Origin of the sequence: Marivirga atlantica (assembly GCF_016734805.1) — a bacterium.
Classification (GTDB): Bacteria; Bacteroidota; Bacteroidia; order Cytophagales; family Cyclobacteriaceae; genus Marivirga; species Marivirga atlantica.
Genome location: NZ_JAERQG010000001.1, coordinates 1,153,431 through 1,211,101, shown reverse-complemented (window position 1 = coordinate 1,211,101; position 57,671 = coordinate 1,153,431). Strand labels below are relative to the sequence as shown.

57 protein-coding genes (2 of these 57 cut by a window edge) are annotated in these 57,671 nt (G+C 36.9%); 27 read left to right on the top strand and 30 right to left on the bottom strand.

Annotation, left to right across the window (positions count from 1 at the left end; all coding sequences use genetic code 11):
• A protein-coding gene (locus JKP34_RS05490; protein ID WP_201918502.1) for an AsmA-like C-terminal region-containing protein crosses the window boundary here: on the top strand, positions 1-1,939 show its 3' portion. The gene continues 554 nt to the left of window position 1, outside the view; only the last 1,939 of its 2,493 coding nucleotides appear in the window; the start codon falls outside the window, past its left edge; it ends in the stop codon at positions 1,937-1,939.
• On the top strand, positions 1,920-2,960 hold the full coding sequence (locus tag JKP34_RS05485) for a beta propeller repeat protein (RefSeq protein ID WP_201918500.1): 1,041 nt from the start codon (positions 1,920-1,922) through the stop codon (positions 2,958-2,960). Before JKP34_RS05490 ends, JKP34_RS05485 begins: the two co-directional genes overlap by 20 nt.
• Here the strand turns inward: JKP34_RS05485 and JKP34_RS05480 are convergent.
• Entirely contained in the window at positions 2,957-4,255 is a 1,299-nt protein-coding gene (locus JKP34_RS05480; protein WP_201918498.1) for a UDP-N-acetylmuramoyl-tripeptide--D-alanyl-D-alanine ligase, read from the bottom strand. The genes JKP34_RS05485 and JKP34_RS05480 overlap by 4 nt on opposite strands.
• Positions 4,256-4,392: 137 nt before the next feature.
• On the opposite strand from JKP34_RS05480, the gene JKP34_RS05475 reads away from it, so the two are divergent.
• Positions 4,393-6,579, top strand: a complete 2,187-nt coding sequence (locus JKP34_RS05475; protein WP_201918496.1) for a T9SS type A sorting domain-containing protein — start codon at positions 4,393-4,395, stop codon at positions 6,577-6,579.
• On the opposite strand, the gene JKP34_RS05470 is transcribed toward JKP34_RS05475, so the two are convergent.
• The 4 genes from JKP34_RS05470 to JKP34_RS05455 form a co-directional block, all read right to left on the bottom strand.
• Positions 6,566-7,354, bottom strand: a complete 789-nt coding sequence (locus tag JKP34_RS05470) for an amidohydrolase (protein WP_201918494.1) — start codon at positions 7,352-7,354, stop codon at positions 6,566-6,568. The genes JKP34_RS05475 and JKP34_RS05470 overlap by 14 nt on opposite strands.
• Positions 7,342-8,487, bottom strand: coding sequence for a methionine aminotransferase (locus JKP34_RS05465; protein WP_201918492.1), 1,146 nt, complete (start codon positions 8,485-8,487; stop codon positions 7,342-7,344). Before JKP34_RS05465 ends, JKP34_RS05470 begins: the two co-directional genes overlap by 13 nt.
• Positions 8,488-8,563: 76 nt before the next feature.
• Positions 8,564-8,740, bottom strand: coding sequence for a histone H1 (locus JKP34_RS05460; RefSeq protein WP_201918490.1), 177 nt, complete (start codon positions 8,738-8,740; stop codon positions 8,564-8,566).
• 103 nt (positions 8,741-8,843) lie between these two features.
• Positions 8,844-10,100: an aminotransferase class I/II-fold pyridoxal phosphate-dependent enzyme gene (locus JKP34_RS05455; RefSeq protein WP_236664899.1), complete on the bottom strand. Its 1,257-nt coding sequence runs from the start codon at positions 10,098-10,100 to the stop codon at positions 8,844-8,846.
• 165 nt (positions 10,101-10,265) lie between these two features.
• Here JKP34_RS05455 and accC point away from each other — a divergent pair, with 165 nt between their 5' ends.
• Genes accC through JKP34_RS05425 form a run of 6 tightly spaced genes read left to right on the top strand, consistent with a single transcriptional unit; the run spans position 10,266 to position 16,205 of the window.
• A complete protein-coding gene (gene accC / locus JKP34_RS05450) occupies positions 10,266-11,759 on the top strand; it encodes an acetyl-CoA carboxylase biotin carboxylase subunit (protein ID WP_201918488.1) in 1,494 nt (497 codons plus the stop codon).
• Positions 11,760-11,762: 3 nt separating this feature from the next.
• A complete protein-coding gene (locus JKP34_RS05445; RefSeq protein WP_201918486.1) occupies positions 11,763-13,064 on the top strand; it encodes a DUF1015 domain-containing protein in 1,302 nt (433 codons plus the stop codon).
• A complete protein-coding gene (locus JKP34_RS05440) occupies positions 13,030-13,608 on the top strand; it encodes a Maf family nucleotide pyrophosphatase (RefSeq protein WP_201918484.1) in 579 nt (192 codons plus the stop codon). The genes JKP34_RS05445 and JKP34_RS05440 overlap by 35 nt, the downstream gene beginning before the upstream one ends.
• The gene (locus tag JKP34_RS05435) at positions 13,605-14,534 is read left to right on the top strand and encodes a CPBP family intramembrane glutamic endopeptidase (RefSeq protein ID WP_201918481.1); all 930 of its coding nucleotides are present in this window, start codon (positions 13,605-13,607) and stop codon (positions 14,532-14,534) included. The genes JKP34_RS05440 and JKP34_RS05435 overlap by 4 nt, the downstream gene beginning before the upstream one ends.
• Positions 14,535-14,571: 37 nt before the next feature.
• Positions 14,572-15,222: a DUF3291 domain-containing protein gene (locus JKP34_RS05430; protein WP_201918478.1), complete on the top strand. Its 651-nt coding sequence runs from the start codon at positions 14,572-14,574 to the stop codon at positions 15,220-15,222.
• A 59-nt stretch (positions 15,223-15,281) separates the two neighbouring features.
• Positions 15,282-16,205 (top strand): hypothetical protein, encoded by a 924-nt coding sequence (locus tag JKP34_RS05425; RefSeq protein WP_201918476.1) that lies wholly within the window; start codon positions 15,282-15,284, stop codon positions 16,203-16,205.
• Here JKP34_RS05425 and JKP34_RS05420 read toward each other — a convergent pair.
• The 3 genes from JKP34_RS05420 to JKP34_RS05410 form a co-directional block, all read right to left on the bottom strand.
• Positions 16,202-16,792: a hypothetical protein gene (locus JKP34_RS05420; RefSeq protein ID WP_201918474.1), complete on the bottom strand. Its 591-nt coding sequence runs from the start codon at positions 16,790-16,792 to the stop codon at positions 16,202-16,204. The two genes, JKP34_RS05425 and JKP34_RS05420, sit on opposite strands and share 4 nt — an antisense overlap.
• A gap of 63 nt (positions 16,793-16,855) precedes the next feature.
• Positions 16,856-18,115 (bottom strand): DUF819 family protein, encoded by a 1,260-nt coding sequence (locus tag JKP34_RS05415; protein WP_236664898.1) that lies wholly within the window; start codon positions 18,113-18,115, stop codon positions 16,856-16,858.
• The gene (locus JKP34_RS05410; protein WP_236664897.1) at positions 18,096-18,728 is read right to left on the bottom strand and encodes an NUDIX hydrolase; all 633 of its coding nucleotides are present in this window, start codon (positions 18,726-18,728) and stop codon (positions 18,096-18,098) included. Before JKP34_RS05410 ends, JKP34_RS05415 begins: the two co-directional genes overlap by 20 nt.
• Before the next feature lie 142 nt (positions 18,729-18,870).
• Between JKP34_RS05410 and JKP34_RS05405 the strand changes: the two genes are divergently transcribed.
• From JKP34_RS05405 to JKP34_RS05385, 5 genes are all read left to right on the top strand, one after another.
• Positions 18,871-21,693 (top strand): endonuclease, encoded by a 2,823-nt coding sequence (locus JKP34_RS05405; RefSeq protein ID WP_201918470.1) that lies wholly within the window; start codon positions 18,871-18,873, stop codon positions 21,691-21,693.
• 60 nt (positions 21,694-21,753) lie between these two features.
• Positions 21,754-22,377: an outer membrane beta-barrel protein gene (locus JKP34_RS05400; protein WP_201918468.1), complete on the top strand. Its 624-nt coding sequence runs from the start codon at positions 21,754-21,756 to the stop codon at positions 22,375-22,377.
• Positions 22,378-22,614: 237 nt separating this feature from the next.
• Complete coding sequence (locus JKP34_RS05395) at positions 22,615-24,570, top strand: beta strand repeat-containing protein (protein WP_201918466.1); 1,956 nt, start codon at positions 22,615-22,617, stop codon at positions 24,568-24,570.
• 6 nt (positions 24,571-24,576) lie between these two features.
• Positions 24,577-25,719 carry a gliding motility-associated C-terminal domain-containing protein gene (locus JKP34_RS05390; protein ID WP_201918464.1) on the top strand — a complete coding sequence of 381 codons (1,143 nt, stop codon included), beginning with the start codon at positions 24,577-24,579 and terminating at the stop codon, positions 25,717-25,719.
• Positions 25,720-25,725: 6 nt separating this feature from the next.
• Complete coding sequence (locus JKP34_RS05385) at positions 25,726-26,631, top strand: PorP/SprF family type IX secretion system membrane protein (RefSeq protein WP_201918462.1); 906 nt, start codon at positions 25,726-25,728, stop codon at positions 26,629-26,631.
• A gap of 61 nt (positions 26,632-26,692) precedes the next feature.
• Here JKP34_RS05385 and JKP34_RS05380 read toward each other — a convergent pair whose 3' ends face one another.
• Genes JKP34_RS05380 through JKP34_RS05365 form a run of 4 tightly spaced genes read right to left on the bottom strand, consistent with a single transcriptional unit; the run spans position 26,693 to position 29,599 of the window.
• Positions 26,693-27,298, bottom strand: a complete 606-nt coding sequence (locus JKP34_RS05380; protein WP_236664896.1) for a superoxide dismutase — start codon at positions 27,296-27,298, stop codon at positions 26,693-26,695.
• Positions 27,299-27,342: 44 nt separating this feature from the next.
• Positions 27,343-27,792 carry a nucleoside deaminase gene (locus JKP34_RS05375; protein ID WP_201918460.1) on the bottom strand — a complete coding sequence of 150 codons (450 nt, stop codon included), beginning with the start codon at positions 27,790-27,792 and terminating at the stop codon, positions 27,343-27,345.
• Between the two features lie 7 nt (positions 27,793-27,799).
• Positions 27,800-28,336, bottom strand: coding sequence for a hypothetical protein (locus JKP34_RS05370; RefSeq protein WP_201918458.1), 537 nt, complete (start codon positions 28,334-28,336; stop codon positions 27,800-27,802).
• 15 nt (positions 28,337-28,351) lie between these two features.
• On the bottom strand, positions 28,352-29,599 hold the full coding sequence (locus JKP34_RS05365; protein ID WP_201918456.1) for an ABC transporter permease: 1,248 nt from the start codon (positions 29,597-29,599) through the stop codon (positions 28,352-28,354).
• 100 nt (positions 29,600-29,699) lie between these two features.
• Here JKP34_RS05365 and queA point away from each other — a divergent pair, with 100 nt between their 5' ends.
• From queA to porT, 3 genes are all read left to right on the top strand, one after another.
• Complete coding sequence (gene queA, locus JKP34_RS05360) at positions 29,700-30,746, top strand: tRNA preQ1(34) S-adenosylmethionine ribosyltransferase-isomerase QueA (RefSeq protein ID WP_201918454.1); 1,047 nt, start codon at positions 29,700-29,702, stop codon at positions 30,744-30,746.
• Between the two features lie 119 nt (positions 30,747-30,865).
• Positions 30,866-31,588 (top strand): bifunctional demethylmenaquinone methyltransferase/2-methoxy-6-polyprenyl-1,4-benzoquinol methylase UbiE, encoded by a 723-nt coding sequence (ubiE, locus tag JKP34_RS05355; RefSeq protein WP_201918452.1) that lies wholly within the window; start codon positions 30,866-30,868, stop codon positions 31,586-31,588.
• Positions 31,537-32,280 carry a type IX secretion/gliding motility protein PorT/SprT gene (gene porT, locus JKP34_RS05350; protein WP_201918450.1) on the top strand — a complete coding sequence of 248 codons (744 nt, stop codon included), beginning with the start codon at positions 31,537-31,539 and terminating at the stop codon, positions 32,278-32,280. The genes ubiE and porT overlap by 52 nt, the downstream gene beginning before the upstream one ends.
• Here porT and JKP34_RS05345 read toward each other — a convergent pair.
• The 10 genes from JKP34_RS05345 to JKP34_RS05300 all read right to left on the bottom strand — a co-directional run bounded on the left by JKP34_RS05345 (position 32,274) and on the right by JKP34_RS05300 (position 40,341).
• Positions 32,274-33,086, bottom strand: a complete 813-nt coding sequence (locus tag JKP34_RS05345) for a M48 family metallopeptidase (RefSeq protein WP_201918448.1) — start codon at positions 33,084-33,086, stop codon at positions 32,274-32,276. The genes porT and JKP34_RS05345 overlap by 7 nt on opposite strands.
• Before the next feature lie 2 nt (positions 33,087-33,088).
• Entirely contained in the window at positions 33,089-33,520 is a 432-nt protein-coding gene (locus JKP34_RS05340) for a DUF4870 domain-containing protein (RefSeq protein ID WP_201918446.1), read from the bottom strand.
• On the bottom strand, positions 33,517-33,924 hold the full coding sequence (locus JKP34_RS05335; protein ID WP_201918444.1) for a DUF2752 domain-containing protein: 408 nt from the start codon (positions 33,922-33,924) through the stop codon (positions 33,517-33,519). The genes JKP34_RS05340 and JKP34_RS05335 overlap by 4 nt, the downstream gene beginning before the upstream one ends.
• An 8-nt stretch (positions 33,925-33,932) precedes the next feature.
• Entirely contained in the window at positions 33,933-34,271 is a 339-nt protein-coding gene (locus tag JKP34_RS05330) for a TM2 domain-containing protein (RefSeq protein WP_201918442.1), read from the bottom strand.
• 201 nt (positions 34,272-34,472) lie between these two features.
• Positions 34,473-35,132 carry an AlbA family DNA-binding domain-containing protein gene (locus tag JKP34_RS05325; protein ID WP_201918440.1) on the bottom strand — a complete coding sequence of 220 codons (660 nt, stop codon included), beginning with the start codon at positions 35,130-35,132 and terminating at the stop codon, positions 34,473-34,475.
• Positions 35,133-35,178: 46 nt separating this feature from the next.
• Positions 35,179-35,601 (bottom strand): VOC family protein, encoded by a 423-nt coding sequence (locus JKP34_RS05320; RefSeq protein ID WP_201918438.1) that lies wholly within the window; start codon positions 35,599-35,601, stop codon positions 35,179-35,181.
• A 74-nt stretch (positions 35,602-35,675) separates the two neighbouring features.
• Positions 35,676-36,272 carry a NifU family protein gene (locus tag JKP34_RS05315; RefSeq protein ID WP_201918436.1) on the bottom strand — a complete coding sequence of 199 codons (597 nt, stop codon included), beginning with the start codon at positions 36,270-36,272 and terminating at the stop codon, positions 35,676-35,678.
• Positions 36,273-36,293: 21 nt separating this feature from the next.
• Positions 36,294-37,745 (bottom strand): dicarboxylate/amino acid:cation symporter, encoded by a 1,452-nt coding sequence (locus JKP34_RS05310; protein WP_201918434.1) that lies wholly within the window; start codon positions 37,743-37,745, stop codon positions 36,294-36,296.
• The gene (gene aroC, locus JKP34_RS05305) at positions 37,745-38,821 is read right to left on the bottom strand and encodes a chorismate synthase (RefSeq protein WP_201918432.1); all 1,077 of its coding nucleotides are present in this window, start codon (positions 38,819-38,821) and stop codon (positions 37,745-37,747) included. The genes JKP34_RS05310 and aroC overlap by 1 nt, the downstream gene beginning before the upstream one ends.
• Positions 38,822-38,844: 23 nt before the next feature.
• On the bottom strand, positions 38,845-40,341 hold the full coding sequence (locus JKP34_RS05300; RefSeq protein ID WP_236664895.1) for a BatD family protein: 1,497 nt from the start codon (positions 40,339-40,341) through the stop codon (positions 38,845-38,847).
• Between the two features lie 116 nt (positions 40,342-40,457).
• Between JKP34_RS05300 and JKP34_RS05295 the strand changes: the two genes are divergently transcribed.
• Positions 40,458-40,643 carry a hypothetical protein gene (locus JKP34_RS05295; protein ID WP_201918430.1) on the top strand — a complete coding sequence of 62 codons (186 nt, stop codon included), beginning with the start codon at positions 40,458-40,460 and terminating at the stop codon, positions 40,641-40,643.
• 52 nt (positions 40,644-40,695) lie between these two features.
• On the opposite strand, the gene queG is transcribed toward JKP34_RS05295, so the two are convergent.
• Complete coding sequence (gene queG / locus JKP34_RS05290; RefSeq protein WP_201918427.1) at positions 40,696-41,631, bottom strand: tRNA epoxyqueuosine(34) reductase QueG; 936 nt, start codon at positions 41,629-41,631, stop codon at positions 40,696-40,698.
• Positions 41,631-42,659: a Holliday junction branch migration DNA helicase RuvB gene (gene ruvB, locus JKP34_RS05285; RefSeq protein ID WP_201918425.1), complete on the bottom strand. Its 1,029-nt coding sequence runs from the start codon at positions 42,657-42,659 to the stop codon at positions 41,631-41,633. Before ruvB ends, queG begins: the two co-directional genes overlap by 1 nt.
• A 144-nt stretch (positions 42,660-42,803) precedes the next feature.
• Between ruvB and JKP34_RS05280 the strand changes: the two genes are divergently transcribed.
• Genes JKP34_RS05280 through JKP34_RS05270 form a run of 3 tightly spaced genes read left to right on the top strand, consistent with a single transcriptional unit; the run spans position 42,804 to position 45,365 of the window.
• Positions 42,804-43,856: an FAD:protein FMN transferase gene (locus JKP34_RS05280; protein ID WP_201918423.1), complete on the top strand. Its 1,053-nt coding sequence runs from the start codon at positions 42,804-42,806 to the stop codon at positions 43,854-43,856.
• A complete protein-coding gene (locus tag JKP34_RS05275) occupies positions 43,853-44,593 on the top strand; it encodes a class I SAM-dependent methyltransferase (RefSeq protein ID WP_201918422.1) in 741 nt (246 codons plus the stop codon). Before JKP34_RS05280 ends, JKP34_RS05275 begins: the two co-directional genes overlap by 4 nt.
• Positions 44,594-44,621: 28 nt before the next feature.
• Complete coding sequence (locus JKP34_RS05270; protein WP_201918420.1) at positions 44,622-45,365, top strand: ZIP family metal transporter; 744 nt, start codon at positions 44,622-44,624, stop codon at positions 45,363-45,365.
• On the opposite strand, the gene JKP34_RS05265 is transcribed toward JKP34_RS05270, so the two are convergent.
• The 5 genes from JKP34_RS05265 to JKP34_RS05245 all read right to left on the bottom strand — a co-directional run bounded on the left by JKP34_RS05265 (position 45,331) and on the right by JKP34_RS05245 (position 49,354).
• Positions 45,331-46,014 carry a DUF6962 family protein gene (locus tag JKP34_RS05265; protein WP_201918418.1) on the bottom strand — a complete coding sequence of 228 codons (684 nt, stop codon included), beginning with the start codon at positions 46,012-46,014 and terminating at the stop codon, positions 45,331-45,333. The genes JKP34_RS05270 and JKP34_RS05265 overlap by 35 nt on opposite strands.
• The gene (gene aspS / locus JKP34_RS05260; protein WP_201918416.1) at positions 46,015-47,766 is read right to left on the bottom strand and encodes an aspartate--tRNA ligase; all 1,752 of its coding nucleotides are present in this window, start codon (positions 47,764-47,766) and stop codon (positions 46,015-46,017) included.
• A 91-nt stretch (positions 47,767-47,857) separates the two neighbouring features.
• A complete protein-coding gene (locus JKP34_RS05255) occupies positions 47,858-48,286 on the bottom strand; it encodes a hypothetical protein (protein ID WP_236664894.1) in 429 nt (142 codons plus the stop codon).
• A gap of 70 nt (positions 48,287-48,356) precedes the next feature.
• Complete coding sequence (locus tag JKP34_RS05250; protein WP_201918414.1) at positions 48,357-49,106, bottom strand: NYN domain-containing protein; 750 nt, start codon at positions 49,104-49,106, stop codon at positions 48,357-48,359.
• A gap of 35 nt (positions 49,107-49,141) precedes the next feature.
• Positions 49,142-49,354, bottom strand: a complete 213-nt coding sequence (locus JKP34_RS05245) for a VF530 family protein (RefSeq protein WP_201918412.1) — start codon at positions 49,352-49,354, stop codon at positions 49,142-49,144.
• Positions 49,355-49,487: 133 nt separating this feature from the next.
• Here JKP34_RS05245 and JKP34_RS05240 point away from each other — a divergent pair, with 133 nt between their 5' ends.
• The 5 genes from JKP34_RS05240 (at position 49,488) to JKP34_RS05220 (ending at position 56,355) form a co-directional block, all read left to right on the top strand.
• Positions 49,488-50,855 carry a M28 family peptidase gene (locus JKP34_RS05240; RefSeq protein WP_201918410.1) on the top strand — a complete coding sequence of 456 codons (1,368 nt, stop codon included), beginning with the start codon at positions 49,488-49,490 and terminating at the stop codon, positions 50,853-50,855.
• 29 nt (positions 50,856-50,884) lie between these two features.
• Positions 50,885-51,361 carry a hypothetical protein gene (locus JKP34_RS05235; protein WP_201918408.1) on the top strand — a complete coding sequence of 159 codons (477 nt, stop codon included), beginning with the start codon at positions 50,885-50,887 and terminating at the stop codon, positions 51,359-51,361.
• 84 nt (positions 51,362-51,445) lie between these two features.
• Positions 51,446-54,916, top strand: coding sequence for an amidohydrolase family protein (locus JKP34_RS05230; protein WP_201918406.1), 3,471 nt, complete (start codon positions 51,446-51,448; stop codon positions 54,914-54,916).
• Positions 54,917-55,110: 194 nt separating this feature from the next.
• The gene (locus JKP34_RS05225; RefSeq protein WP_201918404.1) at positions 55,111-55,698 is read left to right on the top strand and encodes a peptidylprolyl isomerase; all 588 of its coding nucleotides are present in this window, start codon (positions 55,111-55,113) and stop codon (positions 55,696-55,698) included.
• Between the two features lie 48 nt (positions 55,699-55,746).
• Positions 55,747-56,355, top strand: a complete 609-nt coding sequence (locus JKP34_RS05220; protein ID WP_201918402.1) for a YkgJ family cysteine cluster protein — start codon at positions 55,747-55,749, stop codon at positions 56,353-56,355.
• A gap of 116 nt (positions 56,356-56,471) precedes the next feature.
• On the opposite strand, the gene JKP34_RS05215 is transcribed toward JKP34_RS05220, so the two are convergent.
• On the bottom strand, positions 56,472-56,936 hold the full coding sequence (locus JKP34_RS05215) for a DUF4494 domain-containing protein (RefSeq protein ID WP_201918400.1): 465 nt from the start codon (positions 56,934-56,936) through the stop codon (positions 56,472-56,474).
• Positions 56,937-57,029: 93 nt separating this feature from the next.
• Here JKP34_RS05215 and JKP34_RS05210 point away from each other — a divergent pair, with 93 nt between their 5' ends.
• Positions 57,030-57,671 carry the 5' portion of a THUMP domain-containing class I SAM-dependent RNA methyltransferase gene (locus tag JKP34_RS05210; RefSeq protein ID WP_201918399.1) on the top strand. It continues 510 nt past the right edge of the window, so the window shows 642 of its 1,152 coding nt (coding positions 1-642); the start codon lies at positions 57,030-57,032; the stop codon falls past the right edge of the window.

The window sequence follows — 57,671 nt, the reverse complement described above, 5'->3', positions numbered from 1 at the left end:
TGATTATTTTATTGATGTTAAAGGTAAGCTTAATAGCAAATCAATTAAAATAGGCGAGTTAAACTATTTTGAAGATAAGGCTCTTAGCCTGAATGCTCATTTAGTCTACAATGAAAGCAGAGAAGTCATTGATTTCAAACCTTCGGAGATAGTAGTTAACCAAAATAATTTTAGCGTAACTGGCCAATATAAAATACAGTCAAACTACATCAACCTTAAAATTGATGGCACTAACACGGATTTTCAAACAATAAGTACACTCCTCCCTAAAGAATACGCTAATTATTTTGCCGACTATCAACCAAAGGGTGATGCTAATTTCAGTAGTAAAATCATTGGTGTTTTGGATAGCAAAAATAACCCGCTCGTAGAAATGGATTTTAGTGTATCTAATGGTTCACTTTATGAAGCTACCTATAAAACCAGCTTAGACTCAATTAATCTACAAGGAAATTTCACTAACGGTTCCAGACATTCTCTGGCAACATCAAAACTAAGCCTAAGAAATATTAATGCGCGCTTAAAAGAGGAAAAAATTCAGGCTGAGCTAACAGTCGACAACCTTGAACGCAACTTTATAAAACTTTCGGCAGAAGGAAAGATTAGCACCTATGATCTGTTCTCCTTTCTACCTCAGAGAGATCAATTTTCGGGTTTAGCAGGGAATATAAAATTCAACTTTAGCCTGGCGGGAGCTGCTGATGATTTTAAAAAAGCATCTACAGCAAGCCGTATTAATAACACGGGTGAAATAGTTTTAACAGAAGTTGGTGGAATCTATAAAGAATATCCGCTACCTATGACTGCGATAAACGGACGCCTATTATTTAACAAAAATGATATTGCCATCAATCGATTAAGCGGAAGAATTGGAGAGTCAGATATCAATATGACTGGTTTCTTTTTAAACATTTTCCCCTACCTGCTGGAAGATGACCAATCTCTACTTATTGAATCAGAAACAAACAGCAGCTACATCGATTTAAATGAGTTGTTAAGTGGTCTTTCTAATGAAAAAAATACTACTGAAAAGCAGCAGGAATCTTATAAATTTTCAATTAGTCCTTATCTAAAACTAGAGCTAAAAAGCAAAATAGATAAACTCATTTTCCAAAACTTTGAGGGCAGAAGAATTGCCGGTAGTTTAAATGTTAATAATCAGGTTTTACGAGCTGAAAATCTTAATGTAAACAGTATGGGAGGCAAAATTAAGCTTTCCGGCTCCATCAATACGCAACCTGATAATTTGGTTGACATTCACACTACAGCTAATTTCAATCAGCTTAATATTGACTCCATTTTCTATACCTTTAATGACTTTAAGCAAGACTTTCTTACGCAAAAACACCTAAAAGGAAAGATTGATGCCGATGTAATGGCGCACATAGTTCTCGACAAATCATTGAATTTTAAACCTGAAGACTTCACTGCTTCTATAGCTGCCTCAATAAAAAATGGTGAGCTCAATGATTTCGAACCTATGCAAAGTTTATCTGAATATGTAAATGAAGATCAGCTAGCTAATTTAAGCTTTGGAGAATTGAGCAACAGTATCCAAATAAAAGACCAAACCATTTATCTACCCGAAATGCTCATAAAGTCCAATATTTCGGAAATACTAATTCAGGGAACTCATACGTTTGATCAACGTATTAATTACAGACTTCTTGTTCCACTAAAGAATTACAAAAAACCTGATAAAGATGAGGCTTTTGGGGCCATAGAGGAAACCACTGACTACACCAAATTGCATCTAAAAATAATAGGTACAACAGATGACTTTGATGTAAGCTGGGATGCTAAGCAATCGTTAAAATCGGTTGCGGAAAAAGTTAAAGAAGAGGGCAAAAATCTGGTGAATATTATCACCGGAAAAGAGGTTAAAAAGGAAAAAAAGAAAGAAATTGAGGTAACTGAAGATGACTATTTTGACTGGTAGAATATGGCTGGTAATATTGCTCATAAATATTACGATTGCTAAAGCGCAAAAGAATTATAAGCTTGATACTTTAAGCTCCGGTACCTCTGCCCTTATTATTGGTTTAGATGCCCTTGATGAAAATAACTTATGGGCAAGTGGAACAAACGCCACAATTTTATTTAGCTCAAATGCAGGAAATACCTGGGAGACATTTCACTTTGAGCAAGCTGATAGCTTGCAATTCCGAGCTATTAAGGCAATCTCCTCAAATGAGGCGCTCGTTATGAGTGCTGGCGAAGGTCCGGCATCTCAAATATTTAAATTTTCAAAAATATCAGGATGGAAGTCTCTTTATATAATGCCTCACAGCGAAGGTTTTCTTGATGCTATTGAAATACTTCCCAATGGTTTAGGCATTGCCTATGGAGACGCCATTGATGAACAACCTTTTATATTAATGTCTGATGAAAATTTAGAAAACTGGGGAAGAGTTGAAACATCGGTTACTGCAAGCAAGGGTGAAGGTGGATTTGCATCAAGTGGAAGTAACATTACAATTAACAAAAAAGGTGATATCTGGATTGGCACAGGTGCTGGCGGATCAGCCAATGTACTTTACAGTAAAAACAAAGGGAAAGATTGGCAAAAGTTTATTAGCCCTATGATTAAAGGAGAAGCCGCAGGAATTACTTCAATCAGACAGGGAGATGACTTACTCTTCATTACAGGTGGTGATCTGGCTAAATCTGACGTTTATACTGATAATCTTTTTATCTCTTCCGACAACGGTAAAAGCTGGCTACCTCTTAATCAACCCATTACGAAGGGAGCGTTTTATGGAAGCGCAATTTCTAACATAGATAATACCAATATATACTTAGTTTGCGGACCAAATGGGGCTGACTTTTTAGCGTCAGAAAAAGGAAAGTGGATTCAATTCAGCCAATTAAATCTATGGACTGCTGAGTTCATAAATAAAAGCACAGCTATTCTGGCCGGTAGAGAAGGAAAAATGATAAAAATTGAGTTTTTAGATTAGTCCGATAAGATTTCAACCAAATCTTCCAACGCATTCTTTCTTGAACCTTTTATTAATATGGTACTTCCCTGTTTAGGAGGATTCTCTTTTAAATGCTCAATTAGGTCTTCCTTACGCTCGAAAAATGTTCCAAAAGGATCTGTTTTCTTTGCCTTTTGTATTTGCTCTCCTAAATAAATTCTTCGGCTAACCCCTAAATCAACAGCCAATTCACCTAGCTTCTCATGTTCAAGCGTACTCATATCTCCCAGTTCAAGCATATCGCCTAAGATAGTGATTGATTCTCCTTCAGCTGAGGCGCTAAGGCTTTCTATGGCCAATTCCATAGAGTTAGGATTAGCATTATATGCATCCAAAATAATATTATACTTTTCAGTGCTTATCAGCTGAGAACGCATATTGGCAGGATGATAATTAGATATGGCTTCTGCTGCTTTATTCATGTCAACTTCAAAATATTTAGCAACACATAAGGCAGCTGCTACATTATTGAAATTATATTGTCCTACCAAATGAGTGTTAATTACTAAACTGTTCTCAGCCTCAACAGTCAAAAACATTTTCTTAGTGCTCACTACAGCAGTTAAGTAATCGCCTTCATTAGGATAAGTTGCAGCATTATCAAACCGTTTTTTCATGTTTTTTAAAACAGCATCATTAGTATTAATAAAAGCAACGCCATTATTTTTCTTCACGAAGTCGAACAGCTCACTTTTCCCAATGATTATATTTTCAAAACCACCGAACTCTCCTATATGTGCCTTGCCTATATTGGTAATTAAACCGTAACCAGGACGAGCGATTTTACAGTAAGAGGCTATTTCACCAATATGGTTAGCCCCCATTTCAATAATGGCCATTTCATAGCGCTCATCAATCTCCAGCAAACTTAATGGTACACCAATATGATTGTTTAGATTACCTTTGGTAGCAAATGTTTTATATTTGGCTGACAATGCAGCTTGCATCAATTCCTTAGTAGTAGTTTTTCCGTTAGATCCGGTTATGCCTATAATTGGAATATCAAGTTGATTTCTATGATACAGCGCCAATTCTTGTAACGCTTCTAATGCATCATCAACAACAAATGATTTATCAGATGCAACACCTTCTATTTGTTCATCAAGCACTACTGCCAAAGCCCCGGCATCTAGGGCACTTTTAGCAAACTTATTCCCGTTAAAGTTCGGTCCCTTTAAAGCAAAGAATAAATTCCCACTCTCAATTTTTCTGGTATCAGTACACACACCAGTACTTTTGCTAAATAAAGTATAGAGCTGATCAATTTTTTCCATCTACAAGGCTGATTTTACAATAGCTAAATTAATAAATGCGTTCTGGTTTATCATGTCATCCTTACTAAATAGTGTAATTTTGATCACTGTAAAAGTAGTTTAAACAAGAACCTCATAATAAGTTGCTATATCAATTTATGTTCAAATATTTTAAATCCATCCTTCTTATAACATCATTTCTATTGCAAAGCAGCCTGAGCTTTAGTCAATATCAGTTTCAGCTTTACCAGGGCACACCTGTTGGGGTTGGCTCTCAGAAACTCAAATCACCCTGGGTAGGTGGATTAAATGGTGTTCAATACAGTCAAATGGATTTAAACGGTGATAGTGTTGAAGATTTAATAGCTTATGATCGTTCTTCGAAATTGATTCATTGCTTCTTATTAAAAGAGGGGCAATATCAATATGCACCTGCCTACAATGATTTCTTTCCTGAAGAAATTTTCAACTTTCTAATTTTAGCTGATTTCAATGCTGATGGAAAAAAAGATTTATTTACCGCAGGCAATTTAGGCATGATCGCCTATAAGAATGTAGGCACTAACAATATACCTCAGTGGGAAAAGCAGAGTAACTTCTTAACATATGAAAGCAAAAGTGGGAACGAGGTAAACCTACAATTAATAAATAATGATTACCCTAATATTTCTGACATTGATAATGATGGAGATATCGACATTCTAGCTTTTAACACCTCTGGACTTGAAAGTACCATTGTTTTTTACAAAAACCTGAGTATTGAGCAAGGGCAGTCGCCAAATATGGACATATTAATAGAAGAAGAAACTCGTTGGGGAAATTTTGAAGAGTGTAACTGCGGTAGCTTTGCTTTTGATACAGAAGACTGTAACATCGGTCAGCAAGAAAGAGGTGCTTTGCATGCTGGCGGTAAAAGTATATTTGCTGAATATTTAGATGATGATAACATAATTGATTTAATTACCAGCCATCAAGAGTGCTCAGAGCTTTATAGCTATAGTGGTGCATCTGCAGGAATCAATCCGAAGTATTCAGATGTGAGCACTTCATTCCCTAATAGTGCAAACCCAGCAGCATTTAACTATTACCCAAACACTATGGCTATTTCAAACAATAACGATCAGAAAGATTTGATCATTAGCCCTAATTTGGAAGCTCAACTAAGTATTGCCATCAACTACAAATCTTCTAATTGGCTTTACACAAAGGATGAAAATGGTGACTATACACTTAAAACTAAAGCATTTCTTCAAGAAGATATGATCGATTTGGGTATTCAAGCCGGTCCTTCCTTATTTGATTATGATAACGACAATGACCTCGATCTATTTGTAGCCTATACCAATACTGATGAAAACAACACTATTTATAGTGGCGTTGCCCTTTTTGAAAACATTGGTGATGCTAGCTCACCTTCATTCAGTTTGATTAATGAAGACTATCTTAATTTCAACGGTACGGACTTCTCCAACCTATTGATTCAATTTACTGATTTGAACAAAGATGGTGAGATCGATTTAGCCTTTCAGGCAACAGAGAATGGACAAAATGCACTTTACACCTGTATTTCACAAAATGGGCAGATAGATATTAACAATAGAAATGTAATTGATAATGTTTTTATTGGTTTCGGCTATTCCTTTCATTTTGTAGAAGTGTCGGATGCAAATAAGTGCGATCTATTAATTGGTAAATCATCAGGAGGACTCATTCATTATGAAAACATTGGGACACTTGATAATCCTTCTTTCGAACAGGCCAATAATACTTACCTATCAATTAGTGATGACTTTTTTCGGTCATCATTAAAGTTAACATCATCTGATATTGATGCTGATGGCAGTACTGATTTAATAGTTGCTGATCAATCTGGCTTAATCAAAGTGTATTCTGATTTTAAATCTGAAACGGAAGAGTTCGATACACTTTACGCCTATAACCAAATTCAAAAGAGTTTTTCTAAAACAGACCTAGGATCAAAAAACACGCTGGCGGCTGGCTTCCTATACGATTCAAAATACCCTACACTGATTACAGGAAGCATATCAGGCGGATTAAGTGTTTTAAGAAATGTTTCGGAATACCCAGTAGAGGAATCTGCTTTAGAAACTAAATTCAGTTTTTATCCTAACCCAAACAATGGCAGCAATTTAACGATTGAATTAAAAGAGGCGGCTACCATCAGTATTATTACATTAAGTGGAGAAGTTGTGATTAATGATTTGAAATTACAAGCTGGCTCCAGTTCAGTTACTTTAGAAAGCTTGAAGGAAGGCTTATATATTATTTCAGCATCCTTTGACAAGAACACTTTTGAAAGCAGAAAGCTACTTATAAAACATTAAAATCATCGGCATCTAAATAGGCAGGGAATTTCTCTCTTCCTCTCTTCAAGTCCTCATAAGAAAGAGTTATAGTTTTTATCATTTCTGCCTGATCTAGAAAGCAAATTGTCTCCCCTTTAAAATTATAAGCACCGGAATGACCATTAAAAGGAACACCATTACCATCATCTCCAATTCTATTAACTCCTAAGCAATAGCTCAAATTCTCAATAGCTCTGGCTTTCAACAGCGCATCCCAGGCATTCACTCTTGCGGCTGGCCAATTGGCTACGTAGAGAAGAAGATCATATGCCATTGTATCATTCTTGCTGGTATTTCTACTCCATACCGGAAAGCGCAGATCGTAACAAATAAGAGGCTTAATCTTCCAACCTTTTAACTCAACTATAGGAGACTCTTGTCCCATATTGAAATGATGGTGCTCATCGGCCATTCTGAAAAGATGACGTTTATCATAAGTGGTATAATTGCCATCAGGCTGCATCCAAATTAATCTGTTGAAATACTTTCCATCTTCCTTTACAATATAGGACCCTGTAACTACCACCTTCTTCTGAGTGGCCATCTGTTTCATCCATTTGAAAGTATGCAGGTTCATAGGCTCAGCTAACTTTTCAGCCGACATACTAAAACCTGTGTTAAACATTTCAGGTAAAACAATTAAGTCTGTTTCCTCCTCATAGTTGAAAAGTTGCTCTTCCAGCATGGCTAGATTAGCCGATTTATCTTCCCAGTATAAAGGAGTTTGTACAAGTGTTACTTTTAAATCTTGCATAAAATATCTGCTGCTTTTTCTAATGTTTCTTCACCTTTGGCAAAACAAAAACGAAGCATCTTATTATCTGTTTTCTGTTGATAAAAAGCTGATACGGGAATGGAGGCCAATCCGTATTCTTTAGTTAGTCTTTCAGCAAACTGAACATCACTTTCCTGAGATACATTATCGTAATTAAGTATTTGGAAATAAGTACCATATGAAGGGATCACTTTGAACTTTGAAGCTGCTAATCTCTCCACAAAATAATCTCTTTTCTTTTGGTACATCTCCCCTATACCCTGATAGTTTGACTCATCTTTTAAGAACTCAGCCAATGCAAATTGAGCTGGAGTATTTACTGAAAAGCAATTGTACTGATGAACCTTTCTGATTTCTTTTGTAAGACTTGTAGGAGCTACCAAGTATCCGATTTTCCAGCCAGTTGCATGAAAAGTTTTACCGAATGAATAAACCGCAATACTCCTTTTAGCCAATTCTTGATCTGCCAGAACACCCAAATGGGGTTTATCATCAAAAATAATATGCTCGTATACCTCATCGCTTAAAATTAACAAGTTCGGATTCTGCTCAAGTAGCGCTTTAAGTTCTTTAATATCTTCAGGTGAGAAAACTGCTCCGGAGGGATTATGAGGAGTATTAATGACCAGCATTCTAGTTTTTTCAGTAATAGTGTCCCGAATCTTTTCCCAATCCGGTGTGAAATCCTTTGGGTTTAGAGCAACTGTTTTTGGGACTCCACCGGCCAATTCTATTGCCGGAATATAACAATCGTAAGCAGGTTCCAGAACCACCACTTCTTCTCCCTCATTCACTAAAGCCATTATGGTAGAAAATATAGCTTCCGTGGCCCCTGCAGTCACAGTGATTTCCTCATCAGGATTAACTTCTGTTTGATAAAGTTTGGCAATCTTCTGTGCTATCTCCTCTCTTAGTGCTGGTAAGCCTGGCATTGGCGCATATTGGTTATGGCCCATTTGCATATTTCTGTATACCAACTCAATGAGTTCTTCCGAAATAGGAAACTCAGGAAAGCCTTGTGATAAGTTGATGGCATTATGCTCTGCAGCCATTTGGGACATGACGGTAAAAATGGTTGTTCCTACAGATGGTAACTTAGATGCTATATTCATTCTCTCAAATTTTATTGGAAACAAAAAAGGCCATCAGTCACTAGACAGATGGCCCTCTTGAAGAAGTAAGGGTTAATTAACCTTTGTTCTTAATATCTTGAACCTCAATTCTGATTTCTTGAGCTAAGTTTTTCAACTCCTGCATTCCTTTTCTTACTCTAGTACCAGCAGCCTGGTTTTCTTTGTCATAAAACTTTTCGAAATCAGCCTCTAGGCCCATTACTAAATCTCTTACTTGTTCGAATCTTTTCATTCTTATTTTAGTTTACGGTTGACTAAATAATTAAATTAATTTGAAGCAATATAGGCAAAATCATTAAAAAACAACAATGAGCGCCCTTTTTTTGACTATTTTTTTACTCTTTAAACGATTTCGCTAATTCGTTTTCTCTGTACTCTCCACTTGTTAGTCTGTGTTGAATAGCAGAAAATGCTTTGATCGTTCTATCCACATCTTCCAGGCTATGTGAAGCCGTAGGAATCAGTCTCAAGATAATCATCCCTTTAGGTATAACCGGATAGATTACAACAGAACAGAAAATGCTGTGATTCTCTCTTAAATCGTGTGCTAAAGCAGCTGCCTCGCCAACTGTTCCATTCAGAACTACCGGAGTAACAGGCGATTGTGTATCACCAATACTAAAGCCATTTTCTTTTAATCCATTCTGTAAAGCATTCACAACCTTCCAAAGATTTTCTTTATGCTCTGGTTGATCTCTCAACATTTCCAAACGCTTTAATGCACCTTCTACCATTGGCATTGGTAATGACTTGGCAAAGATTTGTGAACGCATATTATAGCGTAAGAAATTCACTATTTCCTTATCTCCTGAAATAAAAGCTCCGATTAGCGCCATTGATTTAGCAAATGTGCTGAAGTAAAGATCAATTTCATCCATTACTCCCTGCTCTTCACCAGTACCCGCTCCTGTTGGTCCCATTGTACCAAAGCCATGAGCATCATCAACTAATAAACGGAAATTATATTTTTCTTTAAGCGCTAATATCTCCTTTAGCTTACCCATAGTACCAGTCATACCAAATACACCTTCGGTAATCACTAATATACCTCCACCTGTTTCGTCAGTAAGCTTAGTAGCTCGCTGTAATTGTTTCTCAAGGTTTTCAACATCATTGTGAGGATAAACAAAACGTTTCCCCATATGTAGCCTTACACCATCAACAATACATGCATGAGATTCGGCATCATACACAATAGCATCCTTTCTACCAACAACAGCATCAATTACAGAAAGTACGCCTTGATAGCCGTAGTTTAACAGCATTACATCTGGCTTCTTAATGAAATCAGCCAACTGCTGTTCAAGCAACTCATGTTGAGAAGTATTACCTGACATCATTCTTGCTCCCATTGGGTAAGCAAGACCCCATTTCGCAGCTGAATCAGCATCTGCCTTTCTAATTTCAGGGTGATTGGCTAAGCCCAAATAGTTATTTAAACTCCAGGTTAAAACATCCTTCCCTCTAAATTTCATGTGGGGAGAAATCTCTCCTTCCAGCTTAGGAAACATGAAATAGCCTTCTGATACATCAGAGTGCTTGCCTAGTGGCCCCATGTCCACCTTCAATTTCTCAAATAAATCTACTGCCATCTATCTAAATATTATTTAAATTCTATAAACCAGCCACAAATGTAAACAAAAAAGCAAACATGAAAAAATGATCAATCGGCTTAAAAAGCTTATTATTTAGCAAAAGAGCCAATAATTGTGTAGCATTGTAAGCTCATTATTTAATAACATACAAAGCCTTAACGTATGCCAAAAATTAAAAAAATTCTAGTTGCCAACCGCGGGGAAATAGCCCTAAGAGTAATGCGCTCAGCTCGTGAGTTAGGTATACAAACTGTTGCCATTTTCAGTGAAGCGGATAGAAACGCTTTACATGTGAGATATGCTGATGAAGCTGTTTGTGTAGGACCTCCAGCTTCATCTGAAAGTTATTTGAGAGTGGATAAAATAATAGAGGCCTGCAAAAACTTAAAGGTAGACGCCATTCACCCTGGTTATGGCTTCTTATCTGAAAATGCAGATTTTGCCAGAGAAGTAACAAAAGCAGGGATAATATTCATAGGTCCTTCACCCGAAGCCATTGAAGTTATGGGGGATAAATTAGCGGCAAAAGCGGCCGTTCAAAAAAATGATGTCCCTTTGGTTCCCGGTTTAGATAAGGCAATTACCGACATCGACTTCGCTAAAAAGAAAGCTGATGAAATTGGCTATCCTATTTTGATAAAAGCTAGTGCCGGTGGTGGTGGCAAGGGTATGCGCATAGTAGAAGACCCAAAAGATTTTGAAGAGCAAATGGACAGGGCAGTTAGTGAAGCCAAAAGCTCATTTGGTGATGGCTCTGTGTTTATTGAAAAATTTGTAAGCTCACCCAGACATATCGAAATTCAGGTAGTAGGTGATACGCATGGAAATGTAGTTCATCTTTTCGAAAGAGAATGCTCTATTCAAAGAAGACATCAGAAGGTAATTGAAGAGGCTCCATCTAGCGTATTAACTCCTGAAAAAAGAGAGAAAATGGGCCAAGCAGCTATTGAGGTAGCCAAAGCATGTAATTATTATGGTGCAGGAACAGTAGAGTTTATTGTTGATGACAAACTAAATTTCTATTTTCTTGAAATGAATACGAGGCTTCAGGTAGAACATCCGGTAACTGAACAAATTACGGGAGTAGATTTAGTAAAAGAGCAAATTAGAATTGCAGAAGGCGAAAAACTATCTATTAACCAAGATGACCTCAAAATTATTGGTCATTCTATTGAAGTTCGTGTTTATGCAGAAGATCCTCAAAATAATTTCTTACCTGATATTGGTAACCTTAAAGTTTATAAGAGACCACAAGGTACTGGCATAAGAGTAGACGATGGTTTTGAGCAGGGCATGGATATCCCTATCCATTATGACCCGATGATTGCTAAACTTGTTACTTACGCTGACAATAGAGAGGAAGCCATTTCAAGAATGATCCGAGCCATTGATGAATATGAAATTGTTGGTATCGAAACTACCCTCGGTTTTTGTAAATTTGTATTGGGTCATGAGGCTTTCACTTCAGGTAATTTCGATACTAAATTTATTGAAAAACACTATAAACCTGAAAATTTAGATCAGCAGTTAACGGCTGACGAGGCAGAGATTGCCGCAGCCTTAACGACTAAATTATGGCGAGAGAAGGATACTAAATCGCAACCTGCTCTGGAGCCACACAGAAAAGAATCTCTTTGGAAAAAGAACCGCATGTAAAGTATGGCAGAAATTAAGCCTATAAAAGGCTGGCGCTACAATAAAGAACTGCAAAAGGAAATAGAGGATTTAACCAGCCCTCTTTTTGATGTTGTTTCTGCAAAGCAGCGCGAAGCTCTTTATAAAAATGAATTAAATAGCATACATCTTTCTGTTCCTCAAGGCCCTGATGCAGCTGAAAAAGCTAAAGAAAGGCTACAAAAATGGAAAGAGCAAGGTATAATTGAGCAGGATCCGCTTCCCGGCATTTATGTCTATTATCAATATTTCACCTTACCTGGTAGCAACAAAGAGTACATTCGAAAAGGATTTATTGCTTTCCTTCGAGCCTATGACTGGGAAGATGGCGAGCTATTAAGGCATGAAAATACTATTCCTAAATCTGTAAATGACAGAATAGATATTCTGGAAAAAACACAGATGAATGTAAGCGCAACTCATGGTTTATATACGGATCACGATTTTGAGCTTGAGGAATATATGGATGAAGCCATGAAAATGCCTCTATCTGAATCAGAGGATTACCAGGGTGTAAGAGAAGTCCTAAGCGTGATTCATGATGCGAAAATCATTAAAAAGTTTATCGAGAAAATAGCAGATCAGAAGATTATTTTGGCTGATGGCCATCATAGGTATGAAGGTTCTATGCTCTATAGGCAACAAATGATTAAAGAAAACCCTAACCATACCGGAGAGGAAGGTTACAACTTTCATATGATGTATTTCACCAACTCTGCTGCTGATGATTTACGCATACTACCCACACATAGGTTAATCCAAAACTTGCCTGATTTTAATGAAGCTGAGATCATGCAAAAACTGGAAGAAGATTTTCATATCAAGGCTGTTGAAAATGCTTCTGACATCCATGAAGTTATATTGGGAAAGAAATGGGCTTTCGGCCTTCTCTTTAAGGATAAAACCTATAAAATCAGGCTAAAACCAGAAAGTATTGATAAGCTCGAGTGGCCTTTTCCTGATGTGGTTAAACAGCTTGACCTAACTGTGATGCATTATTTCTTTATAGAAAAAATATTAGGAATAGCAGGCAAAGAACAAAGACGATCTGAAAATATTGCTTTTGAACGTAACTTCTTCAATTGCTTAACACAAGTTCAAAGTGGCGAAGCCAATATGGCACTCATCACAAAAGAAATAAGCATGGAACAGGTAAGAGAAGTATGTTTCAGTGGCTACACCATGCCTCAAAAGTCTACTTACTTTTATCCGAAAACAATTTGCGGATTTTTATTTAGCTCAATAAAAGAAGATGAATTTAGCTTACCCCCTTATTTTAGGCTCTAAATCGCCTAGAAGAAAAGAAATTCTAGAAAAAGCAGGTTTTCTGTTCTCCGCAGAAAGTTTAGATACGGCTGAGAACTATCCTGAAGATTTACCAAAAAATAAGGTAGCAGCTTATTTGGCTGAACTCAAAGCCAAGGCATTTCTTGAAAAAGGAGGTTATGAAGATAAATTGATTCTTACAGCTGATACCACAGTGCTTATAGATGATGTATTGCTTGAGAAACCAGCCGATGCAGATGAATCAAAAGAAATGCTTAAAGCCTTAAGTGGTAGAACTCATGAAGTAGTTTCTGCTTTCACCATTTTGCATAAAAATGAGATCAAAAGTTTTTCTGATAGCACCTACGTTACTTTCGGAAAATTGGAAGATGCCGTAATTGAGCAATACATTATTGAGCACAAACCTTTTGACAAGGCTGGATCATATGGTATTCAGGAAGGAATAGGTCTTACACACATTCAAGAATTAAAAGGTTCTTATTTTACAGTGATGGGCTTACCCATTCATAAAGTATATCAGCAACTCAAGCCATTTATGAAATGAAAACCATCTGGAAGTATTTTAAGGATTATCACACCTCATTAAAGCATCCGATTTGGCTTTACCTAATTATCACCCTTTTTTTAGGTTTACTTACCTGGTTTAACTACACCTATAAACTGGAAAAATGGCTGGATAGGTTAAAGCCTGATTATTTACCATATGTTGGCCATTTCATCATGTTCTCGGTGATCTACTGGTTGATTGTTTGGCTGTGTGTTCAGTTTAAGGTCATCGATAATGTATTGAAAAACAGAAGCTTTATACTAAAAAGCTTCTTTATGTTGACCATACTAACCTTAGATGTTTGCTTCCATTTCCATAAAGACTTCATCAGGGCAAATTTTGAATTCAAGAACCGATTTTATTTATATAAAGTAGTTGGTCAAATGACCAGTGCCTTAACGGCTATTCTTCCTCTATTTATTTATTACTGGTGGAAGGAAAAGCATGACCAAACGCTCTATGGCTTTAAAGCTTCGGCTAGGAAGATTGGTCAGTATGTGCCACTGGTTCTTTTAATGATCCCTTTAATTGCTGCCGCTTCCTTTCATGAAAGCTTTAGCAACTTCTATCCTATTTTTAAGGAAAATCAGCATTTCCTTGACTGGTCAGTGCAAACCAGAGCCACAGTATTCGAAATCTTTTACGGTTTAGATTTCATAACTACCGAGTTTATGTTCAGAGGTTTTATGGTGCTTGGCTTTACCTATTATTTAGGACCAAGAGCTGTTCTACCAATGGTAGGCCTTTACGTAGCCTTACACTATGGCAAGCCTGCAGGAGAAACTATCGGCTCATTTTTCGGAGGTTACATCCTTGGTGTATTGGCTTACCAGAGTAAGAACATCTGGGGAGGCATACTGGCTCATGTGGGTATTGCCTGGCTCATGGAGCTTTTTGCATGGCTTCAGAAAATGTGGGATTAAAACTTATCCGATAGCTTGTAGTTGAAAGACCCTAGTTATGGTCACAATCTCATTTATTCATTATTCCGAAAACAAATGGTGGGCTTTTAAGCAAATGCGCTTACTCCCACCTGAAATTGAGCAAGTTGAAGGAGTAATCTTTTCTAAATTATTAGGTACCGGCAGCGGATTTGGTTTTAGTCTAAAACCAGATTTCAGCACTTATTCCTTACTAATCAAATGGAAAGATGAAACAACAAAAGACCAATTCTTTAATAGTCATCAGCTCTTTCAAGAATTAGTTGGGAAGAGCAACACTATTAAAACCTATCTGCTTGAAGAGTTAGGTGCACATGGAAGCTGGTATGGTGCAAATCCCTTTGAAGAGCATGCAGCATATGATGGAAACCAAATAGCCATCATCACCAGGGCCAGAATTAATGTATTAAAACTTCCCCGTTTTTGGAGTAATGTACCAAAAGCCAGCAAAGCTATAAAGGAAGCAAAAGGTCTGGTTTTTACTAAAGGTATTGGAGAATGGCCATTGATTGAACAAGCCACTTTCAGCATTTGGGAAAATATGGAAGCAATGAAAAACTACGCTTATCAAGATACCCACAAAGAAATTATCAAAAGAGTTAAACAGGAAAACTGGTATAAGGAAGAGCTTTTTGCCCGCTTCAATGTAAAGGGAAGCTTTCAGCATTGAAGGTTAACAATAATTAGTTGGCAGCGTTTTCTAAATAGATTTTTGATTTACCACATACCATGAAAAATATTAAAATCACTTCCCTTTTATTAATTGCCATTTCTTTACAAGCATGTAATCAAAAGAAAGCTGTCAGTCAGCAACAAGCATCTGAATCTGAACCTAAGATTAATTTAAGTGAGCAATTTGGTGATTACTGGTACCAGGGGAAAGCCGAACTTACTTCTTATGATTTAACGCAAGTGCGTTATGGTCAAAAAAGAGAAGGTCATGCGGTACTTGTATTCGTAACCGAAGATTTCTCGAAAGAAAAGCAGGTGAAGTTAGATAATCCGCAGGCTAATCCTGAAGATGCTGAGAAAGTGATGAAGCTCAACTTTACGAAAAAGTTTAAAACTGGTATATATCCTTATTCAATGATGAGCTCCATTTTTAATCCTGTGTATCCTGAAAATGATTTACACGCTGTAAAAATCACCACTTCTGTACAAGAATGGTGCGGACACGTATTCATGCAGTTTAATAAAGGAACGAATAATTATGACGCCATGATACGAAGCTATTTTGAAAGCGAAGGCGATCAAAACTTTAGCTTGCCTAAAGCATGGAGTGAAGATGAGCTTTGGAATTTGTTGCGGTTGGATCCTTCTGCTATTCCTTCAGGTAATATGAAGATGATCCCTTCTACTATGTATTTAAGGCTAAAGCATAAACAAACCGCTGCCTACAAAGCCAGTATTGAGAAAGACATTCAAGGAGAAAATAGCAGTCTAATTATAAAGTATCCAGATTTAAAGCGTAAAGTAAAAATCAACTATCAGAACAGTTCCCCTTATAAAATCAACTCGTGGGAAGAAACTTATCCTGAAAATGGTGAAATGATGACCACAACAGGAACGCTCAAAAAAAGAATTATGCTGGACTATTGGAATCGCAACTCGGTAACAGATTCGACTTATAGAGAGGTATTGGAGCTAAATTAATGATTGATAAAATACATTGTATCTAGCTCTCTATATTTTAGTTGTTCCAATCTATTGGCAAAGCTAAATAACAAACTTTCTTGTACATCTCTATTTCTGTTATACAGTTGTTTAAAAGTAAACTTTCCCTGACTAAAATCTAATACATTTTCAGACAAGAGTAATTTTCCTTCATTTTCAATTTGATATAGATTTTGTCCTTCCACAATTCCTAAAAAGCTGAAATCAGGCAGACTGTCATTAATATTACTCAAAAGAAAATTATAGCTAACTTCAGCTTCTTCGGTATAATTGGAGTTAAAATTATTCCTCACGTCAATACTAAAAATCTCGTCCGCAACATTCCGATCACTCAAATGAGCTTCTAAGTAAATATACTCATAAAAACTCTTAGGCATTGGTACCTCATATTCATTTTGATACACATCGACTTCCATCTCCAATGTATCCTGTTCGATTATCAAACTTAATTTATCACCCTTATCATATAAGGTGAAATTTTCAGCTCCATCACTTAGATCGTAATAAGTATCATCACAGCTCATGAGCAGACAAAAAATAGCGCAAGCGAAAAGTATTTTCTTCATATGGAAATTACGTTTCATAGATTGACTCTGTAAACTACAAAAACGTTGGAATTGCACTCTATTTTAGCCAGCAGCAAACTGCATCAAAATGCCGCACAAATAAGCTGCATAGGTACCTAAAGCGTAACCTAACACAGCTAATAGTACACCTACTGGTGCCAAACTAGGATGAAAAGCTCCTGCTACAATGGGTGCAGATGCTGCGCCTCCAACATTTGCCTGACTTCCAACAGCCACAAAGAAATAAGGTGCTCTGATTATTTTTGCAATAAGTAATAACAGGACTACGTGAATACTCATCCATATTAAGCCAACCAAAAAGAAGCCAGGGTTATCAAAAATAGCTGTTATGTCCATTTTCATACCGATTGTAGCCACCAATATATATATCATTACAGAACCCAGCCGTGAAGCACCTACCCCTTCCAATTTTCTTGCCTTTGTGAATGATAAAAGTAAACCAATGGTAGTAGCAATAACAACCAACCAAAAGAAACCTGATGTTAAACTGAACTTTTCAAGTCCGGGCGCCTTTTCAGCAATAAAAGGTGCAATTAAATCTGCTCCAAAATGAGCAAGACCAGTTGCTCCAAACCCAATTGCCAATACTGTCATTACTTCTGGTAATTTGGGAATCTTCATGATTGAAAGCTGGTATTCCTCTATTTGATGTTTGACCTTATCTATAGCTGAAGCATCTGCCTTTAGTCTTTTATCAAGTTGACTGGAAATTCCGGCACCATATAATAAAAAGGCCATCCAAATATTGGCTACGATTACATCTACCGTAATCATGGTTGTAAATAAATCTTCACTAGCACCAAAAGTTTCAAACATTGCGGCCTGATTAGCTCCTCCACCTATCCAGCTACCTGCAATTGTAGCCATACCTCTCCATACAGCATCAGGGCCTACTCCACCCACAACTTCAGGAGCAAATGCAGAAGTGATTAAAATTGCCAGCGGTCCGCCAATTACAATTCCAACCGTTCCGGTTAAAAACATGATAACAGCCTTTTTACCAAGACTGGCTATTCCCTTTAAATCAATACTAATGGTAAGCAATACCAAGGCCGTAGGTAGTAGGTAGCGGGAAGCAACAAAATACAACTGACTTTCATCTCCTGAAATAATTCCGAGTGTATTAAATATGGAGGGAATGAAATAACAAAGAAGTACAGATGGAATGTATTTATAAAATTTCTGCCAGCCTGTTTTCTCGCTTGTTGAAGTAACAAACACAGCTGCCAAAATTAGCATCAGTAAGCCAAAAACTACTGCATCATTGGTAATTAAAGGTGTTTTATCCATTCTTATACTCATTTATTAAACTAACAAATTCACTCAATATCATAGAGGTGGCTCCCCACACCACTTTCTCTTCAATATCAAAATAAGGTGCTCTCAGCCTGATATTTGGTCCTACAGTTAGCTCTGTTTCCTTCAAGGTTCTTGCATCAGATAAGTGATTTATCTCAGCAGTAAATATCTGAGCCACTTCTCTTGGGTCTCTTCTAAATTCCGGCTTTTCAGCCAAAAAACTGATGACAGGCTTTACGATAAAATTACTAGCCGTAATATTCAAATCAGACAACGCACCTATTACATTTTGTCTTTCAATTTGAATTCCTATTTCTTCAAAAGTTTCGCGGATAGCGGTAGTTTCTAAATCAACATCTTCCTCCTCCATTTTACCACCGGGCAAGCTCACCTGACCACCATGTACACCATCGTAATCTGGCCTTTGTGTAAGCGGAAAAAATACTTTGCCATCCTCCTCATAAAGGGCAATCATAACCGCTCCCTTTCTGGGAGGCCTGGTGTGGTTCATTCTGAAATCACCACCAATTCGCTGAGCCATCATGCGTTGATGAGCTTCTCCCCCTGGCAAATCGGACTTTAATCGCTTCTTTAAAAAATCAACAAACTGATGCATTCTTAATTTTTTAGCAGAACAATTATACAAAACAATGTTAAGCATACATCATTTTTTGGCGAAAGCTGTCCATTATTCTATAGGCTAATCACTTAGCATTTATTTTTTTTAAGATATTTGCAGCCTAAAATTTTAAAACTGTATGAAGCATCTGGCTGCAAAACTCTTTCTATTCGTTTTATTAATACAATCAGGCATCCTCCTAGGTCAAATCCCAAGTGGCTATTACACAAGTGCTGAAGGTAAAACCGGCTATGCTTTAAAAACTGAATTATCATTCATTATTGATGGACATACTGATAGAGGGTACAGCGCACTGTGGGATTTATACCAAATAGCTGATGTTCGATCAGATGGTTTTGTTTGGGATATCTATTCAAACTGCAATTTGACCTTTGGCACAGATCAAGACAATGGTACTGGTGGAACAACTGAATGCGATAAATATAATAGGGAACATACATTTCCTCAAAGCTGGTTTAACTCCGCAAGCACACCTAGAGCAGATGCTCATATGGTACTTCCAACCGATAAGAAAATTAATTCAGAAAGAGGTAATCTACCCTATGGTGAAACCGATGGGGGTATAATCTCTTCCAATGGAGCTCGTAAAGGAAGTAATACAATTTCTGGATATACTGGGACAGTATTTGAACCAGCTGATGAATATAAAGGAGATGTTGCAAGAATCTATTTTTATATGGCAGCGAGATATGAATCAGACATTGATGCCTGGGAAACGAACTCCACAGAGTCGGATATAGTTTTGAATGGTTCAGAAGATCAGGTTTATGAAGATTGGTTTTTAAGAATGCTCTTAAGTTGGCATGACAGCGATCCTGTTAGTCAGAAAGAGGTCGACAGAAATAATGATGTCTATGACTTTCAAGGTAATAGAAATCCTTTTATTGATCATCCTGAATGGGTAAGCTGTATTTGGGAAGGTGTTTGTGAAAATAGTGCGAATCCTTCGCTTACCAGCTCAGCTAATTCTTTAAGTTTTAGTGATCAGGTTTTTGGTAGTAACAGTGAAACCTTAAGCTTCACATTAACCGGTGAAGACCTTACGGAAGATATAACTATAAGCTCGAGCGATGCTGAATTTACCATAGCTATAGATAGTGAAACCAATTTTAGTACTTCCAAAACTTTAAGTCCTGATAATACTGGAGAACTATCCGCAACTATCTATGTAAAGTTTGCTGCATTAAGTAATACCGCAGAAACCATTAATGGTCAGCTTTCAATCACACAAAGTGAAGTTGATATTATTAACATTAATTTAAGTGGTGGTGTTCTTGAACAGACAAATCCAGTCTTAGAAGCTACAGTTGCTACTTTAGATTTTAGTGATGTTGAATTTGGTAGTGGAAATGAGGTCTTAAGTTTTTCATTAACGGGTGCGAATCTTACGGAGACTGTAAACCTATCCTCAAGTGAGGCTGAGTTCACTATTGCTATTGGTAGCCAAACAAATTTTGAGTCTAACAAAACAATTACTCCAGAAAACACAGGAGATGTTTCAGAAACCATTTTCATTAAATTTGAGCCTGTACAAAATATAGCTGAAACTATTAACAGCACACTCAATATAACACAGTCTGAAGTTTCCGATATAAATATAGATTTAAATGCAACTGTGATAGAGCAGCTTAATCCTGAACTCACTACATCAACAACAAATCTAAATTTCAATGCTGTCAATTTTGGAGAAGGTACAGACATACAAAGCTTTGAGGTTACAGGGTCTGACTTGTCACAAAATATTTCATTAAGCGCAATGGCTGATGAGTATACAATATCTATTAATGATCAGAATAGCTTCTCAAACGCTGGTCTAATAACTCCTGAAAGTAACGGAGATGTTCAGGCAACCGTTTTTGTAAAATTTGAAGCCACACAAAACATAGATGCAACTATCAATAGTTTTATTTCTATAGCTCAAGCCGAAGTAGAGAATATCAGTGTTTCTCTCAGCGGTGAGGTAGTAGCCGTTTATAATCCATTAGTAAATATTACAGGCTCGTTAAATACTTTTAGTACAAATATCTTTTACACTGAACAAACTGAGGCTCAGACTTTAAATATTCAGGCATCAGGTATAAGAAACCGTTTAAAAATAGCCGCTACAAATAATTTCCAAACTGGTACTGCAAGCTCAAATATGGTAGCTACTCAAGAATTAGTACCGAATCAGGAAGGCGCTCTTCAACAAGAAATACTAGTCAACTATTTACCTGAAAACTATAGTGAAGGTACTTTTGAGGGGATGCTCTACTTCATTTCAGAAAGTGATACGGTAAACAGCTTAGCACTTAACGCAACGATCACTGATCAGGACACAAGTGTTGTTATCAGCTTCGTTCAAGACTCAATTTTTGCCTCAACTGATCAAAGCAAGTATGAAGTTAAATTATACAGTCAAAGGAAATTGGATAAAACTCAAACCTTTGAAATCCGATTAAACAACTTCACTAATGTTTTCTTTCCTGCTCAGTTTACAGTTTCTGAAGAGGTTACTGGAACGAGGTTTCCTTTGGCCATTGCTGAAGGAGATAGTGCAGTTTCATTTAATATTATGCTAGATACAGCCAAACTAAAAACTAACACTAATAAGTTTTTCACCATAGATATCACATCAGCTGAAAGCTTTGAAATTGGCGATATTGGATCACTATACTTTAAAATTGCGCCATTTCAGGAAACTATTACCTCAAACAAGCATTCAAAAATTAGTTCTATTGAATTAAAGAATAACCCAGTACATAACTACCTTACTTTCAACCACTACTTTAACCTGCTTACGTATGATATATTTAACCACAATGGTAAAAAAGTAAAGAGTGGATGTATCAATACTTCAAATGAAATCGAGGTTCAATCATTGCCAGATGGCTTATACATAATAAAATTGTTTGAAGAGAATACCGGTGAAACTTACATCTCTAAATTTTTGAAAAATTAGATAAACTGAACCCTTGAGTCGATGAGTCGTAAAACTGCCCGTACCAAAAAACAATTTATTATGAAGAAATTAATTTTTGCAGGCGTATTCTTTCTTGCCGCATTTAGTCTTAAAGCACAAACAAGTTCTGGCGATTTATTCGTTGGTGGCGGTTTTCAATTTACCACTTCTGGAGGAGAAGTAACTAATGGAGCTACTACAACACAAAAAGCAAACACTTTCAGCTTAGGATTTACACCTAAAGTTGGTTATTTCGTAAGTGATAAACTGGCTGTGGGAGCTGGTATAGGTTATGTAAGTAGCCGAACTACTCAGCCTAATGATGATTATACCGCTTCTTCAACAATATCATTTTCTCCATTTGCACGCGTTTACATGCCGGCCAATGAGCAAATCAATTTTTATGGACAAGGTTCAGTTGGTATTGGTATAGGTAATTCAAAGCAGGTAGTAGGTGCTACTGAAACAGATACTGGTGATATTACTACTTTTAACTTTGGAGCTGGAGTAGGTGTAGCATTTTTCCCTAGCGAGCACATAAACATCGACTTTGGTTTCAATTTGATCAATTTTAGAGCTGAAAACGATACTGACCCGAATAATGATGTAGAGGATAAAACTAATACTTTCAATTTTGGATTATCCACTTTCTCTCCAAGCATTGGAATTAACTACTTCTTCTAGTAGTAATTAGTTAATCATAAATAATGAAGCCTTGAACTAAATAGTTCAAGGCTTTTTTTGTACCTACTACATAAAGCCAGTAAACTCTAACAGTACTCATAAATATTTATAAGTCAGTCAATTATAATCCATGTTTTATTTCTAATTACAGAAGTATATTTATATATTTACATTAAATATTTATTTATTCATATTTAATGATCAAATATTTATATTCTTAACATTGATCTGATTGTTATGAACTTTGAGTTAAACTTATCTAAATGTATTAAGGTAGTTGCAGTTCTAATTGCCTTATTGCTTCCATCATTCGGCTGGACTCAGAACACAGTAGGTATAGGCACTGAAACACCTAATGAGAATGCCGTTCTGCATCTTGTATCAACAGGGAACAATCAGGGGCTATTGATTCCTTCTATGTCTACAACACAAAGAACGAGTTCTACATTTATCGATGACCTCACTACAAGTGATAATGGTTTGTTGGTTTTTGATTTGACTGAAAAACAATTTTATTATTGGCAAGATACACAGTGGGTTAATTTGTCACCACAAGCTCAATTTAACGCAGGAAATGGCATTTCAATTTCAGGCAACACCATCTCTAATCTTGGAGATTTGGACTCAACTAACGAAATCCAGGATCTTGTTTTAACCGGAAACAACCTATCTATTTCTAATAATCCGGGCGCTACTTCAATAGACTTAACACCATTTAGTGGTACAAATACAGATAATCAAAATTTAACATTAACAAGCATAAACGATGAAAGAACCATTGATATCAGTGGCGGTTCGGGCGTTACATTCAGTGTAGCAGACAATGACAATGATCGTATTAATGAGATACAGGATTTAATACTCGATGGAAATGCTCTTTCCATTACTAACAATCCAAATGCCACTGCTATTGATCTATCACCTTTTGTTGGCTCTAATACCGATAACCAGAATTTGTCTGTCACCAATTCCGGAGAAAACAGAACCATTAATATAACAGGGGGTGACGGAGTAACCTTTAGCATTGCCGATAATGATAATGATGCATCTAATGAGATACAGAACCTTAGCTCTGTACTTTCTTCCGGAAATGATGCCGGTGGTGCTAGCATAGCAAATCTGGCTTCGCCATCAAATAATAATGATGCAGCAACAAAGTTATATGTTGACAACAATGTTTTCTCAGGAAATTTTGCCGACTTAAATGGAATACCATCAGGTTTGGTTGATGGTGATGATGTGGGTTTAACAACCATAACAACTAATACTAGCCTTACTGGTGATGGAACTTCAGGTTCACCTCTATCTATAGCTAATAATGGAGTTACAACCGCAAGAATTGCCAATGGTGCCGTAACCAATGCCAAAATAAATGATGTGGCACCTTCAAAAATTAATGCTGGTGGAGCCACAACAGGGCAGGCACTTGTTTGGGATGGTAGCAACTGGGGACCTCAAACTATAACTACTTCCATTTTTAATACAACTAATGTAATCCCAAAAGGAAATGGAAGTACACAAGTTGCTTCAAGAATATTTGATAATGGTACATATTTAGGAATAGGGAGAACTAGCCTTCTAACTCCAACCTCCTTTGTTGACATTGATATGCCAATCTCTGGTTCTGCATATGGAGGATTTAATCTAAACTCAACCAGTGCGACAGGTCGCCCTTATCTCGGTTTTTGGTTAAATGGCACACTTTCAAGTTACATTTTTCAAGACCAAAGTAATGCTTTAAGATTTTACAGTGGAGGAACAGCCATGTCTATTGACAATGCTGCTAATGTGGGTATTGGTGTTGCCTCACCTTCAGCTAAACTCGATGTTGTTGGCTCTACTGAACTAAATGGAACATTTGCAACCCCAGCCACAGCTGCTAATGTTACCGGCACTATCAATCTGGCAAAACCAACAAGAAGAATTGTTAGATTAACAGGTTCTGCTGGTATTCCTGCGATAATTTCAACGATTTCACCAGGTGATGATGGACAGGAAGTAATTCTCTTAAATGCTGGGGCAATCACTATTAGGGTTAACGGAGCTGCAAATGTTATCAATCCAAATTCTGTTATTTTAGACAACTTCACTGTCTCATTGAGCCAATATTCAACACTTCACCTTATATATGATACTAACGTAGGTGCCTGGGTGGAAGTCAGCAGGTCTATTAACGATTGGATACTTAACTAGAAACCTATGAAATCATTGTTAACAATATTGTTTTCATTTATGATTAATGCCATATGGGCTCAAGGAATAATCAATAATAATAGTACTATTAGTATTACGGATGGCACTACCCTATTTATAAATTCTGACTTCACCAATAATGGGACAGTGATAAACAATGGCTCCATGTTTATCTCTGGTGCGTGGACAAATAATAATACCTATGAAGAAGGCTCAGGAACATTTGTTCTAAGTAGCACTAATGATCAGGTGGTTAATCATAATGCTCAGTCATTCACAAATCTTAGAATAGTTGGAGGTGGAGCAAAGTATTTTTTAGCTGACTTAACCATTACCGAAAGTTTAACTCTTGATGATGGTATCTTAATTTCCCAAAATGGTTCTAAACTCATTGTCAATCAAAATGCCGAGATTCTTGGTGGTTCTGTCTCTTCATATATAAATGGTACGCTATCAAGAAGCGGCACAGAGGAGCTCTTCTTTCCAATTGGTAGCAACACCGAATATTTGCCAGTAAGTTTAGAACAAATAGAAGGTAATAACCCAACAATAAGAGCTACTGCTTTTTCAGATTCAGGCATATTCAACACTGACCAAAGGTTTTCTACAATTGATCAAAATCGCTATTGGCAATTGAGTTTTCAGAATTATGAAGGTGCCTATATAGAACTTCCACTCTTAGGCAATAACAACTTCACAGATATTGAAAAGCTTGTGGTTATTGCTACTGATGAGGCCAATGGAGATATAGAAAATTTAGGAGAATTTGATAACTCCGGCACACTTAATAATGGATTTGTCGCAAGCGATCAACTTGCACTTCAACAATACTACACCCTTGCTCAATTACCAGAAGAAGCAATCTCCGGCACAGACATAAATGTATTTAATGTGATTACACCTAATGGAGATGGAAAACATGACTTCCTCAATATTGAAAACATTAATGAGTACCCAAATAATACAGTGACTATATATAACAAATGGGGCAATAAACTTTGGCAAATAAGTGCTTACAATAATCGAGACAAGGTCTTTATTGGCATTGCTGACAATGGTAATGAATTGCTTACTGGCAATTACCATTATGTAATTGATAAAGGAAATGGAGACAAACCACTAAAGGGATTTCTATTTATTCAAAGATAACACAACATGAGAAAGCTATTAATACTATTCATTTTAAGTCCTTTATTAAGCTATGCCCAGCTTGATCCGCTATACAATCAGTATTTCTTCAATCAAGCCATTATAAACCCTGCATATACTGGTGTGCATGATGTGTTTAATGCAACAGCGATCAGCAGAACCCAATGGGCTGGAGTGGAAGGTTCGCCCAACACAAACACTTTGTCAGTAAGCACATCTGCCTTCAAAAATAAAGTTGGAATTGGTGGACAACTAATTTATGACACCTACGGAATTAATAACAATACAGAATTCAACCTTGCCTATTCTTACAAAATTGACCTTAGCAAAAACAGAGTTTTTTCTTTTGGTTTGCAAGGTGGAATCATCAATTACAACTATAATTTTCAAGAACTAAACCTTGAATATTTTGATGATGAAGTTCTTTTAAATGCTGCACAAAAAGTAACCAAACCCAATTTTGGAATGGGTGCCTGGTTGATGGGAAGTAATTATTATATCGGTTTATCCATCCCCAGGGTATTTAATGTTTCTGTTAATGATGGAGACTCAGAAAGTGTAAGGTACAGACGGCATTTCTATTTAAGCAGTGGCTATGTTTTTGATGATTTATTTGCTGTGAAATTCAAGCCTTCCATTTTATTGATGTACGTAGATAACAATAATTACGCACTTGACTTAAATGCTTCTTTTCTCTTAAATGAGGTACTTTGGGTTGGAGCTTCTTTCAGAAATTTTAGTGCCATTGGGTTAAACACGCAGCTGAAGGTAAAAGAAAACTTTAAATTTGGATATGCATTTGAATTACCTCTTTACAATAGTGCCTTGATAGGTTACGGTACTCACTCACTTATGGCCTCAATAGATCTTGAACTGTTTAACAGACAGGCACTTGGTAGAAGAATGTTTTAACTAAAAAAGCCACTCTAATTTGATATCAGAGTGGCTTTTCGGTAATTGATTTATTTATCTTTTATTTACCTGCTTCGTATCTTTTTGATACTTCATCCCAGTTAATAACATTAAAGAATGCTGAGATGTAATCAGGTCTTTTATTTTGATATTTTAAGTAATAAGCATGTTCCCATACATCAAGACCTAAAATAGGTGTGCCTCCACATCCTACATTTGGCATAATTGGGTTATCCTGATTTGGTGAAGAACAAACTTCTACCTTACCACCAGAATGTACGCATAACCATGCCCATCCTGAACCAAATCTTGTAGCTGCAGCATTTGAAAATTCCTCTTTAAATTTATCAAATGAACCGTAAGCTTCGTTGATAGCTTCCGCTAAAGCTCCAGAAGGTGTTCCACCTCCATTAGGGCTCATAACTGACCAAAATAATGAGTGATTGTAGTGACCACCACCGTTATTTCTTACTCCATTATTATCAGAGTTATTTTTTAGTAAATCTTCTAAAGACTTACCATCCATGTCAGTTCCTTCAATTGCTGCATTTAACTTGCTTACATAACCAGCATGATGCTTGTCATGGTGTATCTCCATAGTTTGTGCATCAATATGTGGTTCTAAAGCATCTTTTGCATATGGTAATGCTGGTAATTCAAAAGCCATAATTGTTAAAAAGTTATAGGTTAAACATTAAATTAAACTGTAATCTATTTTCGCAGTTTGGCAAAAAAATCATCCAGAAGCTTTTTGCTACTTTCTGCCATTAAACCCGAATTAATCTCTGTTTTCGGATGGACCATGTTGGGATTAATGCTACTAAACCCTCTTTTAGGATCATGCTGTGCATAAACTAGTTTAGTCAGTTGCGACCAGTACAGTGCACCGGCACACATTCCACACGGTTCTAGCGTCACATAAAGCGTACAATCCTGTAAGTATTTACCTCCCAGAAAATTTGCTGCGGATGTAATTGCTAACATTTCAGCGTGAGCCGTAACGTCATTCAACCGTTCTGTTTGATTGTAAGCTCTGGCTATAATTTTATTTTGACAAACAACGACAGCACCTACCGGAATTTCACCTTCATCAAACGCCATTTGCGCCTGCTTCAGTGCTTCCTTCATAAAGTGCTCATCAGAATAAACGGTGAGTGACATCTTATGTTTACTTTAATTTGATGGATTCAAACATTTGATGTGCTACAGGTTTCCATTCATCTTTTAGGTAAGGAGGACAAGAAAAACTAATTGTGACTAATCCATTTCTAAAAATGGTGTATAACAGGTAAGTATAGCGTTTTTCAGGTGTTCTATTGTTATCATCTACCTGCGGTGTCCCTTCAAATTCATAGGCCACGAATTGTCTTTCATTGATATTAACTATCTTCTTTTTGGAAAATTCGATATCACTAAATAAGGATGGTATGCTAGAATCGTAAAAATCCTTCAAAAGATTTAAATCTTTCTCCAGCCAAAAAGTGGGGGAACCTGTGATGGTCAATTCTATTGCGCTGGCTTCATCTGTTAATGCCGCATCAGGAATTTTGGCACCAAGAAATTTAGCTGACAACTCTTGTTGGGTCATTTCTCTCAATGATGTCGACACCTCCATAGTGAGGTATTCAGTAAGTTTCTGCTTTTTAAGTGTGCTATCCTGAAAAGGAAATAAAATAAGTAGAAATAGAAGTACAGATCTAATCATAAAGTTTCAATAATATTAAGCTCTAATAGCTATTACAGGGTCTAAACGTGATGCGCCTAGAGCAGGTAAAATTCCTGATAAAGTACCAATAATAACAGATACCGAAACCCCCAAGAATATATTTCCGAATGAAAGTGTTAAATCGAGACTACCCAAAGAAATAAAGCTTATTAAATAAACCAACAACAAGCCGAACAGGCCTCCTAATAAGGATAAGAAAACCGCCTCGAATAAAAACTGGAAAAGAATAAAAAACCTTTTGGCACCTAACGATTTCTGGATACCAATAATATTAGTACGCTCTTTCACCGAAACAAACATAATATTTGCTATTCCGAAACCTCCTACCAAAATTGAGAAGCTGCCAATAACCCAGCCAGCCAATGTTACCACATCGAATAAACCACCAATAATTTCACCTAAGGCTTCGGGTCTATTTATAGCAAAATTTTTATCTTCTTTAGGGCGTAAACCTCTTTTTTGTCTTAAGAGACCAGTTAACTCGCCTTCCAATTCCTTCAATCCCTCATCATCCTCAAAGCCTTTGGCAGCAATTATTGATTCCACACCAAAAACGCCTCTACCTGAATACATTTTAAAAAAAGTTTTATAGGGTACATAAACGTAATCATCTGCACTAGGAGCATCCAAAACACTTGCTCCTTTTTTCTCCATTACACCAATCACTCTGAATTTTAGTCCTCTGAGTTTAACCTCTTTACCTATTGCTATAGTATTAGGAAATAAAGTTTGCGCCACTTCATAACCAATGATTGCTACATTTGAACCTTTCTCAACCTCTTGAGGACTAAAGTATCTACCGTCATCAACAGGTATTTCAAATACATCTTTGTGAGAATAAGCTACTCCGGAAACTATTGCCCCGTTTAAACTATTATTTTCATGCTTAATTAGCGTACCGAAGCGTTCAGCAAAAATGGTAATACTCTTAGCCTGATTTGTATTATCAGCAAGAAACTTATACTCGCTGTAATCAGCCTTTGGCCTGTTGATGTATTTCCACCAAGGGTAGCTTTCACCGAAAATCCATGGGAATTTCTCAATCCTTACTACATCATCACCCAAAAAATTAAAGCTGCTCTTAATATTTTTCTCAAGAGAATCTACAAGTGTAAATACCAAAATAATAGAGAAAATACCTACTGTTACACCCAAAAGGGACAATATGGTTCTCATTAAATTAGCTCGTAATGCCGAGAGTGCGAAACGAAAGCTTTCAAGAAGTAGATGTATGTATATCATACTATAATATTAAAATATAAAGCTACGAGTTTATCAAAAACTATTGTTAACTTTGCCCTCTTAATTTTTAATGTAACATCTTAATACCGTAATATTAAGTATGAAATTATCTGAATTTAAATTCGATTTACCCCTAAAATTAGTAGCACAAAATCCTACTGATGACAGAGACCAATCAAGATTATTGGTGCTTCACAAAGACACTGGTGAAATAGAACACAAGACTTTTAAAGATATTGTGGACTATTTTGATGAAGGCGATGTGCTTGTTACCAATAACACCAAAGTTTTCCCTGCTCGTTTATACGGGAATAAGGAGAAAACGGGTGCTCAAATTGAAGTTTTCTTGCTAAGAGAGCTTAACAAAGAAATGCACCTTTGGGATGTTTTGGTTGATCCTGCCAGAAAAATCAGAGTCGGAAATAAGCTTTATTTTGGTGATGGTGAATTGGTTGCTGAAGTAATTGATAACACTACCTCAAGAGGTAGAACCATCCGTTTCCTTTATGATGGAGAAGATGAAGACTTTTATAAACTGGTTGATAGTTTAGGTGAAACACCATTACCTAAATATATCAAAAGACCGGTTGAAGAAAGTGATAGAGAGCGTTTCCAAACTATTTATGCCGAAGAAGTTGGTGCAGTTGCTGCTCCTACAGCAGGTATGCACTTTACCAAGCAAATTCTGAAAAGAATGGAGCTTAAAGGTGTAGATACAACTCCTATTACTTTACATATTGGCCTTGGTACTTTCAGACCAGTTGACGTTGAAGATCTTACTAAACATAAGATGGATTCCGAAAACTTTAAAGTACCAACTGAAACTGCAAAGCTTGTTAATGATGCACTTGACTCTAAGAAAAGAGTTTGTGCCGTAGGTACTACTTCAATGAGGTCTTTAGAATCATCAGTAAATGCAAGCAACAGATTGAAGGCAAATGATGGTTGGACGGACAGATTTATCTTCCCTCCTTACGAGTTTAAAATCTGTAATGCCTTGATTACTAACTTCCATATGCCTGAGTCAACTTTGTTGATGATGGCTTGCGCTTTTGGTGGTTATGAAAACGTAATGAAAGCTTATCAGGTAGCCATAAAAGAGAAATACCGTTTCTTGTCTTATGGTGATGCCATGTTAATCATATAAAATACCGAAAGGCTATTGAAGGGTTTAATGCTTTCAATAGCCTTTTTAAATTTTATGAGTTTTAAAACAAATCATTTTCACAAAAGCTTTGTTAAACTCACCTATCTATAAATATTTACATGACGGTACTTCCTTATAAAGATAAAGACACAGCTAAGAAGCAACAAGTTGCTGACATGTTTGACAGCATCAGTCCTAAGTACGACTTTCTTAATCACTTTCTAAGTTTAGGTATAGATATAAGATGGCGAAAAAAAGCCATTAAACAACTACAGGAAATTAAGCCCAAAAACATCTTAGATATTGCTACTGGTACAGGCGACTTTGCAATTGAGTCATTGAGCTTAAATCCTGAGCAGGTAGTAGGAGTTGACATATCTGAAGGAATGCTATCTGTAGGTAGAGAAAAACTTAAGAAAAGAAAGCTTGATGATAGAATCACATTAAAATCAGGGGATTCAGAGAACCTACCTTTTGATGACAATATGTTCGATGCTATCATCGTTGCCTTTGGAGTAAGAAATTTTGAAAATTTGGAAAAGGGGCTAACTGAAATGTTCAGAGTGTTAAGACCCGGAGGCAAAGTAGTAGTTTTAGAATTTTCTAAACCGAAAAGCTTTCCTTTCAAACAATTGTATAATTTCTATTTTAAAAATATCTTACCAACTGTAGGTAAACTTATTTCAAAAGATAAAGCTGCTTATACCTATCTTCCTGAATCAGTAAAGTCATTCCCCGATGGCAAAATGTTCACTGATATTTTGGATAGGGTTGGCTTTAATAAAACGCAATGCAAACCATTAACCTTAGGCATCAGCTCAATATACACGGGTATAAAGTAATCCTTTTAGGCTTACTATTTACCCTACCTTTTCAGGCGCTTTCTCAAAGAAGATATGAGAAAGAGAATTTACCAAATTACGATAGTGAGTTAATACATTATGGTTTCTATCTTGGTGGACACTCAGCCAGTATGAAGCTAAAGTATGATGATGTTTATCTTAGTAATGAATTCGATTCTTTACATTCTATTGTACCACAAAGTTCTCCTGGTTTTACAGTAGGGTTTATACTCAACTTAAGAGCTGCTCAATACCTGGACTTTAGAGTTTTACCCGGTGTTGGACTTTATCAATACACACTGAACTACAATATTTATGATAATGCCCAAACTATTTTAGTACAGGGCAAAAAAGAGGCTTTCTATGCCGAATTACCGCTTATGATGAAGTATAAATCTCAGCGAAGAGGTAATTTTCGAGCCTATATTATTGGGGGTGTAAAGCCATCGTATGAAGTGAGTGGAAAAAGACCTGATGAGGTAAATGAAGATATTCTTTTATTAAATACCTTCAACCTGGCGTTAGAATTTGGATTAGGTTTCGATATCTATTACGAATTCTTCAAATTTTCACCTGAAATCAGATTTTCTAGAGGAGTTACCAACGCACTTTTTAGTACTGAAAACTCTTACAGCAGACCTGTACAGCAGTTAACTACTAATGCGGTCTCGATCTATTTACAATTTCAATAGTTGTCAGTTTCCTTATCGGAAAGCAACTGTTGCAATTCTTTCCAACTGCTTTCACTTAAAGCTTCTGTAAAGCTAGCTTTATCAGCGGAGCTGATTAATCCCATTATTTCTTTAGCCCTATCTTCACTGGTCGGGTGAGTGCTCAACCAAGCCAAATCAGACATAAAATCAGGTTCTTTCATCGATAATAGATAAAAGAACTCTGCCAGCGGTTCCGGATCAATATTGGCTTCGAGGAGATATGAGACAGCTTTTTCATCTGCTTCTTCCTCCAAAGAACGGTCATAGGCCGTAGAGGAAAGTGTTTGAGTCACTTGTCTTACAACTTCTCCACCTCCGCCAGAGGTTGAAGAAATTAATACTGCCAAACCTAATTCCTTTATTAGCTTCTTTCTTACGTGATTCAGCTGAATATGTCCTAATTCATGCGCCAACACACCACTCAAAGCCTCAGGAGATTCACACGCTTGAATCAAACCACTGTTTACTACTAAATAATCTGTTGGCAAAGCAAAAGCATTAACTTCCGGCTTGTTGAGAATAATTAGCTTGATCTCGTTTCTGTTGAGATTATTCCTATCGGTTATTCTCTCCAGCAGGCTATCCAGCTTTTGGGTTACCTTCTTATCTTTAATAATATCTTCGGTGCGCTCCAGATTTTCCTTAATAAACTCGCTGATACGCTCCTCTGACTTTTCACTTGCTTTATCGATGCCCCACCATTCTCTAAAGTTGATTTGACTTAATAAGAGCCATCCACCCACAAAGATTAAAACCAATAACAATCCTTTCCCTAATACTTTCATAATTAGCCTTTTATTGATAAATCAGTTATATCAGAGTAAAACCACCACTTAATATGTTTATGTTTTCTGATTTTACTGGCTGTATACATAGTAGCCAGCAATTCAGTAAAGTTGAAAAGGAATATCATAATGATGTAGGCTATGTAATAATTAGAAAGCTGTATACCGTCAGTTATGATTGATATTGTCCACCAGAATCCAATTGAATTCACAATAAACAATGACAGCTGTGAATATAATGCCTGAGTACAATGCCACCTGACAAACTCTGTTGATTTTCTGTTTGCTAAATAAAAAATAAGCGTGGCCAATAGATTAATTATAGGTATTGGCAAGCCTGCAACAATTGCTATCAATGACATCAGATAGCTGTTAGAAGCTCTTTCTGCTTCGCTATCATGAATGTCGTAACGAAATGTAGTTGTCGTAATCATAAGCCTTTAAAAATATTCCAGCACCAGTTGATCAATATCAATATTATTAATGGATATGAATATTGAGGTTTCTTAAGTACTTCATTAATACTTTGTGAAAATTGAAACAGAGAAGCTCTTCTAGTAATCAAATCATGCAGCAACCAGATGGGTAAACTGAATAACCCTAACACTAATAAAAACCCTAATGGGTTTTGAAGTGCAGCTTTTTTCAGTTCGCCCTGAGTAATCAGCATAGCGCTTCTTGTAGAACCGCATGCCGGACAAGGAAGACTACTTACATTCTTAAACAAACAGATGGTGGGACCTTTCACTTGATTGGCATCCATTAGATTATAACTAAACCAGGCAACTCCAACCACTAATAAGCTAAGAATTATAATATAAAAGCGCTTCTGTTTCATTTAATATGTTACACTAGCACTCTAGCTAGATTCTCAGTATTCTTTTCCTTTGTAGCACCCATTATTAGGAACCAGTCTACAATCGTCCAGATACCCAATCCACCACAAGTTATTAACTTAATAATCCCTAATGTAGTATCGCCTATCATAAACCTATCAATGCCTAATGAGCCAATAACTATTGAAATAATTAAGATCATTGTTGGGTCTTTAAATTGCAGAAATTGAAGGCTCGACCATTTATCGTCAGGCATGTTCATCAATTTCTCTCTGATTTGCGGTAATTGGTATGATTCAAAATACTTACCGTTATTCATGATGAACATATCTACTTTACTTGCTTCCATTTTTTATAGTTTTTAGTGAATAATTAATATTTGACTATTTGAAGGCGATATCTGTGCCAAAGCGTTAAAACAGCCTTTAAACTTATTTGGAAGGTGTAAACTACTGAATTATGTTCATAAACGAACATAATAATTTTAAAAAATGAACAAAATTTTCAAAAAGGGTTCATTATTGGACAAACTTTTGAATCAATTCTTAAACTAGTAAGAAGATGAAGACAGGCTATAAATATCCTCTTTATCTGAAGGTTGAACTTCAATGATTCCTGAAAGGGTAAGTGTAATCAGTATTTGAGATGCCTTGAATCTATTAAGTTTGGAAAGCTGCTGAAATTCTGACAAAGTAATATGCTTGTGTTGATCGAGATATTCCAAAAGCATTTTCTCTTTATCTTCTATACTAAAAGCTCTGTTACTCTTCCGCTGTGATAGTTTGATAATTCTTCGAACCTCTCTACTTGCTTTTATGCTCTTATCAGCTGAGCGTACATAAGCTATACCTTTTTCAGCTTCTCTATCTGGTAGGGCATAATGTAACTTCTTCCTACTTTCTTCAATGGTATAATGTACTACGGCTTTATTATCATCTTCATCCAGCGGAATAATATCATAAGAGAATTTGAGTTTGGGCTTACAGAGTGTGAATAGCGCCTTATTGAGGACGAAAATTTCTTCGTCAGCATACTTAACCCCAGGTATACTACCATTATCATCTACACCAATGAGCAGATCGCCACCTTTTGTGTTGGCAAATGCTACGGCTTCCCTAATTATCTTTTCAGGATGAGCTACCTTTCGCTTGAACTCAAGGGTATCTCCCTCGCCCTGTCGCACCAATCTTTGTAATTCCTTGAAATCCATTTTGAATTAAACTTACTTCTACTAGAACCTCAGTAATCGCTGAATGTTACTTTCTGAAGATATGGCTATCATCTTTAAACGCTTTAAACTCTAGTGCGTTTCCACTGGGATCAAGGAAAAACATTGTAGCCTGTTCACCTGCCTGTCCTTCGAATCTGATATGTGGTTTGATAATAAATTCAATAGAATTACTTCTAAGTTTATCGGCAAATTTATGCCACTGTTGCCATTCGAGAATAACTCCTGAATGCTTAATAGGCACTGCCTTACCATCTACCTCATTGGCTGGTGGTTCTTGAATTTTATCTTTTGTTAAATGAGCCGTTACCTGATGACCAAAAAAGTCGAAGTCAATCCATTTATCAGAGGTTCTACCTATTTTACAATCTAGAATATCTTCATAAAATTTTCTGGTTTTATCTAAATCATACACTGGAAAAGCGAGGTGGAATGGTCTGATTTGCGGCATGGATCAAATTTTATACGGAAAATAAAAAAGGAACACTTATTCAGTATTCCTTTACAAAAGATATTAAAATATTTTTAAACGCCCTCTGCTTCTACTTCTTTTACATCATTAGGAAGCATTCTTTTTAAAAGATTCTCAATCCCGGCCTTTAACGTAATAGTTGATGAAGGGCATCCGCTACATGCTCCTTGTAAAAGCAATTTAACTCTTTGTGGTTCTTTGTCATAAGAATGAAAAGAAATAGCACCACCATCTTGCTCAACAGCTGGCTTGATATATTCTTCCAGAATATTCTTTATCTGTTCTTCTATTTCAGCATTTTCACCTGTATTAGGAGTCTCGATAAAGTCCTCGGCTTCAAACTCTATTACTCTGTTACCTTCTTCTAAAAATTCTTTGATCAGGTCTTTAATTTGAACCTGAATTTCAACCCACTCGTATTCTGGTTTTTTTGTAACTGTTACAAAGTTACTCATATAAAAAACCCTGTCTACAAATGGAAAATCAAACAATTTATTAGCTAGAGGAGCTTTTTTGGTATCCTCCTGAGCAGGAAAATCAAAAGAATCGCCCTCTGGTACAAGCATTTGATTGGTGGCAAACTTCAAAGAGTTTGGGTTAGGGTTTGCCTCCATATATATGGTAACAGGTTGTTTGGTCTGTGTACTCATCTTTTTCTTTTTTATCAGTTTTTATTTGTTAGCTGGAACGTCATCCGGCACATTAAGTTCACCTTCTGACTTAGCAATTAAAGTAGAAACAGTTGCATCGCCTGTAACGTTCACCACAGTTCTAAACATATCTAAAATTCTATCAACAGGAAAGATAATTGCTACCCAAGCAGGGTTCAAACCAACAGAGTTCAATACAATAATCATCATTACTAATCCTGCGCTTGGTACTGCCGCTGAACCTATAGAAGCTAAAGTTGCAGTTAACACGATAGTTAATTGTTGCCCTAAGGTTAAATCAACCATATGTAACTGGGCCAAGAATACAACGGCTACAGCCTGATACATACTGGTACCATCCATATTAACAGTAGCACCAACAGGTAAAACAAAAGATGATATCTTTTTAGAAACACCCATATTCTCTTCCACACATTCCATTGTAACAGGAAGTGTAGCCGCACTACTAGAAGTAGAAAATGCTAAAAATTGAGCCGGAGACATTCTCTTAAAGAATTCTTTATAGCTCAGTTTTTTGATGATTAAACTTGTGATGACTGGGTAAAGTACGAATATCATAAAAAGTAATCCTCCCAAAAGTGTTACTGAGTAACTCCCTAATCCTTTGAATATCTGTAATACCTCGGCTGGAGTGTCAGCCATCTTGGCAATCACACCGGATAACAAGGCAAACACAAAGAATGGAGCTGCCTTCATGGTAATATCTACCATTTTTAGAATCACCTCATTGGCTCCATTTACAAAGCTGATTACACCACCTACTTTGTCATTTGGCAACATAGCCAAACAGATACCAAAGAAGAGTGCAAAGGCTATAACTTGTAGCATATTACTGTTGCTTCCGAAAGCACCGAAAACGTTTTCAGGCACCATATCAACAAAGAATTGAAGTGGTCCTTTGCTAGAAGTTTCATCAGCTGATTCAGAAAGTTTGCTCACTTTTGAATCGGTCTGTATGGCAGCAGCTCTTAAAGAGTCCATCACCTGATCAGAGATAGCACTACTTACTTTGTCGTCAAACTTGGCATCAGTAAGGAAAGAACGGCCATCTTTTGGTTTAGGAACATCAGGATTATTTTTTACCCAAAGCTCATATTTTATTCTATTCTTAACACGCTGGTCTTCATTAACAAACTTACCAGGTTGAACCAAGTTCACTATTGCCAATCCAATTCCTACAGCTAAAATTGTTGATGCCAGGTAAAATGAAATAGTCTTCAAACCCAACTTCCCTAATCTATTAATATCAGTAAGGCTTGATACTCCACTAATGATAGAGAGCAGTACAAGTGGTACAGCAATTGCCTTTAATATTCTGATGAAGATCTTCCCGAAAGGGTCAATCCAATCAATAGTAAACTGATTCCAGCCTAAATAACTTGAAACAAAGGCCCAAATGATACCCAAGGCCAGACCAATAATAATTTTAATGTGTAAAGGTAATTTCTTCATTAAATTCTGTTAGTTTTCTTCTGAAGGATAAAATCCGCAATAGTAATAGCAGCCATTGCTTCCACTATTGGCACTGCACGTGGTACAACACAAGGGTCGTGTCTACCTTTACCACTCACTGTTACTTTATTGCCTTCTTTATCAATACTTTCCTGATCGTTCATGATTGTGGCAACTGGTTTAAATGCCACATTAAAATAAATATCTTCTCCATTGGAAATCCCCCCTTGTATTCCACCAGAGTAATTGGTTTTGGTTGATACTTTTTCTCCTTGCTTTTCTATGATGTCGTTATGTTCTGAACCATACATTTCAACACCATCAAAGCCACTGCCATACTCGAAGCCTTTTACAGCATTAATGCTTAACATAGCCTGCCCTAGTACAGCATGTAATTTATCAAAAACGGGTTCACCTAATCCTGCCGGCACTCCTTTTATTACACAACTCACTATACCACCTACGGTATCACGGCTTTTACGGACTTCATCAATGTGGCTGATCATCCGTTCTGCCATCTGTTCATCCGGACAGCGAACTATATTTTCTTCTGCCTTTGACAGATTAAGTTGATGATGACCTTTTTCAAGTCCTATTTTACCAACTTTAGAAACATATGCACGAACGTCAATATTCAACGAAGAGAGTAAAGATTTGGCTATTGCTCCGGCAGCAACTCTTGCAGCGGTTTCACGCGCTGAACTCCTTCCGCCTCCTCTGTAGTCGCGTACTCCGTATTTCGCATCATAAGTAAAATCGGCATGAGAAGGACGATAGGTATCCTTGATATGACTATAATCCTTACTTTTCTGATCCTTATTTCGGATACTGAGCGCAATTGGCGTACCTGTTGTTTCCCCTTCAAAAACTCCTGAAAGAATTTCAACTTCGTCCTCTTCTTTTCTTTGTGTAGTAATTTTAGACTGACCTGGCTTACGCCTTTGCATATCTATTCGAATAGCTTCCTCATCAATGGTAACACCTGCGGGGCAACCATCGATAATTACCCCGATGCCTAGCCCATGTGACTCACCGTAGGTTGTAATTGTAAAGATTTTTCCGAAGCTATTACTCATCAAAATTGAAATTGTGGCGCAATTTAGGACTTTTTAATCAAGATGAATAATGTAAGACCTAAAGCCAGCACAATTATAATGTTAACTAATGGTTGGAGCCATTGATTTTTAGACAAACTGACTAATTCGTTCGATTCACCCTCGAAGCGTTCATAAAATAAACCTTGAGACATTGAAGAACCTAGGGCCTGGTTTTTTAGGCTTTCACCTACCACATTAATTTTATAATCCGATTTCAGTGTATCGTATCTGTTCTTCTGTGTGTTAAAGAAAACAAAGTTGAAATAATCTCCCAAATTGTACGCTCCAGGTTCTTTTGGCGAAACATAATAGCTAAATGTTTTCGTGCCTTTTACAGTTGTTCCACTTCTTACTATTCTTTCCTGAGAGTTCGGAGGATATATTTCTAAATCACTATCTGTTTTAATATTTGGTTCATTTATGTAAGCGATATTACCCACACCCTTTATTTGGAATTGGTATTGAAAACTTTCTCCCGTTTTAACATTGGGATTATTTAAGTTTTCTTCCAAACTGTAATTACCTACAGCCACCTGATCTTTAAGTGGATGAGGAGGAAGCTGCTTTACTTTTATTTTCTTGGCTTTTGTATAGAACGTTTTAAAGCCTTCCTTTCTGCTTTGGCCGAAAAAGCTTGAACGTTTCGCTACCTGATACTTGATCATTTTTAAGCCAACAGAAGGAAACTCTATGTCATCGGCATTTAAAGGAAAGAAACTTGCCTGAAAAACCTTGTAAACCGTAAATCGCTCACCGTTGATATTAACTGACTCAGGTGAGATGTTTTCAATATTAAAATTCTCTTCCCACACATTTTTGGGTCTGATTTCTTTAAGAATATCTGTGAGTTGATTGGTTAAATCATGAAACTGCAATGGTGCCCTATTCTTCTCAGAAATATAAAAAGCTAATGTGGCGTTTACACCTTCTCCCACATAAACCTCATCTTTATCCGTTGTAAGTGCCAGAAAAGCATCATCTTTCAAATCAATAAATTCAGTGGGCTCATCTCGCCTTCCAAAGAAATCTTCAAAAGGATCCGACCCAAAAGGATCGTATCTTCTTTGCTGCTGACGTTGTTGAGCCGGACCAACCTTCACTTGTTTCCCTGGTGAGCTAACCTGCTTACCATTTACTGTAATATTAAAAGGCGCAATATTTACAACTCCTTCCTTTTCCGCTACATAAGTTTGGGTAATACTTTGGCTTCTGCTTACCTGCCCATTAAATATGTTTGTTGAAGAGCTGCTTGAAGTTCCTCTTTTAACTAAACCAGGTATGTCAGGAAACTTATCGTATGACTTTAAGGTCTCACCTTGTACATTAATTGTAATAGTGAAAGCCTGATTAAGGGCTATATTGTCTGGCCCCAATTCAATAGAAATATCTTGTGCCTGCAACGTAAATGCAGAAAAGAAAAAAATCAAAAAAAATAAGCTCAATTCTCTCAACCTAATCATCATTATCTCCGTTGTTAAAGGCAATTTTAGTCGATTCATGAACGTCAAAATTAGTGGATAATTTCGGATTTATGCAGAAAATAGCTATATTGTTTTGCTTCAAAAATCCGAAGTAAGTTCTTTTTAATAAATCTACAACCTAAACATTTAATGTTATGTTAGATTACGTAAAATCAATTCTTTCTAAGGTAAGCTTTGACAAAAGACTATTTGAAAAGGAATTGGTCAAAGCAATGGCTCTGCTAGTAGAAAACGAGCTGCAAAATTTAAAGGAGTGGTGCTACCAAACCTTTTCCTCTAAACACGGTGATGTGCTCAGTAAACATCTGGCACATATTTAGATAAACTAACTACTTTATGGAACCTCTCAACTGAGAGGTTTTTTTTATGCCTTTACATTTTATCCTCAATAAACTTTATATTCCTTTTTAGCCCTTCGTACTTTGTTCTCTTTACCGCTGACTTTCTGAAAATTTCATTAAATACCTCCTTAGTAAGCTCTTGCCAGCCTTGTTTATCGAGGTTCAACATTTCATCGTGGGGATTAAATTGTGCTTCTTGATGTGGTTTTGAAAACCTGTTCCAGGGGCAAACATCCTGGCAGATATCACAACCAAACATCCAATCATCCATTTTCCCAGAGAACTCTGAAGGAATCTCATCTTTGAGTTCAATGGTCAAATAAGAAATACATTTGGACGCATCTATGACTTGATTGCCTACAATAGCATCAGTAGGGCAAGCATCTATACATTTTGTGCAAGTACCACAGTAATCCTTAGTGGGAGCGTCAGGACTAAGCTCTATATCAATAATTAGTTCGGCCAGGAAGAAAAAACTTCCCATTTGTTTATTCAGAAGTAATGAGTTTTTACCTAGCCAGCCCAAGCCGCTTTTAGCAGCCCATTGGCGCTCCATCACTGGTGCAGAATCCACAAATACACGACCTCCTACTTCACCAATTTCTTCTTGAATTATCGATAAGAATTCTTTCAGCTTATCCTTGATGACAAAGTGATAGTCTTTACCATATGCATATTTGGCAATTTTGTAGTTGTCAGAATAGTTGAGTTCTTTCTGAGGATAATAATTATAAACAAGAGAGACTACTGATTTTGCGCCTTCCACAAGCTTGGTAGGATCAAGCCTTTTATCAAAGTGGTTGGCCATATAGCTCATTTTCCCCTGATAATTTCTGTTGAGCCACTCTTCTAATCGTGGCGCCTCTTCTTCAAGAAATTCGGCTTTTGAGATACCACAAAAATCAAATCCGAGTCTTTGAGCTATATCCTTTACCTGACTACTATGCTTACTTTCAAGGTTTAGCATTAACTAAAAAGGTCACCTGATCTTGCTGGTGGAACTATCCCTAAATGCTTAAAAGCTAACTCCGTTACCTGCCTACCTCTGGCCGTACGCTTCAAATAACCTTCTTGAATAAGAAATGGCTCATACACTTCTTCAATAGTATCTGCCTCCTCACCTACTGCTGTAGCTATGGTTCCTAAACCTACAGGACCACCTTTAAATTTTTCTATAATGGTACTTAAAATACGGTTATCCATCTCATCAAGCCCGTGCTGATCAACATCTAATGCATTTAGCGCAATCTCTGAAATCTCTTTGGTGATTGTTCCATCCCCTTTGATCTGAGCAAAGTCACGGGTTCTGCGTAAGAGCATATTGGCAATTCTTGGCGTCCCTCTACTTCTTCTGGCAATCTCGAAGGAAGCATCTTCAAGCATAGGTGTGTCTAATATGTCAGCAGAACGCTGAATAATTTGCTTTAATAAATCTGCATCATAATATTCAAGCCTGGCATTAATACCAAATCTTGCTCTTAAGGGTGATGTTAGTAAACCAGAGCGGGTAGTGGCTCCAATTAATGTAAAAGGATTTAAGCTAATTTGAACTGAGCGAGCATTGGGGCCCGAATCAAGCATAATATCTATACGGTAATCCTCCATAGCAGAATACAGATATTCTTCAACTACTGCATTCAGCCTGTGAATTTCATCAATAAATAAAACATCACCTTCTTCAAGATTAGTTAACAAACCTGCTAAATCACCAGGCTTGTCTAAAACAGGACCCGAAGTGATTTTAATGTTGGTATTTAATTCATTAGCAATGATGTGTGAAAGCGTAGTTTTACCTAAACCCGGAGGGCCATGTAACAATACATGATCAAGTGGTTCAGAACGCAGTTTAGCCGCCTGAACAAATACTTTGATGTTGTCCAGCACTTTTTGCTGTCCGGTAAAATCCGCAAAAGAAAGTGGCCTTAAGGCCTTTTCGTATTCCCTTTCAGCAGAGCTTAAATTTTCCTCATCACCACTTAAAAAATCTTCTCTCATCACATTGAATTTAGCTGCAATTTAAAATTTTATTGACAAATACTCGTCACAAAAACAACAGTAGAAATATCAGTTGTTATAAAAATTACAATCTGATCGTAAAACTAAAGCATATCACTTAATTTCGTGTTGTAAATTAATATTATGAACAACAGAATTAAAAATGCTCTCTATTCACTAGTGCTTATTGTAGCTGTTGGTGCTGTATGGTTATACCGTAACAATTCTAGCGATAAGGCTCAAGAAGAAAGCATTCCATATACATTCATTACAGGCAAAGCACAGGGCACTAGCTATAACATAACTTATCAAGACGAAGAAAAAAGAAACTTCAAAAAAGAGGTAGACTCGCTCTTATTAGCCTTTGATAAAAGTCTTTCAACCTACAGAGAATATTCTGAAATAAGCTATTTCAATAAAGATGAGATTGATAGCTTAAACTTTAAAACTCACTACTTCTACCCCGTACTTGAAGCTTCGCAAAAAGTTTATGAAGCTTCTAAGGGTGCATTTGACCCTACCATTTACCCTTTGATCAAAGCATGGGGATTTGGCAAAGATGAAAGTAATTTCCCGGACACCGCAACTGTTCAAAATATCAAAGCTCATGTGGGTTTCGATAAAATCGCCTTTAATGAGCAAGCAGTCTGGAAAAAAACTGATGACATCGGTCTTAATTTTAATGCCATAGCACAGGGTTATGCTATTGATGTTTTATTTGATTACATCACTGGAGGTGGAGTTGAAAATGTGATGATTGAATTAGGTGGTGAAGTAAGAGCTGCGGGGGTAAATGATAGAAACGAGGCGTGGTCAATAGGAATAGACAACCCGCAAGCTGGTAAAGGAGGTAGTGACAGAGCCGCTATTGTTAAACTTAAAAACCAGGCGGTATCAACATCAGGAAATTATAGGAATTTCTTTGTAAAAGATGGCGTGACTTACGGACACACCATTGATCCGAGAACTGGCTTCCCAGTGCAGCGAGATATTATTTCTGCTACAGTTTTAGCTCCAGACTGTATGCAGGCTGATGCCTGGTCGACTGCGTTCATGGTGCTCGGCCTTCAAGAATCAAAAGTAATTCTTAAAGAGCAACCCCAGTTAAAGGCTTACTTTATCTATATAGATGAAAATGGCACTACACAAAACTTTGTATCAGAGGATCTGAAGGATAAAATCATTTTAGGTGAATGACTAAATGGGGAAAAGAGTGGTTTGGGGATTGGTTCAATTCACCTTATTACCACGTGCTTTATAAAAACCGTGATGACAACGAAGCGCAGTTTTTCATCAACCATTTGGTAAAGCACCTGAAAGTTGAGAAAGATGATAAACTGCTTGATGTAGCTTGTGGCAAGGGACGGCATGCCATTTTTCTAAATAGTTTAGGCTTTGAAGTTGATGGAATTGATCTCTCCGAAAGCAATATCAGTTCAGCAAGAGTTCACGAAAACGAATCTTTGCACTTCTTTGAGCATGATATGAGAGAGCCTTTCAGAAATGCTCATTACGACTTTGCTTTCAACCTTTTTACAAGTATTGGTTACTTCGAAGATGAGGCTGACAACCAAAAAGCTATTTCTGCTATTGCTGCATCATTAAAAAATGGTGGATTTTTCATACTTGATTTCTTAAATCCGTATAAGGTGATTAATCATTTGGTGGATGAGGAGATAAAAATGATAGAGGGAATAGAATTCCACATTAATAGAAGTTTTCAGGATACTTATATCGTAAAAGATATTCGGTTCGAGGATGAGGGAGAAACCTATCATTATCAGGAAAAGGTTAAAGCCATTAGGCGAATGGATTTTTTAGACTATTTTAGAAATGCAAATCTGCTCTTAAAAGATACCTTTGGAAGCTATGGTTTAGAAACCTATCATCCGGAGCAATCTGACAGAATGATTTTTATTACCCAAAAATTGTAAATTACTTTTTGCAGCTTTACGTACATTTATGGAGTTATCAATTATTGCACTTTTTTTACTGACATTATTAGGAGGACTAGCCGTTTTCATAGTTCCTAAATTCAACTCTAGCTACTTCCAGCTGAGTCTTGTTTTTGCCGGTTCTTATCTTTTTTCCATCACAGTAATCCATATCTTACCTGATCTATTTTTACACCAGAGCAGTGTACCCCATTTAGGCATTTATGTTTTACTGGGCTTTTTTCTGCAGGTTATCATTGAATACTTCTCAGAGGGCGTTGAACATGGCCATTTACATCAACATAAAAATGAACACAACCACAAGCCAAATCAGTGGATAGGTTTATTAATAGCGCTTTGCACACATGCTTTTCTTGAAGGAACTTTACTTGCTCATCCGCAAGCATTACACAATCATGGGCAAGATCATTCGGTATTTTTAGGAATATTGATGCATAAAATACCGGCTGCTTTTGCTTTAATGTCTGTAATCACTTGCCACATTCATGCTAAATGGAAAACGATTTTAATATTGGCAATTTTTAGTTTGGCGAGCCCTATTGGTATTATATCCAGTAACATCTTTCATGAAGCAGGCTATTTTTCTGAAAACTTCTTTGCCATACTATTTGCAGTAGTGTCAGGAAACTTTCTACACATCTCCACCACCATATTTTTTGAAAGTAGCCCAAATCATAAACTTAGCTACAATAAATTATTGGTAGCGGGAGGAGCTGCTATAATTGCTGTGCTTGCAGAGTTTTGGATGTAGCTAAATACTTGGCAACTGCATCGAAGCCTTTATACAAGAGGAAATAACATGGTAGAAGTACAAGATGACTCAACACATTCTGATTAAACCACGCATTAAAAGCAATTCCTAATCCATGGATTATGGCAGGCAAAAGAAAAAGACAAATAGCCATTGGCACTTTCAAAAATACCTTTTCCTTATTAAGGAAATAACTAACAATGTGTATCACTGTTGTAAAGCCGATTAACCCTACTGTGGTATTTATTTTCACTACATTAAAATGTTGAATATTCAATAATTGCGAGATGAACACACCAAAAAAGGCATAGACAAACATCCTCAATAGATTTTTCAATTTAGCCTGCTTTATTACTCTGATACTTGCTAGCTCTACAAAAAGGATGCTGATGCCTTGAACAGTCCATGCCACGAGATGAGGCACTTTACCAAAATAATGCTCCAATAAATGACTGCTCCCTCCAATAAAAGAAGATATTCCTAAAAAAAGGAAAAACATACCAGCATATTTAGCATACTTTAATTTATGGTCATAAAACAATTTATGACCACAGTAAAAAGCTACAACCGACATCATTACATCGGTAACGAAAGTAAGCGGATCCATCAGCTGTAATCCGAAAAGCTCTATGTAGGTATGTTGTATCACTTATTTTTTATTTACTGCTATATGTAGCTCTTTCAGTTGTTCTTCAGAAATTGTGGCCGGTGAATCAATCATAACATCTCTACCGGCATTATTTTTAGGAAATGCAATATAATCTCTAATAGAATCTGAACCACCAAACATGGCACAAAGTCTATCGAAGCCGAATGCTACACCACCATGTGGAGGTGCTCCATATTCAAAAGCATCAAGTAAGAATCCAAATTGCTTTTGTGCTTCTTCAGGAGTAAACCCTAATGCTTTAAACATTTTTGATTGTAATTCACGGTCATGTATTCTAATACTTCCTCCACCAATTTCAACACCATTGATCACCATATCGTAAGCATTGGCTCGCACCTTACCCGGATCGGTTTCAATTAAAGCCTCATCCTCAGGTTTAGGACTTGTAAAAGGATGGTGCATAGCATGGAAACGCTTAGTATCTTCATCCCATTCAAGAAGAGGGAAATCCACTACCCAAAGTGGTTTGTAGGTATTTTTATCTCTTAAGCCCAGATCAGACCCCATTTTAAGGCGTAATTCATTCATGCATTTTCTGGTATGATCTAAATCACCGCTAAGCACTAGAAGTAAATCTCCTGGTTTGGCATTGGCTTGTTCTGCCCATGCTTTTAAATCATCCTGGTTATAGAATTTGTCAACAGAAGACTTGATTGAACCATCTTCATTGCATTTCACATAAACCAAACCTTTGGCACCAATTTGAGGACGCTTCACGAAATCAGTTAATGCATCTAACTGCTTACGTGTGTAATCGGCACAACCCTCAGCATTTATCGCTAAAACTACTTCCGATTGCTCAAAAACATTAAAGCCTTTACCTTTCGTAAGGTCAGAAATATCAATAAAAGGCATCCCGAATCTTAGGTCAGGTTTATCGGAACCATATAGCCTCATTGCTTCAGCGTAGGTCATTCTTTCAAAATCAATCAGATCAACTCCTTTTACTTCTTTGAAAAGGAATTTCATCATGCCTTCGAAAGTATTCAACACATCTTCCTGCTCCACGAATGACATTTCACAATCTATCTGGGTAAATTCTGGCTGTCTATCTGCTCGTAAATCTTCATCTCTAAAGCATTTAACTATTTGGAAGTATTTATCGAAACCGGAAACCATCAATAGCTGCTTGAAAGTTTGCGGTGATTGAGGCAAGGCATAAAATTCGCCATCGTGCACTCTGGAAGGAACAACAAAGTCACGAGCACCTTCAGGAGTAGATTTAATTAAAACAGGCGTTTCAACTTCCAAGAAGTTTTGTTGATCCATATACCTTCTGGTCGCCTGCATCAACTTGTGCCTTAGCTGAAGTTTTTCACGAACTGCATTTCTTCTTAAATCCAGATACCTGTATTGCATACGAAGCTCTTCTCCGCCATCGGTATCATCTTCAATAGTAAAGGGAGGTGTTTTTGCCGCATTTAAAACAGTAAGGTTTTCAACTACTATTTCAATATCGCCAGTAGGCATTTTATCATTTTTGGCGTAACGCTCGGTAACTTCACCCTCAGCCTTTATCACGAACTCTCTACCCAGTTTACGCGCCTTCTCTAAAAGATCTTCCGAAGTTTGACCTTCCTGAAAAATAAGCTGAGTAATTCCATATCTATCACGCAGATCAACCCAGAGCATGCCTCCTTTGTCCCTTACGCGCTGTACCCAACCAGATAATATTACTTTTTCTCCTTTATTTTGAAGTCTTAATTCCCCGCAGTTATGTGTTCTATGCATTTTACTTTGTATCGAAAATTTGGGCAAAGGTAATCAATATCACTTTTTATGACAGCCCATTTGATGGAAAAGAGTAGTGTTAGTGAAAGTTTTAGTTGCTCTTGGCTATTCTATGATTTTCTGACATTTCATTAGCAGCCTTAAGTAAGCCCATTACGCCTATTCCGAAAACCATAAGCCCTATTGATAGCTCATTCCATTCTTTAAAAGGACTAAGAAAGTACCCTACAGCTCCACTTATGATAAAAAACAGAACCAATATTGCTATCCAAATCAGGAAAAACCTAGCCCTTTTTTCACTTTGAAAAACCCATAATGACAGTTTATTCTGAGTTTTAGTAGTGTCTTGTAAAGTGGAAAAACTAATGGCAACTCCCATAATGATCAGACCATTATTATAATTATCGATGAGGTTCTCAAAACCTAGAAAAAGTGGTTTGTATATAAAAAATAAGCCTAAAAGCATGAGCGGATATTGCAAATAGCTTAAAGCATTAAGGAATTTCTTTATTGTTTTCAATTAAACAGAGGTTTTGTGACACTATTAATCCTGTCCAAAATAAGTCTTTCAAATGAAAGCTGACTCCTTCTTATCTTTTTCTTTTCTGATTTTCTTTACGTTTTACAAAAATTAGTTTGCTATTACTTTTAGGATTATCACGCTGTTCAATATCGAATTTACCTGTGGCTTTTATTAAAGGAGTGAGTTTCTCGAAACCATAATTTCTTGCGTCAAAATTGGGCTGTTTCTTTTGGAGCAAACTACCTACATCTCCCAGAAAGGCCCATCCATCATCATCAGAAACATCGGCAACTGTAGCAGCTATTAAATTAATTTCTTTTTGAGTAATCTTTTCAATGGCATCCTTCTCGCTATTCACCTGAGACTCGCCAGACTCCTTCTTTTGAGTGCTTTTAAGAATTTCTACATAAATAAACCGATCGCAGGCTACAATAAACGGACTTGGCGTTTTCTTCTCACCTATTCCAATCACCTGCATACCTGCCTCTCTTAGCCTGGTAGCAAGCTTTGTAAAATCACTATCACTCGAAACCAGGCAGAAGCCATTTACCTTTTCTGAATAAAGAATATCCATGGCATCAATAATCATAGCTGAATCAGTGGCATTTTTACCGGTGGTATAGCTATATTGTTGAATAGGTGTAATGGCATTTTCTAATAAAACAGCTTTCCATTTACTCAAATTGGGCTTAGTCCAATCTCCGTAAATTCGCTTGATTGTCGGATTACCATATTTGGCGATTTCCTCCATCATTTCTTTCACAGGTGCTGATGATATATTGTCACCATCAATTAATACTGCCAGATTGTTATTCATATGAATCAGTTTTGCTAAAGGTCATTATAATTTGATCACTTCAAAGATTTTAAATAAAGTTTCTCAACTTTTTCTCTGGCCCAGGGGGTTTTTCTCAAAAACTTTAAACTTGAATTGATGGAAGGTTCATAATTAAAACATCGAATATTAATCCTTGATCCGAGCTCTTCCCAACCATACTTATCAACCAGAAAATTAAGGATTGCCTTTAATGTAATACCGTGTAAAGGATTATTAGGTTGTTCCATTTTTAAATTTGAATAGCTCAAAGCTAGGGAATAATTAGATGAAATGGTCAAACTACGATTTACCCGCCTATAACAAATTGGTTATAAATTCACTTTAAGTAGAGTAAATTAAAATTCAATCATTTAAATAACTATGAAAAAGCTATTACTACCAGTATTGTTTATTTGCCTATTTAGCATTTCACTTTTAGCACAAACCACTCAAAACGAACCTCCTCAAATAGACACCCGGGTTTATGATTTAATAGAATCAGTTTCGGCTGAGCGATTAGAAAAAGATATTACCAAGCTGGTGAGTTTCGGTACAAGAAATACTTTTTCAGATACAGTTTCTGACAAAAGAGGCATTGGGGCTGCCCGCAGATGGATAAAATCAGAGTTTGAGAAAATATCCGCTGACTGTGACAATTGCCTGGAAGTTTTCTATCAAAAAGATTTCGTTACCAAAGAAGGTAATTCTCGCGTACCAAAAGATGCCTGGGTTGTAAATGTTGTAGCTATTCAAAAAGGAACGGATTATCCTAACAATTATATCATCATGTCTGGTGATATAGATTCTCGTGCCAGTAATACCATGGATTATACCACTGATGCTCCGGGTGCCAATGACAATGCAAGCGGCATGGCGGGAGCCATCGAGGCAGCCAGAGTACTTTCCAAATATAAATTCAAGCATAGCTTAGTTTATGTAGGACTTTCGGGCGAAGAGCAAGGTTTATTTGGTGGATCTGGACTAGCTAAGTATGCTCAGGAAAATGAGTGGAACATTATTGGAGTGCTCAATAATGACATGATTGGTAATATTGAAGGTGTAGATGGAGTGATTGACAACCGCACGTTCAGAATTTTTTCAGAACCTGTACCACCTACAGAAACGGAAAGAGATAGAACTTTGAGAAGATATTATGGTGGTGAAGTGGATGGGATTTCAAGGCAATTGGCTCGCTATATACATAAGCAAACTAAAACCTATATGCCTGAAATGAATCCTATGATGATCTACAGATTGGACAGGTTTGGCAGAGGTGGTCACCATAAACCATTTAATGATTTAGGCTTTGCAGGTGTTCGCATAATGGAAGCCCACGAAAACTACAATAGGCAACATCAAGATATTAGAACGGAGGATGGTATTGAGTATGGAGATGTGCTTTCAGGTGTTAACTTTGGCTATGCAAAAAAGCTTACCGCTGTAAATGTTATCAGTATGGCTAACCTGGCTTGGGCACCACCTGCACCAAAGAATGTTGGTATAGGCGGTGTGGTTGAGCCTTCTGCTAAGTTGGAGTGGGATAAAGTAGAAGATGACAACATTGTGGGTTATAAGATTTACTGGCGCTTAACTACTTCACCCACATGGGATAATTTCAGATATGTTGGTAAAGTAAACCAGCATACTTTAGAAGGAATTGTAATAGACAATTATTACTTCGGTGTAGCAGCAGTAGCAGCCAACGGAAGTGAATCAATGGTTGTGTTTCCTGAAAAGGTAATAAGATAGTATATTGAGCTAGTAAAAAACTATCAACCATGACTTATCTATTTTGGCAAAAGCCCACTTTCAGTAGTTCTACAAAGCTATTTCAGAACAGCGAGCAAGTGGGCGTTTTCAATTTTGGCTCTTTTAGTACCAACTCGAGCGTACTTATTAAAGGACAAACCTATTCAATAGAGCCGCAAGGATTTGGACAGAAAGTACTTTGGATAGACACGAAAGACTTTAGCGTTATTGCGGAAATTTATTTTGAGCAGTTCAGCTCCGTAGCAAGAATTGTTTACAATAATGAAATATATGTTTATAAAGATAAGATCCTGATGAAGGATGGACAGTTGATTGCCAAATGCAATACAAAAACCTTCTCAGAAGATGGGAACATTGAATCGCCAGAGGATAATTTGATACTGATGCTATCCACTTATTATATTCACCAGTATAAATCAAGCCTAATTAGTTTCTTCGTTACAATTATAAGCACCTTTATCATTGTTTATTTCTTGTTTTTTTAGGTACTAACCACTCTTGTAAAAGTATTTCCAGCTAAGCTTAATTATTGGTTATATTACAAAAGCTAAAAATTTAACTTTCAATATATGACCAAGATTAAACCAATACTACTCTGTTTGGTGCTATCATTATGCTTTGGCATTTCGGCCTTCGCTCAGGATGAAGATGCTAAAAAAGAAGAAGCTGACAGCACTAAAAAGGCTACTAAGGAACTTCCCTTAGAGCCAGAAAGGACAATCGAATTCAATACCAAAGAAGGTACATGGCTTTCTGTTGATGTCAGTCCTGATGGCAAAACCATCGTTTTTGACATGATGGGAGATATTTACAGCATGCCTATTGCTGGTGGAACAGCCACCAAATTAACAGAAGGAATGCCTTATGACGTCCATCCACGATTTAGCCCTGATGGTAAGTCAATTGTATTTGTTTCAGACAAAAGCGGTTCAGACAACATCTGGACAATGGAGCTTGAAAGCAAGGAACAAAAACAAATCACTAAGGATAATAATCAGAATTTTTTCTCTGCTGAATGGACACCCGATGGTGAGTACATTATAGGTGCCAAAGGTCGTAGAAATATCAAACTACATATTTACCACAAAGATGGTGGCAGTGGTGCACAGCTAATAGATAAGCCTGAAAACTTAAAGGCTATTGACCCGGCAATTAGCCCTGACGGAAACTTGGTGTATTTCTCAAGAAGAAGAAGTGCCTGGAATTATAATGCACAATTCCCTCAATATCAGATCGGCACTTATGACATGAAAGATGGTGATGTGGCCACTATTACCTCCCGATATGGATCAGCCTTTACGCCAACTATTTCACCTGATGGTAAATGGTTAGTTTATGGCACCAGATTTGAAACTGAAACTGGTCTGGTAAAAAGAAATATTAAAACAGGAGATGAAGAATGGTTAGCCTATCCCGTTCAAAGAGATGAGCAAGAATCTATCGCTCCATTAGGTGTTTACCCAGCCATGTCATTTACTCCTGACAGTCAGCATTTAATTGCCAGTTACGGAGGGAAAATCTATAAAATTGCCATTGATGGAAGTGGTGCTAATGAAATACCTTTTGAAGTTGATCTAAAACTTGAATTAGGACCAAGGCTAAAATTCGAGTATCCTATTTCTGATGAAAAAGAAGCTTTCGTTACTCAAATAAGAGATGCGGTACCTTCACCAGATGGTAGCAAACTAGCCTTCACTGCTTTAAACAGATTATATGTGATGGATTTACCAGATGGTGAACCTAAAAGATTAACAAAAAATGATTTCACAGAGGCCATGCCGACCTGGTCACCAGATGGATCGCAGCTAGTCTTCACCACATGGGAAGAAAAAGAAGGTGGACACTTGTATAAAATTAATGCAAACGGAAAGGGGAAACAAGTTAAATTAACCCAGGAACCTGCACTTTACATTGATCCTGAATGGTCATACACTAAAAATAGAATCGCATTTAACAGAGGAGCCAACCAGGTTTATAAGGATGCTATTGATCCTTTCGGTTCTCTAATGATGGAAGATTTATGCTACATCTCTTCTGATGGTGGAAAAGTTGTTCTTATAGACAAAGCTGAAGGAAGAAACACTCCTCATTTCACCAAGAACGAAGACAGAATCTATCTGAACCATGGCTCAAAAGGTTTAATATCTATCCGTTGGGATGGTACAGATGAGAAAGCACATCTGAAATTAACAGGTATTACCACTTATGGATCATCCATAGACATGATACATGCACATGATGGAAGTCATAACCTTGATATACTTCCTGACTCAGAGTCAGCATGGAGAGAGAATAACAAAGCTTCTAAGCCTTCTGAAATAAGAATTTCGCCAGATGGCACAACCGCACTAGCGAAAATCAATAATGACATCTATTCTGTTACTATTCCGAAGTATGGCCAAACACCATCTATTTCTGTGGCAAGTCCTGAAAGTGCGGCATTCCCGGCTATGAAATTAACCATTATGGGAGGTGAATTTCCTGCATGGGCTGGTAATAGCAATGATGTGCATTGGTCATTAGGAGCCAGTCATTTCATTTATGACGTAGCGGAAGGTAAAGCCTATGCTGACAGCGTAGCAGCAGCCAAAAAAGCTGAAGCAAAAAAGAAAAAAGAAGACAAAAAGGATGAGGAAGAGGTAAAAGAAGATGATGAAGATGGCGGAGAAGAAGAAAAGGCTGAAGCCAAGGCAGAGGAAAGTGATAACAAAAAGAAAGAAGAAGCAGAATTTAAGGCTACTGAATTAAAGATTAAAGTTCCTTACACCAGAGATATACCAGATGGCACTGTGTTATTAAAGGGCGCCCGTATCATTACCATGTCCGATGCAGGTACTATTGAAAAAGGTGATCTTTTAATAGAAAACAATCGCATCAAAGCAGTTGGTGAATCCGGCACTTTAGAAATCCCGAAAGGAACAAAAACTATTGACGCTTCAGGAAAAACCATTACACCGGGTTTTGTAGATACTCACGCACATATGTGGCCTAACTGGGGTGTTCATAAAAATCAGGTTTGGATTTATTCAGCCAACTTAGCATATGGTGTTACCACAACTCGCGATCCGCAAACAGCTACTACCGATGTATTAACTTACTCTGACATGGTAGATGCGGGCATGATTCACGGCCCAAGAGTGTATAGCACTGGCCCTGGTGTTGGTTATTGGGCTTACAAGATTAAGTCGTTAGATCACGCTAAAGATATATTGAAACAATACAGCGAGTACTATAATACCAAGTACATTAAAATGTATTTGGTTGGTAACAGACAGATGCGTCAGTGGGTAATCATGGCTGCAAAAGAATTAGAATTGATGCCTACTACCGAAGGTGGTTTAGATTACAAATTGAACATGACCCAACTATTGGACGGCTACCCAGGACATGAGCATGCTTTACCTATTGCACCAATTTATGGTGATGCTATTAAAACAATTGCTGAATCAAAAATGGCAGTTACGCCAACTTTATTGGTATCATATGGTGGGCCTTGGGCTGAAGAATTTTATTACGCAACTGAAGACCCTTACCACGATGAAAAATTACAATACTTCACTCCTTATGAGGAATTAGCTGGTAAGTCTCGTAGAAGAGGTGCCTGGTTTATGGAGGAAGAGCACGTATTCCCTCGTCATGCCGAAAATATGAAGCGATTGGTGGAAGAAGGCGCCTTGGCTGGAGTAGGTTCCCACGGACAGCTTCAAGGTTTAGGTTACCATTGGGAGCTTTGGTCAATGGCCAGTGGTGGCATGAGTAATATGGATGCTTTAAGAACAGCCACCATACTAGGCGCTGAAGCTTTGGGTCTGGAAAGTGATTTAGGCAGTGTGGAAGAAGGTAAAATTGCCGACCTATTAATCATGGAGAAAAATCCATTGGATAATATCAGAAACTCAAATACTTTATCTCATGTGGTTAAAAATGGTAGAGTGTATAATGCGAATACACTTGATGAAGTAGCTCCTGTTGAGAAAAAAGCTGAGAAATTCTTATGGCAAACTAAAAAACCAGAGAACGTGCCTGGGATGAAAAAGTAAAAAGAGTTTATGGGTAAAGCCACAATCCAAACTTTTTCAAAAAGCTAAACTGATCATCCTATGACTCAAAGTCATAGGATGATTTTTTTTACTAGAATGAAGTTTTTAACTTATAAAAACAAACAGTCCGACTTCCGCTCGAACTCAGTCAAAAACCATTTTTCTTAAAGATGGAAATGCGCTATCTTACTCTGATGAAAAGAATCACTTTATTACTCATAACTATAATCTTAATTTCTTGCTCAACTAAAAAGAAAGAAGTAAAAACTTATAAGCTAGGCCAAATCATCACTCCAAAAGGTGAAATGATTTTCACCATGTCTGATAAAGCAACTAATCATAAAGCTGCCTTTATACGTTTGGCAAAAGCTAATTATTGGGACACACTAACCTTTAATAGAGTGATAGAAAATTTTGTAATTCAGGGTGGCTGTCCTGATACGCCAGAGGGCTTTAATGATCCTGAATACCTCATAGCTCCAGAATTTAATGATTCACTAAAGCACGTATATGGAGCAGTAGGCATAGGTAGAGACATGAATTCTGATAAGAATTCAGCCATTTGTCAATTCTATATTGTGCACAATAAAAAAGGACTTCCGCGTCTTGATGGTGATTATATGATTTTTGGTCAGGTTGTTAAAGGGCTTGATGTTTTAGATGCTTTGGGCAAAGTTGAAACAGATTCTTTAGATGCACCTCTTGCCTCATTAAGTATGGATGTGAATATTCTTGAATTGACCGAGAAGGAAATAAATGAAAGAGAGATAAAAATAAATTAATTCTCTCCGAAATCAGCGATTAGTTTTAAGCGTACTTTTGCGGCCAGAATGTCAATCGTACGCAAAGTAAAAGCTGTAGAACAGTTGTTCAACACTTTACAAGATGAAATCAATCAGTTTAGGGATGTAACTCAATTAAGCTGTTTAACAGGCTGTGGAAAATGTTGCAATAAGCCGGATATTAATGCATCAACCTTGGAGTTTCTTCCTTGGGCCTTTCAGGTTTTTATTAATGGTCAGTCAGCGGAATATCTTGAAAAGTTAGAAAATGATAAAAGCGGAATTTGCCTTTTATACCAACCACTAAGCATTGTGAGCAGCAATAACGGAAAGTGTTCAGACTACGCGTACCGCGGCTTAATTTGTCGTTTATTTGGTTATGGAGCCAGGCGAGATAAACTTAATCAATTAAAAATGGTAAGCTGTCGCCAAATCAAAGAATCACAGGCAGAAGAGTTCCAAAAAGCAGAAGCTGCAATTAATGAGGGACTTTCCATTCCAATTTTTACAGCTTACTACATGAAATTAACACGTATCGACTTCAGATTAGCCAATACCATTGTACCCATTAATAGGGCTATGAAAATAGCACTAGAAGAAGTTCTGCACTATTACGCTTACAGACCTTTACCTAAGAAAAATAGACACTCAGCATAGCTTAAAGTAAGACAAAACCTCAACCTGATAAGCATGTAGACTATAAGCTTATCAGACTTCCGTTCTATAAGTTTTAGTACTAATTTGATCTATTCTCAAATGATAATTGACAATTGTTAATTATCTAATATTTCTTCTTCCTCCTCAGGCGTTACCTCACCAGCATAATTAAATACTTCAATTATTGGGCTTTCAATTACTTCAGGCACCTGGAAACTAACCAGCATATTGTTAAGACTTTCATAAATGCGATCGTAGGCTTCCTTCACATTATGCGCTGTAACAATCATTTGATTTACTATTTTCTTTTCTTTTCCGCTTTCTTCGGCTACATAATAAACCACCTTGCATTTGAACCAAATGTCGATATCTTCATAGTTAAAAACATCAATAATTTTGCTCTTACTTATGCCTGTAATCATAAATTCACCACGAACACGCTCACCCATTTCTTCATAAATGCGGGTTTCAGCTTCTGTAAAAGAAACAGCATCAACCAAATAGGGCTCGGTTACAGATTTTAGTCTGCCATTTTCATCTTCTTTCTGATACTTCACCTTACATAAAAACCACTGCTTCATAAAAATTATATTTTTGTTGAAATGAGAATGCGAATATAAGTCAAAAGCTTTTTGAATCGAAAGGCCTCATAAAATTGTTTAAATTTGCAGCTTATGCAGCAATCAAAAATAGTAATGCCGTGTCCTCCACACATGGCACCCATTTTAAGAAAAGAGCTGGAACAGCTCGGTTACAAAATAGCTAATGAAGGTCCTTTGGAAGTTTCTATTAACGGAACTTACGAAGACTGTATGTTTTTAAATCTTCATTTAAGAACAGCCAATAAGGTTTTATACCAACTAAAAAGTTTCAGATGTAAAAATCCTGACCAGTTATACCAACAATTATATCAGGTAAAATGGGAAGAACATTTGTATGAAGAAGGCTACTTATGCGTAACCTCCTATGTGAATAATGAAAAAATCCTCAATACGCAGTTTGCAAATGTTCGTGTTAAAGATGCTATTGTTGACAGAATAAAGGATCAAACTGGCAATCGACCAGATTCAGGACCTCTCCGTGACCAGATGGTGGTTTTCCTTCATTGGATGGATGAGCAGGCCAGTATTTACTTAGATACTTCCGGAGAAACCATTAGTAAGCATGGCTACCGTAAAATTCCCGGGAAAGCTCCAATGATGGAAGCTTTAGCAGCCGCCACCATTATGGAAAGTAATTGGAAAGCTGATCAGGCATTCATCAACCCTATGTGTGGCTCAGGAACTTTAGCCATTGAAGCTGCTTTAATGGCTGCC

Bases quoted from the DNA above. Each gene is read 5' to 3' on its own strand.
- JKP34_RS05485 (WP_201918500.1), top strand. From the start codon at position 1,920: ATGACTATTTTGACTGGTAGAATATGGCTGGTAATATTGCTCATAAAT.
- JKP34_RS05480 (WP_201918498.1), bottom strand. From the start codon at position 4,255: ATGGAAAAAATTGATCAGCTCTATACTTTATTTAGCAAAAGTACTGGT.
- JKP34_RS05475 (WP_201918496.1), top strand. From the start codon at position 4,393: ATGTTCAAATATTTTAAATCCATCCTTCTTATAACATCATTTCTATTG.
- JKP34_RS05470 (WP_201918494.1), bottom strand. From the start codon at position 7,354: ATGCAAGATTTAAAAGTAACACTTGTACAAACTCCTTTATACTGGGAA.
- JKP34_RS05465 (WP_201918492.1), bottom strand. From the start codon at position 8,487: ATGAATATAGCATCTAAGTTACCATCTGTAGGAACAACCATTTTTACC.
- JKP34_RS05460 (WP_201918490.1), bottom strand. From the start codon at position 8,740: ATGAAAAGATTCGAACAAGTAAGAGATTTAGTAATGGGCCTAGAGGCT.
- JKP34_RS05455 (WP_236664899.1), bottom strand. From the start codon at position 10,100: ATGGCAGTAGATTTATTTGAGAAATTGAAGGTGGACATGGGGCCACTA.
- accC (WP_201918488.1), top strand. From the start codon at position 10,266: ATGCCAAAAATTAAAAAAATTCTAGTTGCCAACCGCGGGGAAATAGCC.
- JKP34_RS05445 (WP_201918486.1), top strand. From the start codon at position 11,763: ATGGCAGAAATTAAGCCTATAAAAGGCTGGCGCTACAATAAAGAACTG.
- JKP34_RS05440 (WP_201918484.1), top strand. From the start codon at position 13,030: ATGAATTTAGCTTACCCCCTTATTTTAGGCTCTAAATCGCCTAGAAGA.
- JKP34_RS05435 (WP_201918481.1), top strand. From the start codon at position 13,605: ATGAAAACCATCTGGAAGTATTTTAAGGATTATCACACCTCATTAAAG.
- JKP34_RS05430 (WP_201918478.1), top strand. From the start codon at position 14,572: ATGGTCACAATCTCATTTATTCATTATTCCGAAAACAAATGGTGGGCT.
- JKP34_RS05425 (WP_201918476.1), top strand. From the start codon at position 15,282: ATGAAAAATATTAAAATCACTTCCCTTTTATTAATTGCCATTTCTTTA.
- JKP34_RS05420 (WP_201918474.1), bottom strand. From the start codon at position 16,792: ATGAAGAAAATACTTTTCGCTTGCGCTATTTTTTGTCTGCTCATGAGC.
- JKP34_RS05415 (WP_236664898.1), bottom strand. From the start codon at position 18,115: ATGAGTATAAGAATGGATAAAACACCTTTAATTACCAATGATGCAGTA.
- JKP34_RS05410 (WP_236664897.1), bottom strand. From the start codon at position 18,728: ATGCATCAGTTTGTTGATTTTTTAAAGAAGCGATTAAAGTCCGATTTG.
- JKP34_RS05405 (WP_201918470.1), top strand. From the start codon at position 18,871: ATGAAGCATCTGGCTGCAAAACTCTTTCTATTCGTTTTATTAATACAA.
- JKP34_RS05400 (WP_201918468.1), top strand. From the start codon at position 21,754: ATGAAGAAATTAATTTTTGCAGGCGTATTCTTTCTTGCCGCATTTAGT.
- JKP34_RS05395 (WP_201918466.1), top strand. From the start codon at position 22,615: ATGAACTTTGAGTTAAACTTATCTAAATGTATTAAGGTAGTTGCAGTT.
- JKP34_RS05390 (WP_201918464.1), top strand. From the start codon at position 24,577: ATGAAATCATTGTTAACAATATTGTTTTCATTTATGATTAATGCCATA.
- JKP34_RS05385 (WP_201918462.1), top strand. From the start codon at position 25,726: ATGAGAAAGCTATTAATACTATTCATTTTAAGTCCTTTATTAAGCTAT.
- JKP34_RS05380 (WP_236664896.1), bottom strand. From the start codon at position 27,298: ATGGCTTTTGAATTACCAGCATTACCATATGCAAAAGATGCTTTAGAA.
- JKP34_RS05375 (WP_201918460.1), bottom strand. From the start codon at position 27,792: ATGTCACTCACCGTTTATTCTGATGAGCACTTTATGAAGGAAGCACTG.
- JKP34_RS05370 (WP_201918458.1), bottom strand. From the start codon at position 28,336: ATGATTAGATCTGTACTTCTATTTCTACTTATTTTATTTCCTTTTCAG.
- JKP34_RS05365 (WP_201918456.1), bottom strand. From the start codon at position 29,599: ATGATATACATACATCTACTTCTTGAAAGCTTTCGTTTCGCACTCTCG.
- queA (WP_201918454.1), top strand. From the start codon at position 29,700: ATGAAATTATCTGAATTTAAATTCGATTTACCCCTAAAATTAGTAGCA.
- ubiE (WP_201918452.1), top strand. From the start codon at position 30,866: ATGACGGTACTTCCTTATAAAGATAAAGACACAGCTAAGAAGCAACAA.
- porT (WP_201918450.1), top strand. From the start codon at position 31,537: ATGCAAACCATTAACCTTAGGCATCAGCTCAATATACACGGGTATAAA.
- JKP34_RS05345 (WP_201918448.1), bottom strand. From the start codon at position 33,086: ATGAAAGTATTAGGGAAAGGATTGTTATTGGTTTTAATCTTTGTGGGT.
- JKP34_RS05340 (WP_201918446.1), bottom strand. From the start codon at position 33,520: ATGATTACGACAACTACATTTCGTTACGACATTCATGATAGCGAAGCA.
- JKP34_RS05335 (WP_201918444.1), bottom strand. From the start codon at position 33,924: ATGAAACAGAAGCGCTTTTATATTATAATTCTTAGCTTATTAGTGGTT.
- JKP34_RS05330 (WP_201918442.1), bottom strand. From the start codon at position 34,271: ATGGAAGCAAGTAAAGTAGATATGTTCATCATGAATAACGGTAAGTAT.
- JKP34_RS05325 (WP_201918440.1), bottom strand. From the start codon at position 35,132: ATGGATTTCAAGGAATTACAAAGATTGGTGCGACAGGGCGAGGGAGAT.
- JKP34_RS05320 (WP_201918438.1), bottom strand. From the start codon at position 35,601: ATGCCGCAAATCAGACCATTCCACCTCGCTTTTCCAGTGTATGATTTA.
- JKP34_RS05315 (WP_201918436.1), bottom strand. From the start codon at position 36,272: ATGAGTACACAGACCAAACAACCTGTTACCATATATATGGAGGCAAAC.
- JKP34_RS05310 (WP_201918434.1), bottom strand. From the start codon at position 37,745: ATGAAGAAATTACCTTTACACATTAAAATTATTATTGGTCTGGCCTTG.
- aroC (WP_201918432.1), bottom strand. From the start codon at position 38,821: ATGAGTAATAGCTTCGGAAAAATCTTTACAATTACAACCTACGGTGAG.
- JKP34_RS05300 (WP_236664895.1), bottom strand. From the start codon at position 40,341: ATGAATCGACTAAAATTGCCTTTAACAACGGAGATAATGATGATTAGG.
- JKP34_RS05295 (WP_201918430.1), top strand. From the start codon at position 40,458: ATGTTAGATTACGTAAAATCAATTCTTTCTAAGGTAAGCTTTGACAAA.
- queG (WP_201918427.1), bottom strand. From the start codon at position 41,631: ATGCTAAACCTTGAAAGTAAGCATAGTAGTCAGGTAAAGGATATAGCT.
- ruvB (WP_201918425.1), bottom strand. From the start codon at position 42,659: ATGAGAGAAGATTTTTTAAGTGGTGATGAGGAAAATTTAAGCTCTGCT.
- JKP34_RS05280 (WP_201918423.1), top strand. From the start codon at position 42,804: ATGAACAACAGAATTAAAAATGCTCTCTATTCACTAGTGCTTATTGTA.
- JKP34_RS05275 (WP_201918422.1), top strand. From the start codon at position 43,853: ATGACTAAATGGGGAAAAGAGTGGTTTGGGGATTGGTTCAATTCACCT.
- JKP34_RS05270 (WP_201918420.1), top strand. From the start codon at position 44,622: ATGGAGTTATCAATTATTGCACTTTTTTTACTGACATTATTAGGAGGA.
- aspS (WP_201918416.1), bottom strand. From the start codon at position 47,766: ATGCATAGAACACATAACTGCGGGGAATTAAGACTTCAAAATAAAGGA.
- JKP34_RS05250 (WP_201918414.1), bottom strand. From the start codon at position 49,106: ATGAATAACAATCTGGCAGTATTAATTGATGGTGACAATATATCATCA.
- JKP34_RS05245 (WP_201918412.1), bottom strand. From the start codon at position 49,354: ATGGAACAACCTAATAATCCTTTACACGGTATTACATTAAAGGCAATC.
- JKP34_RS05240 (WP_201918410.1), top strand. From the start codon at position 49,488: ATGAAAAAGCTATTACTACCAGTATTGTTTATTTGCCTATTTAGCATT.
- JKP34_RS05235 (WP_201918408.1), top strand. From the start codon at position 50,885: ATGACTTATCTATTTTGGCAAAAGCCCACTTTCAGTAGTTCTACAAAG.
- JKP34_RS05230 (WP_201918406.1), top strand. From the start codon at position 51,446: ATGACCAAGATTAAACCAATACTACTCTGTTTGGTGCTATCATTATGC.
- JKP34_RS05225 (WP_201918404.1), top strand. From the start codon at position 55,111: ATGAAAAGAATCACTTTATTACTCATAACTATAATCTTAATTTCTTGC.
- JKP34_RS05220 (WP_201918402.1), top strand. From the start codon at position 55,747: ATGTCAATCGTACGCAAAGTAAAAGCTGTAGAACAGTTGTTCAACACT.
- JKP34_RS05215 (WP_201918400.1), bottom strand. From the start codon at position 56,936: ATGAAGCAGTGGTTTTTATGTAAGGTGAAGTATCAGAAAGAAGATGAA.